Raw genomic sequence first — 57671 nt, 5'->3', positions numbered from 1 at the left:
CGGGAAATTCATTTCGATAACGATTAGCAATGAGTGAGCCAATCAGTAAAAATGTAGGAACGAAAAAGGCAGCTGCTAATGCACTTCGTTTTACTTGCGTAATATTACGAACGACAAAATCAGGTTTAAAAGCTTCTTTTGCACCTGCAAATAAAATACCTAAGTTTTTATATAAATATAAAGTTATAAGTAAGAATATAAAAACTTTTACGATATCAGAAAGTGAGACTTCCATTTTCTCGCGTACAAATCTTTTACGAAGCATATATAATACAGCGAGTACAATTAATAAAATAAACGTTTCTTCAATATCAATCCCTTTTAGCGTATTAAAGATAGCTGCTCCGATTAAAGAAATAATCGTCATATAGTAAGAACGCTTTGTTCCATAATATATGCCTCGTGAAAGGATCAGGAGGAGAATACCGAATGTTAGTGATAAGCTAAAAGAAAATTGAATAAGATGTTTTGGAGCTAGAATATGTAAGGCGTGAGCTCTGTTTATACTTGTCGGTAGAATAGTCGATAAAATAACCATTAATCCAGCAAATACTGTTAAAGCAGCAGAGGCCCATGAACCTAGTTTTCCTAGAAAATCACGCTGCAAAGTCCATATAACACCAGTTGTTTCTAATGCAGGCGCAATAAAAGGTTTGTCTTCAAACTTTTTAATGGCCACGCCTGTCATTTCAAAAGCTGCAAAAATAAGACCAAGGCAGAATGGTAAAATGTAATAGACGAGGCGATATAATAACATAGCAGGTAGTAATACGCCTGTATCAATGCCATATTGTCCGAGCCCAGTTAAAAAGACAAGGTCAAATGAACCAAGTCCACCAGGTACAAGACTAACAACACCAGCTAAAGCAGCAATGACATACACGCCTAAAAACTTTTGAAATTCGATATCAATGCCAAATAATATTAGTATGACGTACATAACAATGCCAGCAGATACCCACTCAACTAACGAAACTAATGAGTATAAAACAGTTGGGTTTTTCTCTTCTTCTCCTTCAACTTGTCCTTCAGTTTGCTTTGGTTTTCTATTTTTTAGTTTAGAAAAGCCGATGTATATAGGGACGAAAAGGGCGAAGAAGATCAAAACAGGCCATAGCCACGGTTTTTCATGCAAAATAAAACTTGTGTCTAATATTCCAATAAGACCGAGGAACGAAAGAATAGCGAGTCCGTTAATAAAAGCGGTTGTCATCCAGGCGATACTTTTAATAAGTTTGCCATTTTCTTTTATGTATGGACGATAAAGCATTGTTCGTACACCTGCTCCAACGAGACCACCAAATCCAATAAATCCATTTAAAGTATTAGCAATCCATGAGATACGAAAAATCTTTTGGACAGGTATATCCGCTTTTAAATAACGAAGCATAACATAGTCGTAAAAGAACATTGTTGATACGGCAAATGCACCAAGTGTAATTGCTAAAAAGACTCCTCCGGTTGGAATGTTTTTAATTGTATTGATTGCTTCTAAAAAAGAAATGCCTGCTAATTCTTTTTTTGCTTGAAAGAATACAATGGTTAATACAACAAATGGGAAGATAATTTTCCCGATTTGTAAGAAACGTTTCCATGAAAACGACATAAATACAACTCTCCTTGTATAAGAAAACTGAGACAATAATATTATTATGACAAACTTCAAGAAAAATAAAAAGGTAAATTCCTGTATAAGGAAGCTATTTTTTATAGGGATTATATTTAAAAGAGTATTTCGTTTGTCAGAAAATTAAGTTAAAATAAATTGAAAGAAGGAAGAGAGGGGAAGTAGATGATTATAATAGGTTATGCGGGATATGAGCTAGAGAAAGCAAAACCTAATACATCAGAAGATTTCTTTAATAGATCTGAAGTGACATATATATTAAATGATAAAGAAAGAACCTTTTCTGTTTTATATGTTCGGTATTTTGAAGAAGTTTTACAAGAAATTACTCCTTTTGAAGGAAATCCGGTATGTAAAGTAGAAAATCAAGACATATATTTGCGGGATATTGTAGCGATCTGTTGTTTACTGAAAGAGAATGAGCTTCGCATGCAAAAACGTTTGTATTTAAATAATATAGAAGAATTCCAACAATATTTTGATGAGGAAATAGTCGTGAAAGTACAAGAAATATTGGCTGAATTACATAAAAATAAAAGAGTAGAAATAGCGTGAAATGGCAAAGGAGAGGGAAAAATGTCTAATCTAATGGTGGAAAATCAAACAGAACAAGTTTCTATGTTTTTAGAAGATGTTATTCATTTGATAACCAATTATGTAAATTATCATACGTTGCCTTCTTTATTAGAAGAGACACCGGCAGGAAACGAACAATATTATAAAGGGTTATTAGCGTCAATAAGACGTCTTCTCGTTTTTTGTGAAGAAGGGCATGATGCGTGTTTTGTTTTGTTAAATAGCCAGCCATTTCGAAAGACAGCAGCTGAAAAGATTTTATATAAAATTTATCATCAAGTAATTGCAGAGTTTTTTTCACCAAAGAGTGATCATTGGTATGAAAATAGTCGATCTGCTTATACAGGGAAAAACTCCATCGTTTTCCAACAAACGCCACCCGCATCTATAGAGCAAGTAATGAAGAATTTAGAAGGTAAATTTCAATTGATGCGTGAAGAACTAGAATATTATGAGACGGATTACCAAACAAAGATGTTACACAAATATTAATTCTGAAAAAGAAGCTAAGGGTACTTAGCTTCTTTTCCTTTTGTACAGTTATATAAGGGATTTCCTTTGAATATATTTAAGGGGATAGCATTAAGGAGGTGTAACATGAGTCAGCAAGGTGTATTCACAGATTACTTTCATGAAGTAGAAAGCTGGTGTGAAAGTGTTCTTCACGTATTAGATAGCCGTGCAATGGAAGTGTATGATGTCCATATGCTTGCTTATAAAATTCAAACGTTATTAGACCGTATGAAAGAGCATGAGTATGATACAGATGCAGAGTTTATGTATGAAATAAGTGATGATGTAGAACATATTCAGCATCATTTGCAGGAAGTATTCGTGCAGGGAGAAGAGGAATATGAACTATGTGAAAGAGGGGATAGTGAACGAGCTGTTCCAATTGGAGGGCATACACTCCCGCCATTACCATATCCATATAATGCGTTAGAACCGTATATTTCTAGAGAAATTATGATGTTACACCATGATAAACATCATCGTAGTTACGTGGAAGGATTAAATAAGGCAGAGAAGATGATGGAAGAAGCGAGAAAAACAAATCAATTTGATTTAATTAAGCATTGGGAAAGAGAAGCTGCTTTTCATGGATCAGGTCATTACTTGCACACAATATTTTGGAATAACATGAAAAAAGGTGGCGGCGGAAGTCCAAGAGGGGCTCTTTCACACCGGATTGAACAAGATTTTGGAAGTTTCTTGCGTTTTCAAAAACATTTCACAGAAGCAGCCTCTAAAGTGGAAGGTTCAGGATGGGCAATTCTCGTTTGGGTTCCGCGATCGGGAAGATTAGAAATTTTGCAGAGTACACTTCATCAATTATTTACACAATGGGATACGATACCGCTCCTTGTACTAGACGTGTGGGAACATGCGTATTATTTACAATATCAAAATCGAAAAGATGAATATATTAAAAATTGGTGGAATGTTGTAAATTGGCCGGATGTAGAAAAAAGATTTGAAAGTGCAAAACAAATAGAATGGACACCTTATTAGACGCAGGTTCTCTGCGTCTTTTTTATTGGAAGGAGAGGGAGATTTCGTTCATATTTTAAAAGGCCAAGCATACACTTGTACAAAAAGTGCCAAAAGGACGTGGGGGGAAATATGAGACGAATTTGTGTAATCATTACGCTTCTTATTATGTACGCAAGCGTTATACCAATTCCTACATATGCAAAGATGACCAGCAATGTTAGTGCTCGAAATGCTGTATTAATGGAGCAACAGTCAGGTCGCGTATTATACGGAAAAGCAGAACATGAGCCGCAAAAGATTGCTAGTATAACAAAAATTATGACTGCCTTGTTAGCTGCTGAGTCAGGGAAAATGAAAGAAATGGTCTCGGTTAGTAATGAAGCAGTGAGAGTAGAAGGCTCAGCAATTTATTTAAAGCCTGGACAGAAAGTAAAATTAGAGGATTTAGTATACGGACTCATGCTGAGATCTGGTAATGATGCAGCACAAGTAATTGCTGAAAATGTAGGAGGGAGTATAGATGGGTTTGTATATTTAATGAATGAAAAGGCGAAACAAATTGGAATGAAAGATACTCACTTTTCAAACCCACATGGTTTGGATGGAGATGGATCCCATTATTCGTCGGCCTATGACATGGCACTTTTAACAAGGTATGCAATGGGGAATGAAACCTTTAAGAAGATTTTTGGGACAAAAACGTATAAATCGGATTCGTGGGATTATCCGTGGAAAAACAAACATAAACTTGTGACGTCTTATTATGAATTTGCAACAGGAGGAAAAACGGGTTTTACGAAGAAAGCAGGACGGACGCTTGTTACAACAGCATCAAAAGATGGACTAGATTTAATTGTCGTAACTTTGAGCGCTTCTAGCGATTGGGATGATCATATGAATTTATTTGATAAAGGTTTTGAACGTTTCAAACAAACAAACGTTGTAGGACAAGGAGCTCTTGCTGAAATAACTGAAAAGAAATATGCCAATCATGTTTATACGAAAAATAGTTTTGCGGTACCTTTAACTGAGCAGGAAAGAAAGAATGTCGTATTAAAAGTTGAACTTGATAAAAGTGCGAAACTTAAGGATGGAGTAAAGGTTGGAAAGACAGAAATTTATGTTGGCAATGAGAAAGTTGGAGAACGAAATTTATTTTATAGTAAACGAAAGTTAGTAGCTACAACGGGAGTATATTGGAATAATGTGAAAGAAATTTTTTCTCATATGATAGGTGTTGGAAGCGATGGTTAATCTCGTATGGGTAGCGATGGCAGTCATAGGGATTGTATATGCCATGATAAATGGAACGATGGAAGCAATCAATAAAGCAGTATTTGATGGAGCAAAAGACGCAGTAACAATTTGTATAGGACTCATTAGTGTTTTAGTATTTTGGCTCGGTTTAATGAAAGTTGCAGAAGAAGCAGGATTGTTAAAAAAGTTAGTGTCACTTTTTATGCCGATAGTAAAAAGATTGTTTCCAGAAATACCAAAGGACCATCCGTCAATGGGATTTATTTTATCGAATATGATGGCTAACTTTTTTGGGTTAGGTAATGCTGCGACCCCTCTTGGTATAAAAGCGATGGAACAATTGAAAGAGTTAAATGGGGGAAAGGATTCGGCGAGCCGTTCTATGGTGACGTTTCTTGCGTTAAATACATCAGCGATTACTTTAATTCCTACTACTGTCATTTCGATTCGAATGACGTATGAATCAGCGAATCCTACTGAAATTGTTGGGGTAACATTCATTGCACAAGTACTCTCTATGATCGGAGCGATTTGGATTGATCGCTATTTTTACCGAAGAAGGAGTAGGAAGGGGCGGAAAAAATGAGTATTGTTAATACGATATCATTATGGGTAATCCCTTGTGTAATTGGTTTTATCCTTTTATATGGAACGATAAAGAAAGTGCCGACGTATGAATCGTTCGTTGAGGGGGGAAAAGAAGGGATTCAAATTGCAATCTCTATTTTACCGTTTATGGTTGGAATGCTCGTATCTATTTCTATATTTCGAGCTTCAGGTGCATTGGATGCAATGATATCAGTAATGAAGCCGATGTTAGATTTAATTCATGTACCAGCAGAAATTGTTCCACTAGCACTTATACGTCCTATTTCGGGCTCTGCTGGTTTAAGTATTACGACCGATTTAATTGCCACATATGGACCAGACTCATTCATTGGCCGATTGGCTTCTACAATGCAAGGGAGTACAGATACGACTTTTTATATTTTAACAGTATACTTCGGAGCTGTTGGAATTAGAAAAATGGGAGATGCATTAAAAGTAGGACTTTTTGCTGATTTAATCGGAATTATTTGTTCGATTGTGTTTGTTTCTTTAATGTTTAAGTAATACTATTCATTTTTTATGCTATTTCGCTTATAATACGTATACGACCACTATTAAGGTGTTGCTTAATAGTGGTTTTTTTATGCGGTATTTTTGACAAAATAATGAACTTTTATTGTGAGCAATATGAAAAATATGGACAATAATAAAAGGTAAAACCATGATTTGACCTTTATATGTTTATTATCATCGCTATGTTGTTTAAGTAAGAGGAAGCGAAAAGCCGTTAAGCGTATGCGGTTGCCAAGTCTTTCTAATGTAAGGTAAGATAAATTCGAGGTGAAAAAAAGAAATGGAACGATTACAAAAAGTGATTGCGCAAGCAGGTATTGCATCGAGAAGAAAGGCTGAGGAATTAATTCAGCAAGGAAAAGTGAAAGTTAACGGAAAAATAGTGAAGGAGTTAGGAACGAAAGTAACTCCTCAAGATAAAGTAGAAGTAAATAACATCCCTCTTGAAAAAGAAGAACCTGTTTATTTTTTACTATATAAACCAACTGGCGTAATTTCAAGTGTATCAGATGATAAAGGAAGAAGTGTTGTAACAGACTTTTTCCCGGAAATTACACAACGTTTATTCCCAATCGGACGCTTAGATTATGATACGTCTGGCGTATTATTAATGACAAACGATGGGGACTTCGCAAATGTATTAATGCACCCTAGATATAAAGTTGAAAAAACATATGTTGCAAAAATAAAAGGTCCTCTAACAGGTGAGAAAATTCGCATGTTAGAACGCGGTGTTATGTTAGAAGACGGAAAAACAGCACCAGCGCGTGTGAAGATTATTTCTTGGGACAAGCGTAAAGAAATGGCGATTGTACAATTAACAATTCATGAAGGACGTAACCGTCAAGTACGTCGTATGTTTGAAGCTTTAGACTGTAAAGTAGTGAAACTAAAGCGTGAACGCTACGCCTTTTTAGAAGTGGGTAGCTTGCGACCTGGTGATGCAAGAGAATTGACACCGCATGAGGTGAAACAATTACGTGCATTGGCTTCTACAAAGCCTCGCTAATCGATATTGTGAAACTTTCACCAGTGGAATGCTCCGCTGGTGATTTATTAAAAATACATATATTCATCACTCGTCGAAGAGAGGGGAAACAATATGAAAAAAAATCGCTTATTATTTCGCGTTATTATTCTGCTCATTTTAAGCGGTGCTGTAGGATTTACACTTTATCAAGGATATTTCTCTAAAGAAGAGAAAATGGAAATTGGAAAAGAAGCACCTAACTTTGTTGTGACAGATTTAGAAGGAAAGAAAATTGAGCTAAAAGATTTTAAGGGAAAAGGTGTATTTTTAAACTTTTGGGGTACGTGGTGTAAACCTTGTGAGAAAGAAATGCCTTATATGAATGAACTATATCCAAAGTATAAAGAAAAAGGCGTTGAAATCATTGCGTTAGATGCAGATGAAACGGATATTGCTGTTAAGAATTTTGTGAAACAATACGATCTTAAGTTCCCCGTTGCAATCGATAAAGGTGGAGAAATTATAAAAACGTATGGAGTAATACCATTACCAACAAGCTTCTTGATTGATAAAGATGGTAAGGTGATTCAAGAGATTAAAGGTGAACAAACGAAGGAACAATTGGAGGAGTATTTAAAGAAAATCACTCCGTAATAAAGAAAACCTTTACATACAAGGCGCTTACCTATAGTGCCTTTGGTTTAAAAATTCTGAGTATTGCGGTAAATCTAGGTTAGAATATACAATAGTACATATAGATACAGGGGCGGTGAGAGTGTTGAAAGAAATTAAATGTGAATGTGGACATGTGAATCCGATAGGAACTGTTTTTTGTGAAGCTTGTGGGAAACCATTTGAAAGCAATGAAAATATAAAACTATTGGATATGCGCTATGAGGGGAGTGCTCGGAGATCTCTCACGCAAACAAAAACGATTATTGATAAAATTTGGAGCTTTTTCTCTTCTGTAAAAGTGGGTGTATGGCTCATTGTAATCACTTTAGCTGCATCGGCGATAGGGACTATTTTTCCGCAAGAAATGTACATAACTCCAGGAATTGCACCAGCTGAATATTATAAGCAAGAATACGGATTTTTAGGGCAATTATACTATCAATTAGGCTTTAATAATTTATACGGTTCATGGTGGTATATGATGTTAATTGCTTCAATTGGTATTTCTCTTGTGATATGTAGCTTAGACCGTGTCATTCCACTTTATAAAGCTTTAAAGAAGCAAGGGGTAAAAAGGCACCCTAGTTTTTTAAAGAGACAAAGATTATATGGCACTGGTACACCGCAAGAGGGAGATTTTGACAAAGTTCAAAAGAATTTAAAGAAAACGAACTATAATGTGAAAGTGGAAGACGGAAACGTTTTAGCAGAAAAGGGACGTTTCTCGCGTTGGGGTCCATATGTAAATCATATCGGTCTTATTATCTTTTTATTCGGTGCGATGCTTCGTTTTTTACCGAGTATGTATGTAGATGAAACGCTTTGGTTACGTGATGGTGAAACGAAAGAAATACCAGGGACGGATGGCCAATATTATTTAAAAAGTGAGAAGTTTATAAAGGAAGTTTATGATAAAAGTAAGGACAAGGAAGTTTTTGATGAAGCAATTGACCGTGTAGGTGATAAAATGATTGCGAAAAACTTCCAAACGAATGCCGTATTATATAAAGCGGTAGGTGAAAAGATAGCTGGACAAAAACCAAAATTGGAAAAAGTAAAAGAAGTTGAAATTCGAGTAAATGAACCGCTGAAATTTGATCAATTTGCTGTTTATCAATTGAGTTATAGAGAAAATGAATTTAAAAGTATGTCCTTCCGTTTGCAAAATAAAGAAAATAATCAAAAGTGGGGACCGATTAAAGTTGATTTAACAAACCCTGCAGAAAAATATGATTTAGGAAATGGTTATTCTTTAGAACTATTAAGCTATTTCCCTGATTTTTATTTTGATGAGAATGGAAGACCAAATACAAAAACAAAATTACCAAACAACCCTGCATTTGTATTTAAAATGTTTACGCCTGAAACACCAGATGGTGAAGTGAGTTTTGTTGGTATTCAGCAAAATATAGAACCTGATGGAAATAATAAATATAAAATGTCGTTTGCAGGCGTGGAAATGCAAAATGCAACAGCACTTACTGTAAGGAAAGATTTAACGCTTTGGATTCTCGGTATTGGAGGATTTATATTTATGGTTGGTGTCATTCAAGGAATGTATTGGAATCATCGCCGTATTTGGATACAACGCGTTAATGATGAATGGTGGATTGCAGGACATACGAATAAAAACTGGTTCGGTTTAAAGAAAGATATTGAAAGAGTACTAGAAGGTACAGCAATTCCGCAACCAAATGATAAAGTAGTCGATAAAAAAATTAGTTAAGGTGGGGAAACGATATGGTGCAAATAAGTAGTAACTTTCTCTTTACCGCATTTATTTTATATTTAATTGCCACTCTATTTTTTGGGGGAGCAATTAAAGAAAAGGGTCATAAATGGGCAAACGTAGGAATAACGATTACAATTTTAGGGTTTATTGCACAAACAGTTTATTTTGTAACAAGGTGGATCGCATCAGGTCATGTGCCAGTTAGTAACTTTTTTGAATTTGGTACGTTTTTCGGCATGATGCTTGTCGGAGCATTTATTGTCATGTACTTTATGTACCGCGTAAGTATAATCGGACTATTTGCATTACCAGTTGCGCTTTTATTAATTGCTTATGCAAGTATGTTTCCGAGGGAAATATCACCGCTTATTCCATCTTTAAAAAGTAATTGGTTACATATTCACGTAACGACTGCGGCTGCAGGACAAGCAATTTTAGCAATTAGTTTTATTACGGGCGTTATGTATTTATTGAAAAATGTAGATCAATCAGTGAAAAGTAAACGCACATTTTGGCTAGAGACGGTAGTATTCACACTTGTTTGTACAGTTGGATTTATTGGAGTGACAACGGTATTTTCTAGTATGAAATATGAAGCAAAGTTTCAATGGATTGATAAAAATGAACAACAAGTGGAAATGAAATACAATCTTCCGGCATTAGTGGGGCCGCATGAAGGGAAGTTACTGACAGAAAATAAATTAGAACCGACAGTTGAGGTTCCGGCGATTGTAAATGCGAAAAAATTAAATACTGTTATTTGGTCAGTGTTAGTCGGAACGTTACTCTATATCGTATTAAGGCTAATTTTACGTAAACGAGTATCAGCGGCACTTCAGCCGTTAGTGAAAAATACGAATAGCGATTTGTTAGATGAAATAGGATATCGTTCTATTGCAATTGGATTCCCAGTTTTCACATTAGGTGCATTAATTTTCGCCATGATTTGGGCTCAAATAGCGTGGACACGTTTTTGGGGCTGGGATCCAAAAGAGGTTTGGGCGCTTATTACTTGGCTCTTTTATGCGGCGGTATTACATTTACGTTTATCAAAAGGATGGCACGGAGAGAAGTCAGCATGGTTAGCTGTAATTGGTTTTGCAATCATTATGTTTAACTTTATTGTAGTAAACTTAATTATCGCGGGTTTACATTCATACGCATAGAGAAATAAAATAGGAGAGTGTATGTCACTTTCCTATTTTATTTTTGTCAACTTTTCTTCTTTTTTGAGAAAAACATGACAAAGTAGCGGTTGATTTTGTAAAATGATGTCGAGGACATTATATACTGTTCAAAAAAAATACATAGTTTTGGAAAAAAATTGAACAAACTTTATTATTCTTGTGAAGCATAATATGGGAAGTGAAACATTTAGAAGATTGCTTAAATAAACGAGAATAGCGCAACATAATAGTATAGAAGGGTAGGTGTGAACCGTTGTGGTAAAAGTACGCAACGGGTAGAAATGGAAAATGAATCAAGAATTTTAATTGTAGACGATGAGGATCGTATTCGTCGTTTGTTGAAAATGTATTTAGAGAGAGAACAATACACAATTGAAGAAGCAGACAATGGTGATACAGCTTTAGAAATGGCGCTGCAAAATGATTATGATTTAATTTTATTAGATCTTATGATGCCTGGTAAAGATGGTATCGAAGTATGTAAAGGGGTTCGTGAGAAGAAAGCGACGCCAATTATTATGTTGACAGCAAAAGGTGAAGAAGTAAATCGAGTACAAGGGTTTGAGGTAGGAACTGATGATTATATTGTGAAACCATTTAGCCCACGTGAAGTAGTGCTTCGAGTGAAAGCGGTCTTACGCCGTTCTGTACCAACAACATTCTTTACACAAGATACAACGACAAAAGATGTTACTGTATTCCCTCATTTAACAATTGATAATGATGCACACCGTGTTACAGCAGATGGTAATGAGGTGAACTTAACACCGAAAGAGTACGAATTACTATTATTCTTAGCGAAAGCGCCTGATAAAGTATTCGATCGTGAGCAATTGCTAAAAGAAGTATGGCAATATGAATTCTTCGGAGATTTACGTACAGTTGATACGCATGTAAAGCGTTTACGTGAGAAGTTAAGTAAAAAATCACCCGATGCTGCGAAGATGATTGTTACCGTTTGGGGCGTAGGTTACAAGTTTGAGGTTGTGAACGACTGATGCTTTGGAGAAGTGTAGTAGGGAAGTTATGGATGACCATATTACTTCTCGTTTCGTTCGTGCTTGGATTTGTTGCGATTTTACTTTCACAGTTTTTTAGAACATATTATGTTGATATGAGTGAAGCTAGGCTTCAAAAAGTTGCAACAAGTGTTTCAGAGTTAATTGAGGAAGGTGCCGATGTAAAAACGATTGAGAATATCGCGTACAAATTCTCTGATCCACTTTCAAGGATCATTATTGTAGAAGATGGTAAAGAAATATCTTCTTCACCGAAACAAGAAGGATTAGTCACTCTTACAATGGATGACTTAAAAGAAGATAAAGAATTAGCGGCTGTGTTTACAGACAAAAAAGAAATTAAGAATAACATTAGAAAAGCCTCTAATAGTAGAAAGAATAAAAATACTGAAAATGATATTATGATTGTCGGAAAACCAGTACAGTCAAAAAATCAAAGTGCAGTGTTTGTATACGAATCTTTACAAGTGCCGATACAAGGCATGGAAAGAACGACTGATTTTATATTCTTATCAGCAGGGATTGCGATTATATTAACAACTTTCTTTGCATTCTTCTTATCTACTCGAATTACAGCGCCACTTCGTAAAATGCGTGAGGTTGCTTTTGAGGTGTCGCGTGGGAAGTTTGATGCAAAAGCCCCTATGGTATCTCAAGATGAGATTGGTGAGCTTGCAACAGCCTTAAATCAAATGGGGAAACAGTTGAAGTTTAATATGAATGCCCTGCAGCAAGAGAAAGAGCAGTTAGCTAGTATTTTAAGTAGTATGGCAGATGGGGTTATTACATTAAATCAAGAGGGTGAAGTCGTTGTAATCAATCCGCCGGCTGAACATTTCTTACAAGTTTGGCAAGAAGAAAAAGAGATAGAGCTCAGTAAAAAACTGCCTTCTGAACTTGTTGAACTATTCCATCTCGTTGTAGAAAGCGAACAACAACAAGTGGTTGAAATTAATTTACAAAAAGGTAACTATGTAGTTCTTATGACGCCGCTTTACAATCAAACGAAAATTCGTGGGGCTGTAGCTGTATTGCGTGATATGACGGAAGAACGCCGTCTTGAGAAAATGCGCCAAGACTTTATTGCGAACGTATCACATGAGCTTCGTACACCGATGGTCATGCTCCAAGGGTATAGTGAAGCAATTTTAGATGATATTGTGCAAACAAAAGAAGAAATTAATGAGTTTGTTCAAATCATTTATGATGAATCCGTTCGTTTAGGGAAACTTGTAAATGAATTGTTAGATTTAGCGCGTATGGAAAGTGGTAATGTAGAGTTACATATAGGTGAAGTTGATATTCATCCTTTCGTTGAAAAAATAGGTCGTAAATTCCAAGGAATTGCAAAGGATAAAGAAGTCGCGTTAACGGTTGATTTCAAAAATCCAATTGAGCAATACCCGTTTGATGCAGATCGTATGGAACAAGTATTGACGAATTTAATTGATAACGCAATACGTCATACGAACGCAGGTGGACATGTAACGCTTGTAATTGATACGAAAAATAATGGTATTATTTTTGAAGTACAAGATTCGGGCGCTGGTATTCCAGAAGAAGATATTCCATTTTTATTTGATCGTTTCTATAAAGCTGATAAAGCAAGAACACGTGGAAAAAAAGGTGGAACAGGACTCGGGCTTGCGATTGCAAAAAATATTGTGCAAGGCCATGATGGGAAAATTGCTGTTTCAAGTGTTGTTGGAGAGGGAACTACATTCTCTGTATATTTACCGAATCGTATAATTTAAATATACGTTTTAAAAGTTGATAATGAATAAAGTTCTACGGTTGTTTATTTTTTTGTAAAATCAATTAAATAAATAATAGTAGAACTTTTTTTCTAACTTAGTCGAATGAAGAATGATGAGAGGGGTGTCGTAAAGCGATGAAATTATATACAAAAACAGGAGATAAAGGGACAACAAGTGTAATAGGCGGCAGAGTGGATAAAGATAATATCCGAGTTGAAGCATATGGCACAATAGATGAGGCGAATTCTCATATTGGATATGCGATGACTAAACTACAAGGCGGGTCTTTCGGAGATATTTATAATGAACTTGAAAATATTCAACATGAACTATTTGATTGCGGGGGAGACTTGGCGATAGTAGGCGAGAAAATTCCTTATAAAGTAAAAATTGAAATGGTCGAAAACTTAGAAAGTAGGATTGATTCGTATATAGAAGAAGCACCACCGCTAGAACGGTTTATTTTACCAGGTGGAAGCGAATCGGCAGCTGCTATTCATATTGCACGTACAGTTGTAAGGCGAGCAGAACGATGTATCGTGTCCCTGCAAAAAGAAGGAGAAATAAATGAAGTTGTTCTAAAGTATGTAAATAGATTATCTGATTATTTATTTGCAGTAGCTAGAGTAATAAACGCTCGATTACAAGTAAAAGATGTAGAGTATAATCGCAGTGCAATCGTTTTTCGTGATAAGAAAGAGAAGGAAGTGGAGTGATTCACTTTCTTTTTTTGTATAGTTTTTTCTGTAATATACCAAAATAGAGAAGGTATGGTCGTAATTAGAAAACGGAGGATGTATATGAAAGCTTTAAAATATGGCGTCATGTTATTGACAGTACTATTTTTATCTCAATTACATGTGTACGCAGAGGGAAATCAATGGGCATGGCCTGTTGAAGGACAGATAAGTGATTATTTTGGAACAAGGCACGGAAAACACTACGGTATAGATATAGCGGCACCGATCGGCGCGCCTGTGTCAGCTATTCAAGAAGGTAAGGTAACAAAGTCTTATTATTCAAGTAGTTATGGAAACGTTGTTTTTATTAAACATGGAGAATATGAGGCTGTGTATGCACATTTAAATAAGAGATATGTAGTTCAAGGGGATTATATTTCAAAAGGAGAAATAATTGGAGAAGTAGGAAATACAGGAGAATCCCGAGGTGCACACTTACATTTAGAAGTTCATCAAGGAAGATGGACGATGGCAAAAAAGAATGCGATGAATCCATTGCTTGTTTTACATGAACAAAGAAATGAAGCAGTTTCTTCATCGTTATACGTCGTCCAAAAAGGCGACACTCTAGTTAGCATTGCGCGGAAATTTAGAATGTCAGTTAAGGAAATTCAAGAAAAAAATGGGTTGCAACAAGAGCTGATTTATCCAAATCAACAATTATATGTAAAGTAAAAAAGAGCTAGTTTAACTAGCTCTTTTTTACCAAAAAATAAAGACACATATAAATCCAGAAATAGCTAAGTAGCTATATAAGTAAAATACTTTCGCTCTTGTTTTTTCGTTTGTTCGAAATAGTACAATAGTCGGTTCAATTAAACCAATTGTCAAACAAAGTAAACCAAGAAGCATACAACCGATTGAAATAGAGTACAGGGCGATTTGTGGTCCTTGAAATGGAATCATCCATTTTAATAAAAATGCAATGAGTGCAGTATAGCAAATGCTGCCGATGTATTTATTCAACGGTGCATTAGAACGGAAACCAGGTAGTTTTTTTAAGAAAGAGCGGGAAACAACTTCAGTTTGTAAAGATGTATGCTCTTCTATTATTTTTTGAGCTTCTTTTCCTTTTTGAAAAAGGGATAATATCCAGTTTCGCTCACCTTGAAAAATAAATTGTGAAGTTGTCAAATAATGATCAACCTTTACTTTATTCCAACTCTTCCATGGATGACGCTCACATAATTTTAATTTACTTTCTGTCTTTTTATCATACTGATAAATACTGATGCCATCTTCATCGAAAGCAGCATAGTATGTCTCGCTTGAGAATGTGCCTAAATCAATTGGACAGTAGAAAAGTAATTCTTTTTTTAAGTAAAAGTATTCTTTTCTTAAGTTTTTTTTCATTGTTTCTCGAATAGAGTGTCTCTTTTCTTTCTTCATGACATTTCCTCCATAATCCAGAAAATGTTCTTATCTTAACAATTCAACATCTTATCACTTTTAATTATATATGACTAGGGGATTCATAGGAGAAATGCCGAATACTAAAAAATATGGAGTGTATTGTAAAATATAATGAATGATTTTGATTATGTAAAATTAATAACTTATTTTTAGTAAGTTACGATTTTTTTGTTCACAATACGATCATGTTGTTGTATAATGAAGTAGAAAATAGAATATCGGTCTATCTTCGGGGCAGGGTGAAAATCCCGACCGGCGGTGATGAACTATATGTGATTTTGTTCTAAGCCCGCGAGCCGTTAAGGCAGGATTTGGTGTGATTCCAAAGCCGACAGTACAGTCTGGATGGGAGAAGATGGAGGTTCAAGCGTTCAAAAAAAGATAGGTATTTGAACGTCTGTTTGATGTGCCTTAAATTCTCCCTTTGTGTAAAACACAAAGGGTTTTTTCGTTCTATGAAAAAGTAGGCATAGCAGAACCTTTCCACTTTCCATGAGATGATCGATGGAAAAGGAGAGAGAAAGATGAAACAAAAAAACAGTGTAGTGCAGATGGTGAGTGTAGCAATGCTAAGTAGTATTGCATATTTACTGATGATGTTGGATTTCCCGTTCCCAGGGCTTCCGCCATTTTTAAAAATTGATTTTAGTGATGTGCCAGCTCTAATCGCTGCGATTATTTTCGGGCCAGTTGCAGGGGTAATTGTAGAAGCGATAAAGAATATTTTACATTACGGGATTCAAGGGAGTTTAACGGGAGTACCAGTTGGAGAAATTGCTAACTTTATTGCAGGATGTTTATTTATTGGACCAGCAACTTTCTTATTTAGGAAGTATCGTACTGTTAAGAGTTTAACGACAGGATTAATGCTAGGGACAATTACAATGGCACTCATTATGAGTGTATTAAATTACATCATCATATTCCCAGCTTACACTTGGTTTTTAAATTCACCAGCTATGTCTAGCGAAGCGATAAAAACAACGGTTGTAACGGCAATCTTACCATTTAATTTGATTAAAGGAATTGTTGTAACAATTGTATTTGTAGCGTTATTCTCACGCCTGAAAGTATGGGTATTTGCAAAAATGAAAAATGCATAAATATAAAATAAAACCATTAGTAGTATATAACTACTAATGGTTTTTTATTAAGGAGGCTGAAAATAGAAAACAAAAAATACCCCTCAAATGAATGAGGGGTATTTTTTGAAGTTAATAAAAGACTATTCGAATTTTAAAGCATCGCCGTCGAATGATTCGTCAGCAACTTTAATTGAGTCAGTTGGACAACCTTCGAATGCATCCATCATATCTTCAAGTAATACATCTGGAATTTCAACGATACCTTGGTTATCGTCTAATGTTACGAATGCAATACCTTCATCATCATAGTCATAAATGTCTGGTGCAGCAGCGCCACAAGCACCACATGCAATACAAGTATCTTTATCAACGATTGTATATTTTGCCATCTTTTTTTCCCTCCTGATAATATGTATGTGAAAAGCTCGCCATAAAAATTATAACCTTATTGTAAAACGGTTTTTAAAACTTTTCAACATAAAATTATAATGATAATCCTTATCAATTAGAGTGTCAACTAATTTTTGCATTATGTCATAAGATTTTCAAAATACGTAAATGTTATTTCGTTTGGTACAATATAATATATACAAGTATATATTGCCCATATGATAAGTTTAATGAGTAACGGTAGATGGCGCAATCATATCAAAAGCAATTAAGTTAGATTGAAAGGTGGAAGCGGTAATGCAACTACAATATACTGTATTGTATTGTTTAAAACAATTGAATGGTGAAAGAACCGTTTCTTCTATTTATTATTTATTAAAGGGAAAACGTTCTTCGCAAACGTTACAAGATGGAAATATGTTCCGAATTTCTTTTTTGTTTGGAATATATAAATCGTTAAATAGAAATGAATATGATCGTGAAGTTGCAAAGTTGTTGCAAGCAGATTTGATTCAAGAAATACATGAAAATACATATTTGTTAACACCTAAAGGTAAAATGCAGTTACATACATGGGAGGAAGGGTATGCTTTTCCAGCCCATTTGCATGGTTTGCACTATGGTGAATTAGGTGAAACGTTTTGGAAAAGATTATCTTTAATTATTCAAACTATATCTAATTTACAACAGAATAATACGAAGTTTATTCCTATTCAACAAGATACAGAAATAATGGTGTGGGTGAAGCGATTTTTAACAGGTATGCCGTATAGGCGAAGTGAATTGGCGAAAAGATTATGGAAAGAAATACATAATCTTTTAGGGAAATGTGATGTGATAGAAGCGACGATTGTAACATATAGATTAACAGGATATGAACGTATCGGTTGTACATTGCAACAGTTAGCGGAAATTACGAAACGAGATATTTTCAGGGTATATTTCTTATTTTGGGGTACAATTCATTTCCTTATACAAGAAGTTCGCGATAAAGAAAATGAATTTCCGTTATTAGCTGAGATTATCTCTTATCCAAATGAGAGAGCTGAATTATTTAGTTTATCAACGAAAAAAACATATAATTTTTGGAGACAAGGGCGCTCATTAGAAGAAATAGCGACAATTAGAAATCTAAAGGTTGCAACGATAGAAGATCATTTTGTTGAAATTGCTTTGCGAGAAAGAGATTTTTCTATCGAGATGTTTATGGAAAAAGACAAAATAGATAAAGTAACAGAAGTAATTGATGCATTACAAACACGTAAGTTGCGTGAGTTGAAACAAGCTGTTGGAGAGGGTATCTCTTATTTTGAAGTTCGTCTTGTATTGGCGCGGATGGAGGGTATAAATGAAACTTGAGGAATATTTATATAGGTGGTTTGGATATTCTGAATTTCGTCCAGGTCAAAAAGGGGTAATTACAGATTTATTGGAAGGAAAAGATGTTATAGCGATGCTTCCGACCGGAAGAGGGAAGTCTATGTGCTATCAACTTCCAGGGCTCATGCAAGAAGGGACAGTACTTGTTGTATCACCATTATTATCTTTGATGGAAGATCAGGTTACACAATTAAAATATGTTGTGAAAAACCGAGTGATAGCATTTAATAGTTTTCGGACATTACATGAAAAAAGAGAAGCAATGAAAAGGTTAGCTTCCTATAAATTTATTTTTGTTTCACCTGAGATGTTGCAGTCGGAATTGTTAATAAGAGAATTGAAGAAAGTTCATATTTCATTATTTGTTGTAGATGAAGCTCATTGTATTTCGCAATGGGGTTATGATTTTAGACCAGATTATAAAAAACTAAATGTAGTTATTGAAAATATCGGGTCTCCTACGGTGCTAGCATTAACTGCAACAGCGACGAAAGATGTACTCCGAGATATAGCAGAGAGTTTGAATTTGGAGAATGTGACGCAGCATGTGTATTCTATTGATCGTCCAAATATAGCAATGGAAGTACAATTTGTGGAGACGATAGAAGAGAAGAAAGAGGCGCTTTTGGAACAGGTGATGTATTTACAAGGGCCGGGGATTGTATATTGTTCAAGCAGAGCGTGGACAGAACGTTTAACGGAATATTTAAGAGGAAAAGGCGTTGCTGGTGTCGCTTTCTATCATGGTGGTATGGAACATGAAGAGCGCATGTTAATTCAACAGCAGTTTATGAATGACCAGTTGCAGCTTGTAATATGTACAAGTGCTTTTGGTATGGGAGTAAATAAATCAAATACGAGATATATTATTCATTTCCACTATCCGACTAATATAGCTTCTTATTTACAAGAAATCGGAAGAGCTGGAAGAGATGGTGAACCTAGTATAGCTATTTTACTATGCAGTCCGTTAGATCACGATTTACCAATTTCAATAATTGAAGATGAATTGCCAAGCCAGTCACAAATACAATTTTTATTTTCTTTACTGCAGGAAAGAATGTTTCAAACGAAAGAATTACCAATAGAAGAGGTAGAAGAAATTTGTTATAATGCAGCAAGATTTAATGAACAATATTGGCGTTTCATCCGCTATCATCTTGAAAAGCTTGGAATCATACAACAGAGAAAATTAATATTAGAGAGCTTGTCAGATGAAATTATGACAAGATTAATAGCTGAAGTAGAAATCAGGCTACGTAATAAATATAGTGAGCTAGAAAACATGAAATCATGGATACAAGTGAAAGAATGTAGACGTGAATATTTGCTGCGACAGTTCGGTTACAGAAAAGAGGGCGAGTTAAAGAATTGCTGCGACTATTGTCATATTACAAAAGCAGATTATAAAAAAAGACAAGCGCAACAATCGGATTTCGACTATAATTGGGAAACAGAGTTACAAAAGCTTTTCGGTCTAGAAAAGATGGGGGAATGATGAACATTCAAAGGCATAATATTGAAGATATGAGTCCGAAAGAAATAAGGTTGAATCTGTATATCACACAGTTCATTATTATCGGTATCGGTTGTTTACTAGCATATATACTATTCCGAGATATAAAATCGGTGTATAGTCTATGGAAATGGGAACCGGTGTCTATACTTATAATAGGTGGCTTGTTAGCGATTGGTATTGTGTTATTAGATTATGTTGCAATGCGAGTATTTCCAGAGTCTTGGTTTGATGATGGTGGTATTAATGATAGGATGTTTCAAGGGATGTCAGTTATGCATCTACTTGTTATTACATTCATTATCGGCTTTGCAGAAGAATTTTTATTTAGAGGTGTAGTGCAGACGCACTTTGGAATTGTAATAGCGAGTTTCGTATTTGCAGTATTACATATTCGGTATATAAAAAAGCCATTTTTGTTTTGTTTCGTCTGTTTCATTAGTTTTGTTTTTGGCTATGTATTTGAATGGACAGGAAATTTGTTTATAACAATCTTTGCACACTTTCTTGTTGATTTTATAATGGGGCTCCAATTAAGAAAATAAATGGAAGGTGGTGGTGAACAACATGAGAAGACGAATTCCTGATTTTGAAGAGGAATTAGAAGTTGAGCGAGTGGAAGAAAAAGAAGGTTTACCGCCGCGTAGTGAAATTCATAGAAATAAAGAGAAAAAACAAAAGTTTAAAATGAATCATATTTTCGTCCGAGTTTTAACATTTCTATTCATATTACTACCAATTAGCATTTTATGGTATACGGATAAATATATTCAGGTGAAAAGTGATGGTAATAACGCTGGAAAAAGTGCATTTGAGGTCATTTTCTTTGATTCAGCTAAATCTCAGTCCGAGGCATCATCTGAGAAAGTTGTCACGCATACGGTGAAAGAGGGAGAAACCTTAGAAAGTATAGCGAAGCAATATTTTTCAGATGAAACTGGGATCGAAGTGATTAAAAAGTATAATGATTTACAAAAAGATGAAGTGAATGTAGGTCAAGAATTAAAAATTCCGATAAAAGATAAGTCCACGAAGCGAGAGAGTTAGTAAAATACTTACTATAAAAACTGGGAATTATCTTTATGAGGAAGGGAGTAAAAAATATATGATATGGATTATCTTATTAAGTACTCTCGTTTGTATTGGTATTATATTTCTTCTTGTAATGTATACGGAAGCAACGCGTGATATGGTGCTAGAACATACTTTAATATTTGAAGAATTTCCGAAAAGTTTTCAAAAAGTAAATGTATTCTTTATATCAGATATTCATAGAAGGGGCATTTCGAATTCGTTAATTGAACAAGTAAAAGGAAAAGTAGATCTTGTAATTATTGGTGGTGATTTAGCGGAAAAAGGTGTCCCTTTATCGAAAATCTCTGCAAATATACAAAAGTTAAGAGCGATAGCTCCTGTCTATTTTGTATGGGGAAATAATGATTATGAGATTGAATATCATGAATTGGATGCTTTATTATTAGAAAATAATGTGAAAGTTTTAGATAATACAAGAGTTGTATTTGAGTCTGAATTAGGAGAGAAAATTTGTTTGCTCGGTGTAGATGATGTTGGTTTGAAACGTGATCGTTTAGATTTAGCGTTGGCTGATTGTAAGGAAGATGGTTTTCGCATATTAATTAGCCACAACCCTGATATAATAAATAAAATGTCTGGAAAAGAACAAATTTCACTTGTGTTAAGTGGACATACACATGGAGGACAGATTCGATTATTCCCATCTAAAAAATATTTAAAAGGTGGCGTATATAAGCATTCAAATATGACTCTTTTTGTTAGTAATGGGTATGGAACAACGTTGGTTCCACTTCGCTTCCGAGCACCTGCTCAAACACATATTATTACGTTATGCGGAGGGAAATGATGCCAACTCTAAACGGAAAATATAATATAAAAGCTGTTTCGAATATAATTGGAATTCAACCAAGTACGCTTCGTGCATGGGAAAGACGATATCAAATGATTGCCCCAAAGCGGAATCATGCGGGGCATCGATTATATACAGAAGAGCATATTCAAATTTTGAAATGGTTAATGGACAAGGTTTCTTCCGGCATGATGATTGGACAAGCAGTTCAATTATTAGAAGGGAATCGTTTGCAGAATAATGTTCAAAATGAAATACATTACGATAGAGAAGTTGTTTTAGTGGACGATATACTACAAGCTTTGTTAAAATTTGATGAAATTACAACTTCTGCATTGTTAAACGAGGCTTTTAGTATTTATGCAACAGAAAAAGTTATAGCAAGTATTGTTCTTCAAGTGTCAAATAAATTGTTAGCGTTAAAAAATAACAATGAAGTTACAATGGTGCAATTCCAATATGTCGTATCATTTTTACAAACGCGTCTAGGGATGGTATATCATAATGCATCATCGTTTTCTTCTATACACAAAGTTGTCGTGTTAGAAAGTAATATGTTGAAAGGGTTTGTTTTCTCAACGTATTTACGATTAAAAGGATATGATGTGATATATATTCGGGCAAGCTTAGCGGAAGATAGTATTTCGTTAGCTGTTGAGCAAATAAGACCTAAATATGTAGTCATCTCTTTTGATGACGGACGAGAACGGAAGAACGTAATGAGCTATGTGGATTTTTTGCAAGAAAAAAATGAGAACCTTTCTGTTGGGATTATAGGAGAAATAGGTGCTCGAGATCAGTTGAACATTCAAACAAGCCTAATTGGTGATACGAAAGAAGAATGGGATGATTGGTTAAACATGTTAGAATAGTTGTTCGAAAAGAACCATCTATTTTCTATTTCATATAATAAAAATTATATTCATTGGTTGCGTAGGGAGGGTATGATATGAGGCTGGAACGATTAAATTACAATAAGATAAAAATTTTCTTAACATTTGATGATTTATCTGAAAGAGGATTAACGAAAGAAGATTTGTGGAGAAATGCACCGAAAGTACAGCAATTATTTCGTGATATGATGCAAGAAGCAAATAAAGAATTAGGATTTGAAGCGGATGGTCCGATTGCAGTTGAAGTATTTTCTCTACAAGCGCAAGGAATGGTCGTAATTGTAACGAAAGAACATCAAGAAGCGGATACAGATGATGAGTTCCGTGACGAGTTTATTGAAATGCAAGTGACTCTAGATGAAAGCGAGCATATCCTTTATGAGTTTGCTACACTAGATGACGTAATTAACCTGTCGAATCGTTTATATAACCTTGATGTAACTGGCGGAAAATTATATACGTGGGATGGGCGTTTCTATCTTTGGATGGAAGAAGAGGAGCAAATTCAATTACTGAAAGCAGATTTTATAGCTATTTTAGCGGAATATGGTAATCCGTCTACAGCAACTATTTATCGTCTAATGGAGTATGGTAAAGAATTAATGGCTTCTCAAGCAATTGAACAAATACACAATTACTTTGTGAAAAAACAAAACCTTAGCTAATATAACCTAAGGTTTTGTTTTTTTATTGTACTTAAATGTCTCTTTTCAAAGTACTGTACATGAATAAAATAAAATAAAAAATATTTAAATATTTAAGTATTTTACTTTTCTAAAAGTAATAAAAGGACTATAATGATAGTGAAAACGCTTGCAACAGAAAATACTTTGTATATATTTGTTAGCGTTTTCTATTGCATTCCAAATTTAACGGTGTATACTAGGCAATGAAGGTTTACTAAACAAGTGAAATTACAGGGGGTTTACTTACTATGGTAGCCGAAAAGGGAACTCAAACAAAAACACAACAACAAAGGGAACAACATTTTGAACTATTGAATTCAACACAAATTGTTATCAGTGAAGCGTTAGAAAAATTGGGTTATCCAAACGAAGTATATGAATTATTAAAAGAACCAGTTCGTATGATGACAGTGAAAATACCAGTTCGTATGGATGACGGGACTGTTAAAATATTTACAGGATATCGTGCACAACATAATGATGCTGTTGGTCCAACGAAAGGTGGAATTCGCTTCCATCCGAATGTAACAGAAAATGAAGTGAAAGCACTTTCAATTTGGATGAGTTTAAAATGTGGTATTGTCGACTTACCATATGGCGGAGGTAAAGGTGGAATTATCTGTGACCCACGTGAAATGTCATTCCGTGAGTTAGAAAGATTAAGCCGTGGTTATGTACGAGCAATTAGTCAAATCGTAGGGCCGACGAAAGATATTCCAGCTCCAGATGTATTCACAAACTCTCAAATTATGGCATGGATGATGGATGAGTATAGCCGTATTGATGAATTTAACTCGCCAGGATTTATTACAGGTAAGCCACTTGTATTAGGTGGATCACATGGACGTGAAACAGCAACAGCGAAAGGTGTTACAATTTGTATTCGCGAAGCTGCAAAAAAACGCGACATTGATATTAAAGGTGCGCGCGTTGTTGTTCAAGGATTCGGTAATGCTGGTAGCTTCTTAGCTAAATTTATGCATGATGCAGGTGCAAAAGTTATTGCAATCTCAGATGCTTACGGCGCATTGCATGATCCAAATGGATTAGATATTGATTATTTATTAGACCGTCGTGATAGCTTCGGTACAGTAACAAAACTATTTAATAATACAATTTCAAACAAAGAATTGTTAGAACTTGATTGTGATATTTTAGTTCCAGCTGCAATTGAAAATCAAATTACAGAAGAAAATGCTAATGATATTAAAGCAAAAATTGTTGTTGAAGCTGCAAATGGTCCAACAACATTAGAAGCAACTAAAATTTTAACAGATCGCGGAATTTTACTTGTTCCAGACGTATTAGCTAGTGCTGGTGGGGTAACAGTATCTTACTTTGAGTGGGTACAAAATAACCAAGGTTACTACTGGACTGAAGAAGAAGTAGAACAACGTTTAGAAAAAGTAATGGTAAGATCATTTGATTCTATTTATGAAACAGCACAAGTTCGTAAAGTGAATATGCGCCTTGCAGCGTATATGGTCGGTGTTCGTAAAATGGCTGAAGCAAGTCGCTTCAGAGGTTGGGTATAATATTATATTGTGAGAAAACGTGATTCCTTTCGAGGGAATCACGTTTTTTTGTTGAAGTATTAGAGTGAGGTGTTATAAATGGGAAATGAAATGATGGAACGAGTAGAACAATTAGAAGAAAAGGTTAAGAGGTTAGAGGGAGAACTCGTAAAAACGAAGCAAGACCGAAAAGCAAGTACCGCTCGGGTGTTCGGAGAAGGATTATTGTTTTTAATATTTGGTGCGGTTGTAGTAGGGCCAATTATCGCTTTTATATTGGTAATTATTAATTGGTTTGTTGAAAAATAAAACAAAATTAAAAAGAACGCTTGTTCTACACGAACAAACGTGCTATACTCTCCTTAGATAAACAAAACGGAAATGATTTTAAGGAGAGATAAATGATGAAAATGACAGTAGACCAAAGATTTATGATGCCAGCAGATGTTGTAGAACGAGTGGAAGTATTAAGAAACAAACAAAGTAAGCGCGGCACATTATTACAATCAGTAAATAAATTTTTCGGTTTAGATACGAAAGAAGATTGTGTTTGGTTTTACGGTTTTTATGGAGTTGCTGTAAGTATTTTATTATTTATGGTGTTCACATCAAATATTTTCGATTTTCTCTTCGCGTAAGAAATATGCTATAAGGACATTGCTACCGAATACATATATAAAGAAGTAAGGTAATTTTCTGAAGCGGGAGTGGGTAGTAATGGCGATGTTTCCTATAGAGCGTAACTATATTGGATATGGAAGTTCACGACCGGGTATTCCTCTTTCTAAAGTAAGGTTTATTGTAAGTCATGATACGGGGAATCCTGGTAGCAATGCGATTGGGAATCGGGATTATTTTAATGAAATACAGCCGAAAGCTTCGGCACATACATTTATAGATGACAAAACGATATTAGAAATTATTCCTATAAATGAAGTTGCCTACCATGTTCGATATGGCGTGCCGATAGATAATGACTTATATGGGTATGATGCCAATAAGGCTGCCATTGGAGTGGAGCTTTGTTATGGCGGTGATGTTAACTTTTGGGAAGCATACACCCGTTTTACGTGGTATCATGCGTATTTATGTCAAAACTTCGGCTTGAATCCGAAAAAAGATATCGTATCACATAAAACACTTGACCCAGCTAGAAAGATTGATCCTGAAAATGTATTAGGGAAACAAGGTATTAAATTTCAGCAGTTTTTAGCAGATGTCTATCGGATGTACGTTTCGTTTAGATGACAAATATATGAAAAATGAATACAATAAAGATAGGTGCCTACTGCTGTAAGTAGGTTTTTTCTTGTTTTTATAAATAGTGTATTGGTAGAAGACTAGGAGTGAACCGAGTATGCAGAAAGAAACAGCTATTATAATTGGAGGCGGTCCGTGCGGATTAGCAGCAGCAATTTCGTTGCAAAAGGTAGGGATAAATCCGTTAGTAATTGAAAAAGGAAACATTGTAAATGCAATTTATAATTATCCAACTCATCAAACATTTTTCTCCTCTAGTGAAAAATTAGAAATTGGTGATGTAGCTTTTATTACAGAAAATCGTAAGCCTGTTCGAAATCAAGCGCTTGCGTATTATCGCGAAGTAGTAAAACGTAAATCTGTACGTGTAAATGCTTTTGAACGAGTGGAGAACGTTCAAAAAGATGGAGAAGCTTTTCAGGTTGAGACGACAAAGCGTGACGGAAGTAGAGAAATATATATAGGGAAATATATTGTAGTAGCAACTGGATATTATGACAATCCAAATTATATGAATGTTCCAGGTGAGGAATTGAAGAAGGTAGCTCACTATTTTAAAGAAGGACATCCTTATTTTGATCGAGATGTAGTCGTTATAGGTGGGAAAAACTCGAGTGTAGATGCCGCTTTAGAGCTTGTGAAAGCTGGTGCACGCGTAACGGTTTTATATCGCGGAAGTGAGTATTCACCAAGTATAAAGCCGTGGATTTTGCCAGAGTTTGAGGCGTTAGTCCGAAATGGTACAATTGACATGTATTTCGGGGCTCATGTGAAAGAAATTACTGAACATACATTAACGTATACAGTTGATGGCGAAGCATATACAATCCAAAATGATTTTGTATTTGCGATGACTGGTTACCATCCTGATCATAGTTTCTTAACAAAGATGGGTGTTCGGATTGATGAAGAGACAGGACGTCCAATTTATGCAGAGGATACGATGGAAACGAACGCTGAAAATATTTTCATTGCAGGTGTAATTGCTGCTGGAAATAATGCAAATGAAATATTTATTGAGAACGGTCGATTTCATGGGGATGCGATTGCGCAAACCATTGCAACAAGAGAAATATAAAAAGAAGCTGTCGAAATAAACTTCGACAGCTTCTTTTTTAATCGTGCATAAACATGTTTTGGATTGCTTCATGAGAAGTTGTATTCTCTAATGCAACTAATAATTTAATACGTGCTTTTTGAGCGTTTAAACCGTATGTGAATACAATACCCATATCTTTTAATTGTTTGCCGCCACCTTCATATGAATATACATCTTGAACGATGCCATTGAAACAGCGAGAAACTAATACGACAGGAATTCCTTTATTTATTAGTCGCTCTAGACTAGGAAGTGTTCTTGGAGGTAAATTACCTTGTCCAAGCGCTTCAATAACAATCCCGTCTACCGGAAGATTTTCAATTGCTGCTAACAATGTATCGTCCATACCAGCGTACGCTTTTAGAACGACTACATTTTTAGAAACCTTATTTACTGAATATGTTTCGTGATGTACTAAAGCATGGTGGAATACAACACCACGTTTTGTTACCATACCGATTGGTCCATACTGTGGACTTTGGAATGTTGCTACATTACTTGTATGTGTTTTCGTTACGTTTGTAGCGCAATGAATTTCGTCGTTTAATACGACTAAAACGCCTTTTTCGGCAGCTTCACTACTGCTAGCGACTTTTACAGCTGATAAGAAGTTATATAGACCATCAGCACCTAATTCATTGCTAGAGCGCATTGCGCCTGTTACAACGATCGGAATAGTTGCTTGTACTGTTAAATCTAAGAAATAGGCCGTTTCTTCTAATGTATCCGTACCATGCGTAATGACTACGCCATGAATGTTGTCTTGTTTTACTCTTTCATCAATGATGACTTGTAATTGTAACATTTCGCTCGGTGTCATATGAGGAGATGGTAGATGAAACACATCTTCAACGATTAAATCAACATCGCCTTCTAAATCAGGAATGAATTTTAAAAGAGGATTTTTTTCACCTGGTTGTACGACCCCAGTTTCTTTATCTTCCTCCATTGCAATTGTTCCACCTGTGTGTAAAACTAGGATTCTTTTCAATGCTTATACCCCTTTCAAGTAAAAAAATACATTTAGAACATAACATGTTTTGAGTAAATTCGACAATGGAAATGTATAAAAGTATGCCTCGAAAATGACAATAAAATGAACTGCTATATGTACGATGTATAAAATTACGAAACGAAATGTGCAAATACAGTATAGGAGGGAGCCATTACGTTGAAAAAGATGGAGAGAATGCTTATACGTATATTAATAATACAATTCATTTGTCTTTCTGTTGTGCAATTGTTATTTATACATAAGTCATCAGTGAAATATTTATCTAAAATTGTTTATTATGAAGGTGTCATGGTAAAAAACAAAGCAGAAATCTTACGGGTGAATAGGTAGTTTTCATTTTCTTCTATGAAGGATTATGCTACAATAATTGAGGATTTAATGACGTGAAGCAAATGAGAAGAAGCAGGAGAATACCTGCTTTTCGTTTTGTTTTATAAGTGAAAAAATGAGGTGTTACAATGGATAAACGAATTTCAATTGCTATAGATGGTCCAGCAGCTGCTGGAAAAAGTACAGTTGCAAAAGTTGTAGCGAAGAAGCTTTCTTACGTTTATATTGATACAGGTGCAATGTATCGTACAATTACATATGCAGCTCTTGAACAAAAAGTTGACATTGAGAATGAAGAGCAGTTAATGGAAGTTGTAAAAAATGTGAAAATTGAGTTTCAGCAAGGAGAAAATACACAACTTGTATTTTTAAATGGACAAGATGTTTCGGAAGTCATTCGTACACCTGAGGTGACGAATCGAGTATCGATTGTGGCGAAACATCGCCTTGTTCGTGAAGAAATGGTACGCCGTCAACAAGAGTTAGCAGAAAAAGGCGGCGTTGTAATGGATGGCCGTGATATTGGTACACATGTGTTACCAGATGCTGAAGTGAAGATCTTTATGCTTGCTTCTGTTGAAGAAAGAGCAGAGAGAAGACATTTAGAAAATATGAATAAAGGCTTTGATTCTAATTTAGAGCAGTTAAAAGAAGAAATTGCTCAGCGTGATAAATTAGATTCAGAACGTGAAGTTTCTCCTCTAAAAAAAGCTGATGATGCATTGGAATTAGATACAACTTCTTTATCAATTGAAGAAGTTGTCCAAAAGATTATGAGTATTGTTTCAGGAGTGTTTGCGAAATAAAGAAAGGGCATAGCCCCTTTCTTTTTTATTTCTATAGAAATGTAAAGGATACGTGAATTGTGAGTCTCTTTCCTTGACAAATGATCAGATTTGTAAGAAGTTAATAAAAGAGGGATAAAACTTTCAGAATATATTCGCTATTATATTTCAAAACATACTTTCTTCAAGATGATTTTGCTGTATACTATTTATATAGGTTTAATATATTTTCTAGTGAAATGTATGAAGCTTACGTATGTGATGATAAATTCTTAAACATGCAAATGAAAACAATTGTTTTCATTTCGTATATACATAAAAAATGCTTTGTCAATTCTGTAGGGAGGTATTTCCATGGTAGAGAAAATGAATGAAGAAGTTATGGATTCAAAAGAATTACAAGTTGGTGACGTTGTTACAGGTTCTGTAACGAAAGTTGAAGAGAAACAAGTGCTTGTAAATGTTGGATACAAAACAGATGGCGTAATTCCAATTAGTGAATTAGCTAACGTTCATATTGAAAAAGCAAGCGATGTTGTAGAATTAGATCAAACACTAGAATTAAAGATTATTAAATTAGAAGAAAATGATCTTGTCTTATCTAAACGTGCTGTTGATGCAGAAAAAGCATGGGTAGAATTACAAGAGAAATTTAATTCTGGTCACGTATTTGATGTTACCGTAAAAGATATCGTGAATGGTGGATTAGTTGTGGACCTTGGTGTTCGTGGTTTTATCCCAGCTTCACTTGTAGAAGTACATTATGTAGAAGATTTTACTGACTATAAAGGAAAAACATTAGCCGTGAAAATTGTTGAATTGGACCGTGAAAAAAATCGCGTGATCCTTTCGCATAAAGCGGTAGTAGAATTAGAACTAGATTCTAAGAAGAAAGAAGCAATTTCTTCATTAAAAGAAGGAGACGTTGTGGAAGGAACAGTACAACGACTAACGGATTTTGGTGCTTTCGTTAATGTTGGAGGTGTGGACGGTTTAGTTCATATTTCACAAATTTCACACGAACGTGTAGAGCAACCTTCTGAAGTATTAGAGCAAGGTCAAAAGGTAAAGGTGAAGGTATTATCTGTGGATGCTGATACACAACGTATTTCTTTATCAATTAAAGCAGCTCAACCAGGACCTTGGGAAAATATTGCTGGTGAAGTGAAAGCTGGAGATATTCGTGAGGGAATAGTAAAACGTCTTGTTACATTTGGTGCGTTCGTTGAAATTTTACCTGGCGTCGAAGGTCTTGTGCATGTATCTCAAATTGCAAATCGTCACGTGAAAAATCCAAATGAAGTATTGGAAATGGGACAAGAAGTAAAAGTGAAAGTCCTTGAAGTTCATGTAGCAGAGAAACGTATTTCTTTAAGTATAAAAGAAGCGCTTGAGGAAAATAATGTAACTGAAGATTATAGTCAGTATGAACCGAATGCTGATTCTGCTACTTTCCAATTAAGTGACATTATTGGTGAACAACTGAAAAAATTAAAGAAATAAAGAGGGGTACAAGTGGTAAGGGCAAAACGTAAATTAGATCATATTGAATACGCTCTTTCTACTGGTCAGTCTCGTACGCATGGCTTTCATGATATTGATTTTGTGCATCAAAGCTTGCCAAATTCAAATTATGACACAATAACATGTGAAACAAAAATCGGCGAACTTTCACTAAGTTCGCCGATTTTTATCAATGCGATGACTGGTGGTGGAGGAGAGAAAACGTTACATATTAATGAGCAATTAGCATATGTAGCGAAACATCATAACCTTGCTATGGCTGTAGGTTCGCAAATGGCGGCGTTAAAAGATGAAAGTGAGGCTGCTTCTTATAAGATTATCAGAAAGGTAAATCCAAATGGTATTTTCTTTGCTAATTTAGGTAGTGAGGCAACTATCGAACAGGCAGAGCGTGCTGTTGATATGATTGAAGCGAATGCATTGCAAATTCATTTAAATGTCATACAAGAGTTAACGATGCCAGAAGGGGACCGTGACTTTACTGGTGTACTTCGGCGCATTGAGAAAATTGTTTTAAATAGTAAAGTTCCTGTCATTGTGAAAGAAGTTGGATTTGGGATGAGTAAGGAAACAATGCAACAGTTAGCGAGCATAGGTGTAACGGCGATTGATATTGGCGGACAAGGTGGTACGAATTTTGCTGCTGTTGAAAATGAAAGAAGACAGCGAATGCTTTCTTATTTTAATAACTGGGGCATACAAACAGCAACCTCGATTGTTGAAGCAACCTCTACAAATAATAACCTCTCTTTTATTGCATCTGGGGGTATACAAACAGCGCTTGACGTAGCGAAAGCAATCGCATTAGGGGCGAATACAACTGCTTTTGCTGGATACTTTTTACGCATTTTAATGCAAGATGGTATCGAGAAGTTAGTGGATGAAATTGATCTTCTACATACAGATTTGAAATTTATTATGACAGCTCTCGGTGCGAAGACGATAGAAGAGTTACAATCTGTACCTCTTGTTGTAAAGGGCGAAACGTATCATTGGTTAACACAGCGTGGAATTGATACGACGCATTATAGTAGGAGATAAAAAATCAACCGTTTGGTTGATTTTTTTGTTTTCTATTCATTTTAGTAATCTAAAGCGAGGGATAGAATTGATATTCTAGAAAAATGAAATAATTCCTATATATAAACAGTATCTTGTAAAATTTGCGACTGAAAAATGTAGATAATGTGCCATTGAATTATTGCAGAAGGCTTAATTTTGCTAAGAAAAATAGGTATGGATAAAAATAAAGTTTAGAAAGATTTGTATGTGAAATGTTATTTCAATATGAATAGAAATTATGAAGAAATATGTAAAAGACGGTTTCGTACAATATCGAAACCGTCTTTTTGTATTCATTAGTGCTGATTCTGTTTTCGAGCTTGCTCAGGTGTATCAAGTCCAGTTGCACCCGGATATTGTAGTGATTGGTCACGGTCAGATTCAACGCGGCGTGATTCTCTTAGTTTTCGTTCTTGACGATCTTTACCCATAATGAATAGCACCTCCTTATTAAAAGTGTTGCTGTTATATGAAAAAACTATGCGCGAAGAAAGTGGATTAACTTTCATAAAAAGTTCCCATAATGGAAAACATAGGAGGTGAAATGATGGAAGGGAGTACTTTTTATTTTGTAGCTTGGATAGGGTGGATTGTCATAACGTTTTTTATGAAAAAGGACTCTATTCGGTGGAAGATAAGCGCCTGTATATTGATTTTTATTATTTGTTCTCCGTTACATGTAACGATTGCTTCATTCACGGTATCAGTAAATGCACTTTTACTTTCTGGTATAGCTTTTATAGGACTCACGCTCTATTCTATTTGGAAAAAATTATATAGCTTACTTTCGGCACTTATTATTGCAATGTTATATACAAGTTTTCATTTGTTAGAAGTATATGATCCAATTTGGATTGTGGTGGACAGGTTGTTTTTGTTAAGTAGTGCTCTTGTATATGCATCCGTTTTATTACATGAGGATCGCATATTACGACTATGTTCTCTTTATATAGGAATGTTGCAGGGAGAATTGTTTGTGACAATTATTTTTCGGAAACTGCATTTTCCTTACGATTACGGTAGTTTAGCGTTTTTTGATATCGTTGCTGTTTCTACATTATTCATGGCAATTTTATTTTGGATTGCGAAGGTCTCCGTACACATGGAACAGTTTAAGAGGAAAACACGTAAAAGAAAGGCGAGGGTAATACATGATTGAATATACACCGGCCATTTTATGTGGCGTAATAGCAGGGACAGTAACGAGAGTGCTTATGCTCCGGACAGATACGCGGCAATATCCGACGAGACTCCACGGGAAAATTATTCACATTGCGATGGGGTTAATTGCGGCAGCTTTAGGAGCGATTGCGATTCCGTCTATATTGAAAAAAGATTTTTCTGCCATTACGTTTCTTACGTTAGCAGCAACACAGTTTCGTGATGTGCGTAATATGGAAAGAAATACATTGCAACAATTAGATGGTTATGAGCTTGTACCGCGTGGGAATACATATATTGAAGGAATTGCATTAGTTTTTGAAAGTCGCAACTATTTGGCGATGTTAACGTCGTTTGTAACGACGTTTGCCTATATAGGGTTCCGTTCATGGATTGCTGGAGTAGTTATGGCTATCATCGCATTTTTTATCGCGAAAAAATTAATGTCTGGTAAGAGGTTGCATGATCTTGTTGATATCGAGCATGTTCCACTTCGTTTTGAAGGAGCGGGACTGTATATTGATAATATTTACATTATGAATATTGGATTGCCAGCAAGACAAGAGGAAATTATGAAGTATGGAATGGGTTTTATTTTAAGACCGAAATCAATTGATGCGATGGTGACAATCTCTAACTTAGGACAACGACAAGCTATTTTACATGATGTTTCTGTTGCTTTAGGAATTTATAGAGATTCTGGTACGCCGGCACTTGTACCGTTAGCAAAGCGTGATTTAGAGGATGGCAGGGTTGGAATCTTTGTCTTGCCACAAGATCAAGATGCGGAGAAAGCGATAGGTGTCATAGGGAACGTGCCGACGTTAGAAAGTGCTGTTCATATGTCATCGGAAGCCCCGAAAGGAAGGGGAGATAAGAGATGATGTTAGAAAGTGTAATTCTTGCAGTTATTACAACGACCCCGGAGAAATTTGCTGGTGGTGCTCCTCTGTTTACTTGTGAATCTAAAGAGGAATTAGAATTTGTTGCAAATAATTTAGAGGCAATTCTAGATGGCATTGCGCATCGCTTACAAGAGAATGTATATATTATTGTGAAACATTAGCAACGTGTGTTATAATGTGAGGTGTTTTGATACGTTGAGAAATATTCTGGAATGCAAATCCCTTCTTGCACAAAGAAGGGTTTTTTACATAATAAACAGAAGCAAGTTGAAAGGATGAAAGTATATGCCGAAACCAGTAATAGCAATAGTAGGCCGCCCGAACGTAGGGAAATCTACTATTTTCAATAGAATTGTTGGAGAGAGAGTTTCAATCGTAGAAGATATTCCAGGTGTAACGCGCGATCGTATTTATAGCGCTGGAGAATGGTTAAATCATGAATTTAACATTATTGATACAGGTGGAATTGATATTGGAGACGAGCCATTTTTGACACAAATTCGTCAACAAGCTGAAGTAGCAATTGATGAAGCGGATGTTATCATTTTTATGACAAATGGTCGTGACGGTGTAACTGCAGCTGATGAAGAAGTTGCAAAAATATTATATCGTTCAAATAAACCGGTTGTACTTGCAGTAAATAAAGTGGACAATCCGGAAATGCGCAGTGATATTTATGATTTCTATGCATTAGGATTTGGTGAGCCATTCCCAATTTCAGGTACACACGGATTAGGATTAGGTGACTTATTAGACGAAGCTGCACAGCATTTTCCAAAGATTGAAGAAGACGGATATGATGAAGATACAATTCGTTTCTCTTTAATTGGCCGTCCAAACGTAGGGAAATCATCACTTGTAAATGCTCTTCTTGGTCAAGAGCGTGTAATTGTTAGTAATGTAGCAGGAACAACTCGTGATGCGGTCGATACACCATATAGTAAAGATGGGAAAGATTATGTAATTATCGATACAGCTGGTATGCGTAAAAAAGGGAAAGTGTATGAAAGTACAGAAAAGTATAGTGTACTTCGTGCACTAAGAGCGATTGAACGTTCTGACGTTGTTTTAGTCGTTTTAGACGGTGAAGAAGGAATTATTGAACAAGATAAAAAAATCGCTGGATACGCTCATGATTCAGGGCGAGCTGTCGTTATCGTTGTAAACAAATGGGACGCAGTGAAAAAAGACGAGAAAACAATGAAAGCATTTGAAGAAAACATCCGTGCTCATTTCCAATTTTTAGAGTACGCACCGATTGTGTTCTTATCTGCGAAAACGAGAAAACGTACACAAACGTTAATACCGGTTATCGATGAGGTAAATGAAAGTCATAGTATCCGTATTCAAACGAATGTATTAAATGATGTAATTATGGATGCGGTAGCGATGAATCCAACGCCAACGCATAACGGTAGTCGTCTGAAGATTTTCTATGCAACACAAGTTGCGGTAAAACCACCAACATTTGTTGTGTTTGTAAACGATCCAGAACTATTGCATTTCTCATATGAGCGTTTCTTAAAGAATCGTTTACGTGAATCATTTGGCTTTGTGGGAACGCCGATTCACATTATCGCTAGAGCAAGAGACTAATGGAGAGGATGTGATTTTATGACAAAAATCACAGTAGTTGGAGCAGGTAGCTGGGGAACAGCGTTAGCGATGGTATTAGCTGACAATGGGCATGATGTACGTATTTGGGGAAATCGTTCTGAACTTATGGATGAGATTAATACAAAACATGAGAATAGTCGATATCTTCCGGGAATTACATTGCCAAGCACAATCGTAGCCTACTCTTCTTTAGAAGAAGCATTAGTAGATGTAAATGTAGTACTGCTTGTAGTACCAACGAAAGCGTATAGAGAAGTACTACAAGATATGAAGAAATATGTAGCGGGTCCGACTACTTGGATTCATGCAAGTAAAGGAATTGAACCTGGTACGTCAAAACGTATTTCGGAAGTGATTGAGGAAGAAATTCCAGAGGACTTGATTAAAGATGTTGTTGTACTGTCTGGACCGAGTCATGCTGAAGAAGTTGGATTACGTCAGGCGACAACTGTTACGTCTGCAGCAAAGCGTATGGAAGCGGCTGAGGAAGTACAAGATTTGTTTATGAATAGTTATTTCCGTGTATACACAAATCCAGATATCGTTGGAGTTGAACTTGGTGGTGCGTTAAAAAATATTATCGCATTAGCTGCTGGGATAACTGATGGTCTTGGATTAGGTGATAATGCGAAAGCGGCATTAATGACGCGTGGTTTAACGGAGATTGCTCGTTTAGGAAGAAAAATGGGTGGAAATCCGTTAACGTTTGCTGGTCTAACTGGTATGGGGGACTTAATTGTAACTTGTACAAGTGTCCATAGCCGAAATTGGCGTGCTGGGAATTTGCTTGGAAAAGGACACTCTTTAGAAGAGGTGTTAGAAAGCATGGGTATGGTTGTGGAAGGTGTAAGAACAACGAAAGCTGCGCATGAGTTGGCAGAGAAAATGGAAGTGGAAATGCCGATTACAGCTGCTTTATATGACGTCTTATTCAATGGGAATAATGTAAAAGATGCAGTAGGCTCATTAATGGGGCGTGTTCGAAAACATGAAGTGGAAGCTATACCTGACTTACTTTAAAGAAAAGCGACAGAAGTACAATTGTACTTCTGTCGCTTTTTATTTTTTTGGGTCTTTTCACCATTTTTTTATTTTTGCATAGGATGAAGAGTAACTTGAGGAGAGGGTGAAAAGAATGGATAACAACATTTTTAATAACATTGAAAAAGAAGCGAAAGTGAATAAAGAAGATATTTTTAAATTAGCATCATCTGTACAAAATGCGAATTTACGTGATGAGACTGTACTTCGTCAATTGATTCATCAAGTGGCTCTTATGGCAGGACGTGAAGTGCCGAAAGAACAAGAGGATCAAATTGTAAAAGCGATTATTAACAATAATATGCCGACAGATTTTGGCTCGTTAAGCAAAATGTTTAAAAAATAAAATATGAGAAACAAAGAGTTTGTAGATTGCATATGATAGCCATGAAAGTATGGGAATAGAGCTGTTTTGGGCATATTTGGTCAACCGAAGCGAGTGTATCACTCGCTTCGGTTTTATTTTTATCTAGATTTGTAGTAAAATGTTCTTTTTTATATTTGTTTAAAGATTTTAATTTGTTAAAATAGTATAAAAATAGATTGATAAAAAGGGGTGTGTATATGTCGGAAGGGCTTATAAAAATGTGGTTTGCTTTAGGGGCAATTGGATTTATGTTTTTTGCAGTAAGTTTTATTTTGCTAAGCAGATATAAAATAAAGAATAAATTTTTGAAAGGGATTACAGCGTTGGTAGCGTACACCCTTATGATTGTATCAGGAATTGTTATTTTTCTTGTTGTATTTAGTGGGCCTGTACAGCAGTAAAGGGAATGGTACGGAGCGAGTTATATTAGTATGAAAAGGTGATTTCTAGTGAAAAAAGTCCATATTATTTTAATATTTTGTTGTATGAGCATTTTAACAGGATGTCTGTATCCAAAAGAAAATATGAAACAAAATGCTGTGCCTTATGAAGATCAGCTGCAGGTCGTTCAAAAAGCTGTTGCGACATTTAAGGAGCAAAATGACGGGATATTGCCAATTAAGACGCGGGATATGAATACGCCTATTTATCAAAAATATCCAATCGATTTTCAAAAGATTTCTCCGCGTTACATACAAGAAGCGCCAGGGAATGCCTATGAAAGCGGGGGAGTATATCAATACGTATTAATAGACGTTGAAACAAACCCGACAGTAAAGTTAATTGATGTGAGGATGGCTGAACAAATTCAGCAATTATCATTAAAGCTTAGGATGTATCGAGATGAACATCAATATCCACCATTTAAAAAGGTAATTTCAGATGGTGTGTATGAATTAGATTTCAAAAAACTTGGATATAAAGATGTACCGCAAGTGACAAGTCCGTATTCTGGTAAAGGACTTCCGTTTGTAATTAATGAAAAGGGAGAAATTTATGTTGATTATAGAATCGACTTATATGAAGCGCTGAAAAAAAACGAAGGACAATTTAAGGAGGGGGAAGATATTCGGAATATACTTTCGAAAGATTCTCCGTTTGTACCTGCGTATTCTTTACCGTATACGGTAAAGAATGGAGAACCAATTTTTTTAAAATCATAAGTCATGAACCTTTCTTTTAGTGAATAAGTTCTAGAAGAAAGGTTTTTTATGTTACACAACTTGCGATGCAAACAAAAGGTATTTTTTTAATAGTCATATGAAATTGGACAAAATTATATGATATATTGTCCGAACTTCTAGAATACCATTATATTATATCAGATATTATAGGCAACGTTAGAGAAGGTATTAGTTGACTATAAACGTGGAATTATTCCCAAAAATATTGAGGGAGGGAATCACTTGGAAAAGGTAGATATTTTTAAAGATATTGCGGAACGCACAGGCGGTGATATTTATTTTGGAGTTGTAGGAGCTGTTCGAACAGGAAAATCAACATTCATCAAAAAATTTATGGAACTTGTAGTTATTCCTAATATTGAAAATGAGTCTGACCGTCAAAGAGCGCAGGATGAACTACCTCAAAGTGCTGCTGGCCGTACAATCATGACGACGGAACCGAAGTTTGTTCCAAACCAAGCGGTTTCTATCGAAGTAGATGAAGGTCTTGAAGTCAATATTCGATTAGTAGATTGCGTCGGATATACAGTTCCAGGAGCAAAAGGCTATGAAGATGAGAATGGCCCGCGCATGATTAATACTCCTTGGTATGAAGAACCTATTCCATTCCATGAAGCTGCAGAAATCGGAACACGTAAAGTAATTCAAGAACATTCAACAATTGGTGTTGTAATTACAACAGATGGAACGATTGGTGAAATTCCAAGAAGAGATTATATAGAGGCAGAAGAACGCGTCGTAAATGAGCTAAAAGAAGTCGGAAAACCTTTCATTATGATCATTAACACTGTACAGCCGTATCATCCAGATACAGAGCAATTGCGCCAAAGCTTATCTGAAGAATATGATATCCCAGTCATTGCGATGAGTGTTGAAAGTTTAAGAGAAACAGATGTATACAATGTACTTCGAGAGGCATTATTTGAGTTCCCTGTTTTAGAAGTGAATGTGAACCTTCCGAGCTGGGTAATGGTGCTAAATGAAGGGCATTGGTTACGCCAAAGTTATCAAGAAGCCGTTCAAGAGACTGTGAAGGATATAAAACGTCTTCGTGATGTAGACCGTGTCGTATGGCAGTTTAGTCAGTATGAATTTATTGATCGAGCGAGCCTAGCTGGCATTGATATGGGGCAAGGCGTAGCAGAGATTGATCTATATGCACCAGATGAATTATATGATCAAATTTTAAAAGAAGTAGTAGGGGTAGAAATTCGAGGGAAAGATCATTTATTGAAGCTTATGCTCGATTTATCTCATGCGAAAATAGAATATGATCAAGTGGCGGATGCCCTGCGTATGGTAAAACAAACAGGATATGGTGTAGCGGCGCCTGCGTTAGCTGATATGAGCTTAGATGAGCCAGAAATTATTCGTCACGGTTCAAGGTTTGGTGTGAAATTAAAAGCTGTAGCACCATCTATTCACATGATTAAAGTTGATGTGGAGTCTACGTTTGAGCCAATTATTGGTACTGAAAAACAAAGTGAAGAACTAGTTCGTTACTTAATGCAAGATTTTGAAGATGATCCATTATCAATTTGGAATTCTGATATATTTGGACGTTCGCTGAGTTCGATTGTTCGGGAAGGTATTCAAGCGAAACTATCTTTAATGCCAGAAAATGCGAGATATAAATTAAAAGAAACGCTAGAAAGAATTATTAATGAAGGATCTGGCGGATTAATCGCGATTATATTATAAGAAAAAATCCCTCTCATCGTAGAGGGATTTTTTAAATTTCCGCATACAAAATAGGAAAATAAACAGCCATTATCTAATATATTGTTGTAATTTGTCAAGTTTCATCAGATTTTCACATTTTAAGAGTAACAATTTCCTTAAAAATATTGAATTATAAAGGAGAATCGTATAATATAGGCGTTGATAATGATTTATCTACATCTTTGTAGTATAGAATTTGTAAAAATTGCCTACAAATGAAAGTAAGACTCATTTTATGATCATTATACAGTCTTATCTTTGGGAGGAGGTGAATGGCATGAACAAGACAGATTTAATCAATGCTGTTGCAGAAGCAAGTTCCCTTTCTAAAAAGGACGCAACAAAAGCAGTAGACGCTGTTTTTGATTCTATCTTAGAAGCTTTAAAACAAGGTGATAAAGTACAACTGATCGGATTCGGTAACTTCGAAGTTCGTGAGCGTGCGGCTCGTAAAGGTCGTAACCCACAAACAGGTGAGGAGATTGAAATCGCTGCAAGTAAAGTACCTGCATTCAAACCTGGTAAAGCGTTAAAAGATGCGGTTAAATAATCCTTACATATTAACAGGGAAGAAGAGTTTCCTTTTTGGAAACTCTTCTTTTTGCTTTTAAAAACATAAATATGCTAGAATGTGTTCGTATCACTTTTAGGTTTTCGGGAGGGCTAGCGGATGGCAAAAGTTAATTTAGAACAAATTGAACATGCAGTACGCCTTATTTTAGAGGCAATCGGAGATGACCCAAATCGTGAGGGAGTACTTGATACACCAAAGCGTGTTGCAAAAATGTACGCAGAAGTGTTCTCAGGTATGCATGAAGATCCGAAAGAACATTTGCACAAAGTGTTCGGAGAAGATCACGAGGAGCTTGTACTAGTAAAAGATATACCGTTTTATTCGATGTGTGAGCATCATTTAGTTCCATTCTATGGAGTTGCTCACGTTGCATATATTCCGCAAGGCGGAAAAGTGACAGGGTTAAGTAAATTGGCTCGTACTGTAGATACAATTGCACGTCGTCCACAACTGCAAGAACGTATTACATCAACAGTAGCGAACTCTATTATGGAAGTACTAGAGCCGCATGGTGTAATGGTAGTAGTAGAAGCGGAACATATGTGTATGACGATGCGCGGTGTGAAAAAGCCAGGTGCAAAAACAGTAACAACAGCAGTACGTGGTGTACTAGAAAATGATGCTGCAGCACGTAGTGAAATTTTATCTTTTATTAAAACGAAGTAAAGAAAAGTGGGAAACTGCTTTTCTTTTTTTTTTTTTGTAAATAAATGATATAGTTTTAGCAAGGCAGAGTGAGAATAGAAAGGCTACTTAAAAGAATAGAAGATGTTATGTAGTTCGATAGAAGTTTGGAAAGAGTAGCCAAGTTTTGGTTATAGAAAATAGAGTGTATGTGTTATAATAAGTTTTATGAATTAGAAAACAAGGGTGATTTTTGTGTGTGACATCTACGGAGGGTATGCGGGTATAAGAGAGAAATTGATGGTGAAATTACGCCATCCTTATTTTATAAACTATATTGAAGAACCATTTATTGATGAAGAGAAAATAGCATTGTTATATGGTGCTTTAAAAGGTGCAAATTTACATATAGAACAAATTGAGCATTATGTAGTAACGATTATGCTTGTGCAAATTGCGCTTGATACACATGAAAGAGTATCGAATAAAGTAGGGGAAGAAGCGAATGAATCGCATAAACGTCGCCAGTTAACAGTGCTTGCTGGTGATTATTATAGCGGGTTATATTATTACTTATTGTCTATGAATCGTGATATCGTTTTAATTCGTGCGCTTGCTGAAGGAATTAAAGAAATTAATGAACACAAAATAATGTTATATCAAAAAGCGCATAAAACGATGGATGACATACTGGAAAGTGTAGTAACGATTGAGTCTGCACTTTTGCAAAAAACATGTGATCATTTTCATTTATCGCATTGGAAATCGTTTATAACATATGTACTAGGGAAAAATCGTCTCCAAAAAGAATGTGAATTACATGTTGAAAAACAGCATTCACCTGTTTTTCAAGCGGTTCAAGAGATTTTGAACGATAAAGCGGATGCAGAAACAGTTGTGAATGGATGGATGATGGAACTCGGAAAGAAAGAAAATCAAATTTTAGAAAATCACACAGATATAAGCGAAATAAACTCTGTGTTAAGAGATAAATCGAAGACATAAGCAATTTTACATTGGAAGAAGGTACGAGCATGCAACAATCAAAAGAAGAAAGAGTACATGATGTATTTGAGAAAATCTCTGATAAATACGATGTAATGAATTCTGTAATTAGTTTTCAAAGGCATAAAGCGTGGCGTAAAGAGACGATGCGCATTATGGATGTAAAACCAGGTAGTAAAGCGCTTGATGTTTGCTGCGGGACAGCGGACTGGACAATTGCGCTAGCTGAAGCAGTGGGGGAACAGGGCAAGGTTGTTGGTTTAGACTTCAGTGAAAATATGTTATCTGTTGGTAAGCAAAAGGTAGAGGCTTTACAATTAAAACAAGTAGAACTTCTACACGGGAATGCAATGGAACTTCCATTTGAAGATAACACATTTGATTATGTAACGATTGGATTTGGTTTACGTAACGTACCGGATTATATGCACGTATTAAAAGAAATGACGCGTGTAGTAAAACCGGGTGGAAAAGTAATTTGTTTAGAAACATCTCAACCAACAATGATTGGTTTTCGACAAGGTTATATTTTATACTTTAAATATATCATGCCGTTATTTGGAAAGTTATTTGCGAAAAGTTATAAAGAATATTCATGGTTGCAAGAATCTGCTAGTACATTCCCAGGTATGAAAGAATTGGCTAATATGTTCGAAAAAGCTGGACTTGAACGTGTGCAAGTGAAGCCATTTACTTTTGGGGTAGCAGCGATGCATTTAGGTATGAAACCAGAATCAAAATAGAAAAAAAGAAGTTTTAGGTTAAGGTGAACAATATGAAGTTACAACTTATGTACTCTTTTTTACGATCGGATATTAATGTGATAGAAAAAGAATTAAAAAAGACAGTTGCTTCTGAACAGCCATTAGTAGAAGAGGCGGCATTACAACTTATTGAAGCTGGTGGGAAGCGAATTCGTCCTGTATTTGTGTTGCTTGCAGGGAAATTTGGAGATTATAAGTTAGACGCAATTAAGCATGTAGCTGTTGCGTTAGAACTTATTCATATGGCTTCTCTTGTTCACGATGATGTTATTGATGCCGCGTTTTTACGACGTGGTAGTGCAACTGTGAATGCGAAATGGGGAGATCGTATTGCCATGTATACAGGGGACTATTTATTCGCTAAGTCTCTTGAATGTATAACGAATATTGAAATTCCAGAGGCACATCAGGCTCTATCGCATACCATTTTAGAAGTTTGTAAAGGTGAAATCGAACAAATTAAAGATAAGTATAACTATGACCAAAATTTAAGAACATATTTAAGAAGAATAAAGCGAAAAACCGCATTATTAATTGCTGCAAGCTGCCAACTAGGAGCGATTGCTGCTGGCGCTAATCGTGATACAGTAAGTCGTCTGTTTTGGTATGGCTATTTCGTAGGGATGTCGTATCAAATTATTGATGACATTTTAGACTTCGTTTCCACAGAAGAGAAACTTGGAAAACCTGCTGGTGGTGATTTATTGCAAGGAAACATTACGCTTCCTGCTCTATATGCTATGGAAGATCTGATCCTGTGTAAAAAAATCAGATCTGTACATGAAAATACAACAGCGGACGAAATGAAAGAAATTATTGAGGCTGTAAAGAATAGTGATGCTATTGATAAAGCATTTGCGTTTAGTGAACGTTATTTACATAAAGCATTAGAAATTATAAAACCACTCCCACGTGGACAAGCAAAGTATGCATTACAAAATGTAGCAAAGTATATTGGGAAACGAAAATTTTAGTCTTTTTTCTAAAAAATAAAATAATCTCTCTATTTCAAAACTATTGCACAATTGTGATAAGGGTGTTAATATGTGTGTGGGGATATACAATTACATACATAATTCAGAAGTGGAGAGATTTTTTATGGAAAAAACATTTCTAATGGTTAAACCAGACGGTGTACAACGTGCCTTCATTGGGGAAATTGTAGCTCGTTTTGAGAAGAAGGGCTTTCAATTAGTTGGTGCAAAATTAATGCAAGTCACTCCGGAAATTGCTGGACAACATTATGCTGAGCACACAGAGAAACCTTTCTTTGGTGAATTAGTAGACTTTATTACATCTGGCCCTGTATTTGCAATGGTATGGCAAGGTGAAGGTGTAGTAGATACAGCTCGTAACATGATGGGTAAAACAAGACCACATGAAGCAGCTCCTGGAACAATTCGTGGAGATTTCGGTGTAACTGTTGCGAAAAATATTATCCATGGTTCTGATTCGTTAGAAAGTGCAGAGCGCGAGATTGCTATTTTCTTTAAAGAAGAAGAATTAGTTGACTACTCAAAATTAATGAATGAATGGATTTACTAATTATTTTGAAATAATTTGTAAACGCTTTAATCACTGTGATAATAGTAGAAAGTGCAAGGAGAATAGGGGTATTCTTCTTGCACTTTTTTTATATCTATTAGTTACGAAGTTAGAGCTGTTATGATATATTGATATGTAAAGTAAAGGCCTATCGGAGAATAAGCGAATGGCTGATGTATTCATAACTCTTTCATATTTTTAGAGTAATGAAAGATAATATTATTGCTTAATATAGCGAGATAAATACATATACGAAAAGAGGAATAACGTATGCGATATATTACAGCTGGTGAATCTCATGGTCCACAACTTACAACGATTATAGAAGGTGTTCCAGCCGGACTACCATTAGTAGCGGATGATATAAATGAAGAGTTAGCTAGAAGGCAAAAGGGATATGGGCGCGGTAGACGCATGCAAATTGAAACAGATCAAGTGCAGATTGTAAGTGGTGTTAGACATGGAGAGACATTAGGTTCTCCAATTGCACTTGTTGTCGAAAACCGTGATTTTGCACATTGGACAAAAATTATGGGTGCAGAGCCGTTAACGGAACAAGAAGAAAAAGAAATGAAAAGGAAAGTAACAAAACCAAGACCTGGACATGCTGATCTAAATGGTGCGATTAAATATGGTCATAGAGATATGAGAAATGTACTGGAACGTTCTTCGGCTCGCGAAACGACAGTACGTGTTGCTGCTGGTGCGGTTGCTAAAAAATTGTTAGCGGAACTTGGTATTGCAGTAGCAGGCCATGTAATTGAAATTGGCGGTGTTGAGGCTAAGGAGACTACGTATCGTTCAATTGAAGAATTAAAAAGTATTACAGAAGCATCACCTGTACGTTGTTTAGATGAAGAAGCTGGTAATCAAATGATAAAAGCAATTGATGATGCGAAATCAAATGGTGATTCAATCGGTGGCATCGTTGAAGTAATTGTGGAAGGAATGCCGATTGGAGTAGGAAGCTATGTGCATTATGATCGAAAACTAGATGCAAAATTAGCAGCCGCAATGATGAGCATTAATGCTTTTAAAGGTGTTGAGATCGGAATTGGTTTTGAAGCAGCGCATAGACCGGGTAGCGAAGTTCATGATGAAATTGTGTGGAATGAAGAGCATGGATATACAAGAAGAACAAATAACGCGGGTGGCTTAGAAGGCGGTATGACGACTGGAATGCCAATTGTTGTACGCGGTGTGATGAAACCGATACCTACACTATATAAACCGCTTCAAAGTGTCGATATTGATACGAAAGAGCCTTTTACAGCAAGTATTGAACGCTCAGATAGTTGTGCTGTTCCAGCAGCTAGTGTCGTTGCAGAAGCGGTTGTAGCTTGGGAATTAGCTACAGCTTTAATAGAACAATTCGGATTAGATCGTATGGACCTTATTCGTGAAAATATTGAGAGACATAATGAATATGCGAGGGGATTTTAATGGGAAACATACATATTCAAACGAAATCAAAAGAATATGATGTATATGTAGGGAAAGAATCGTTGTCACATTTGACAACGATTGTTCAAAATATGAAGCCATCTGTATCAAATATCATGATTATTTCAGATGAAGCTGTTGCATCTTTACATTTACAGACGGTTGTAGATGCGTTGCAAATAGAGCAAAAAGTATTTTCGTTCGTTGTACCGAGTGGTGAAAAAGAGAAGTCCTTTGAAAATTTCTATGCGGCTCATACGTCAGCTCTTGAAAATAAATTAGATAGAAATTCTTTAATTATCGCACTTGGAGGCGGGATGATTGGAGACTTAGCTGGTTTTGTTGCTGCGTCATTTATGCGTGGAATTCGCTTTGTTCAAGTTCCGACGACTTTATTAGCTCACGATAGCGCAGTAGGTGGGAAAGTAGCAATCAATCATCCGTTAGGTAAAAATATGATAGGTGCATTCCATCAACCAGAAGCAGTCGTATATCATACGCCGTTTTTACAGTCTCTTCCTGAAAAAGAGTGGCGCTCAGGTTATGCAGAAGTGATAAAACATGCTCTAATTGGTGATGTAAAACTATATCATTGGCTAAAAGAAGAAGTGCAAACATTAGCAGATCTTCGTGATGAGAAATTAATCCACATATTAGCGAAGGCGATTCCTGTAAAGGCAAACATTGTAGCACAAGATGAAACAGAAAAAGGTGTACGTGCTCATTTGAACTTTGGACATACGTTAGGTCATGCTCTTGAAAAAGAACTAGGATACGGAAATATTACTCACGGTGACGGAGTGGCGCTTGGAATGTTATTTGCTATATTCTTAAGTGAGCAAGTGTATAAGGTTAATCTTGCTTATGAAGAGATGAAGCAGTGGTTTTTAAAGTACGGTTATCCAAAAATGCCAAGTGATTTGAATGTAGACCGTCTCGTTCAATTAATGAAACAAGATAAGAAAGCGAATGCTGGAGCGATTCATATGGTACTTATGCAGGAATATGGGGTAGTGAATGTCGTATCTATTCCAGATGAGACTGTTCATATTGCGTTAGAGGCATTTCAAAAGAATATGGTATAAAAAGATAGGTAACAACTGTGAAGAGCCTATTTAGAAGTGTTTTCGTAATAGTGACGGTTATGATAAACGATTATAGTAAGGGAGTATAACCATATTGTAATCGAATTGAATAAAACGACTGGGGGAAGAAAAATGAGAGTAAAAGAGCAATTGTTAACTTTGAGAGCATATGTACCTGGGAAAAATATTGAAGAAGTAAAAAGGGAATATGGGTTATCAAAAATTGTGAAATTAGCATCGAACGAAAATCCATTCGGTTGCTCAGTGCGTGTGACAGAAGCATTAACTTCTTTAGCGAGCCAATATGCCCTTTATCCAGATGGATATGCCTTTGAAATTCGGACAAAAGTAGCGGAACATTTAGGTGTAAAAGCAGAACAACTACTATTTGGTAGTGGATTAGATGAAGTCATTCAAATGATTAGCCGTGCATTACTACACGAAGGAACAAATGTTGTAATGGCGAATCCAACATTCTCGCAATACCATCACCATGCTGTTATTGAAGGAGCAGAAGTTCGTGAAGTACCACTTAAAGATGGCATTCATGATTTAGATGCGATGCTAGAGCAAGTAGATGATAAAACGAAGATCGTATGGATTTGTAATCCGAATAATCCGACAGGTACATATGTAGAGAAACAAAAATTACTTTCATTTTTAGAATCAGTTCCTAAGTCAGCGCTCGTTATTATGGACGAGGCATATTATGAATATGCGGGGGCAGAAGACTATCCGCAAACGTTGCCACTTCTTGAAAAGTATGAAAATCTTATGGTTTTACGCACGTTTTCAAAAGCATATGGTTTAGCCGCTTTCCGTATTGGGTATGCGGTTGGTAATGAGCAGTTAATTGGGCAACTAGAAGTAGCAAGGTTACCATTTAATACATCGACTGTAGCACAATCTGTAGCACTTGCTGCATTAGAAGATCAAGCATTTTTACAAGAATGTGTGAAAAAGAATGAAGAAGGTTTACATCAGTATTACGCATTTTGTAAGGAATATAACGTATTCTATTATCCATCTCAAACAAATTTCATTTTCTTAAAGCTTGGTATTCCTGGTAATGAGGCTTTTGAACGATTAATGAAGAAAGGGTATATTGTTCGTTCTGGTGCTGCATTTGGTATACATGATGGCATTCGTATTACTGTCGGTTTGAAAGAAGAAAATGATGAAATTATAGAATTACTGAAAGAGCTTGTAAATGAGCAAGTACAGAAAGAAGAAACATATTCTTAAGCGATTGTGAAGGCTCCTATTATAGGGGCCTTTTTATTTAAATGGCCTGTAAATCTCAATCCTTGCGGGGCAATAATGTGAATAAGAGAAGTTATTTGCACGGTACTGAAAGAAAACGTTACAATAGAAAGTAGTAATGCGGTATCGGTGTCATATTCGAATCGTTATCAGTGAAAGTACAAGAAGAAGTATACTCATTCTAAAGGTTGCGTTCTTACACCTTGTTGCTTATGATAAAGTGAAACTTTAATCAGTGGGGGGATGTTTATCCCCCGCTGATTATTAGTTGAACCAATCGGGCTTTTACGGGCAGTTGACCCCAAAACTAACTTCTTTGCCTTAGCTGAATTTTGAGGTGGGGTCTTACTGCCCGTTAATAGCGGGGTAAATGAACAGAAAAGAATATTTTTTAGAATTAAAGGAGACGTTTATGCAAAAGTTTGAACAAGCTGTTTCATATATTGAAAATGGTGAAGCGGAAAAAGGGTTACAATTATTAAAAGAACAATTAAAAATTGCGAATGATGAAGAGAAGTATGATATCGCTCGCTATTATCATACACTTGGATTTACGGATGAAGCGTTAGCTATTACAGAAGACTTACGTTTATTGTATCCAGAGGAAAGTGAATTCACTGTATTTTTAGCAGAATTATATATTGATCTAGACAAAGAAGATGAAGCGATTGAAGTGCTTCATGATATTCCAGAAAATGATGATTTATATGTTCAATCGTTATTACTTGTTGCGGATTTATTCCAAATGCAAGGTTTCGATGATGTAGCAGAACAAAAACTATTAAAGGCGAAAGAAATGATGCCTGACGAGCCTGTCATTACGTTTGGATTAGCAGAGTTATATAGTAGTAAAGGTGAAGAACAAAAGGCAATCACTTATTATGAGTCGCTATTAGCGGAACATAAAGTAATGGGTGGTGTTGTCATTGCGCTACGCCTTGGAGAAACGTTAAGCGCGATTGGAAATTGGGAAGAGGCGATTTCTTACTACGAAGCAGGTTTAGAGGAACAAAAAGATATTCACTCATTATTTGGATATGCCTTCACGTTATACCAAGGTGAAGAATACCAACGAGCAATTGGTGCTTGGCAAGAACTGAAAGAATTAGATCCTGAGTATGCATCGCTTTACATGTATTTAGCGAAAAGCTATGAAAAAGAAGGGATGCTTCAAGAAAGCTATGAAACACTTCATGAAGGAATTAAAGTAGATGAGCTTTCTGTACCATTTTATGTAGAATTAGCAAACATTGCGGCGAAATTAGGGAAAATTACGGAAGCAGAGGAAGTACTTCAAAAAGCGCTTGAGTTAGATCCAGGACATTTAGGTGCAACATTAAAATATGCGTACATCTTAAAGGAACAAGAAAAATATGAAGAGTTAATCGCTGTTGTAGAGCGTGCAATTGATAGCGGAGAACCAGATACACAACTACTTTGGGATCTTGCATTTGCAAAAAAACAATTAGAAATGTATTCGGATGCATTAAAACACTATGAAAGTGCATATACTTCTTTTAAGAATCATCCAGACTTCTTGGAAGAGTACGGTTATTTCTTATTGGAAGAAGGTATGCGAAAAGAGGCGAAAGAAGTATTTACTCAGTTAATACAACTAGACCCGACACAAATTCATATTGAAGAATTGTTATATAATTTAGAGGATTTTTCATAAGTTGGAAGGAAACTGAATGCCGCTTCTTGAATCTAAAAAGAAAAGAGAAAGACAGAGGAGGGACTTAATTGCTATGAATACCCCTGTTTCTGTAAACGAGAAGAAGGATTTTGTAAAATGGTTTTTGAATAATTACCAACTGAAACAGCGTGAATGTGTATGGATTTTGAATTATTTAATGAGTCACGACCAATTGATGCATAAAGTCCACTTCGTAGAGCATGCAAAATATTGTCCGCGTGGCTTAGTAATGTCCGCGAATTGTGTAAAAGATACACCGTTTCACTTTTTTAAACAAAATGTTATGACAACGGATGCTGAAAAGTCGTTTCATGATATTCGTTTAAATCGAGATGAGGATATTTATATTCAACTCAATTTTAAATCATCGTTTCAAAATGCCAACTATGTAGCTGTATTAGAAGAAAACCCGTATTTACCAAAGCACATTGAAGTAAATGAAAAAGATCGTTTACTTGCAGAAAGGTTTTTAGAAGAAAGTGTATTTTCTTTTAGAAGAGAACGTCTTCTAAAGCAAATTGATGAAGCGCTGGATAAGCAAGATAAGGAAGCGTTTCATAGGTTAACAGCGGAGTTAAAGATGTTATAGAATTCATTTGGTTTTATAAAATTTTACAAATTTCAGACTTTTTAAGAAAAACTACCTTAATATAGGTAGTTTTTCTTTTTTTACCTCTTTTAGTATGGTTTAATATATATAAAGTGAAAGTTCTGTCATTTACAGGTGAGGGAGGGAAGAAATTTGAAATGGATTGTAAAAGATGTGGAGCAGTTTGAGCAAGCAAGAGAATATGTAGATACGGGTGTTATACCACTTTTATCAATTTCAGCAGCAAAAGAAATGAAAACAGTAGTAGAACAAGGGGAATTTATCGAATTGTTGAGTATGGAGCTAGAAAGAGAATATAAAGGAAGAGTGCTTTTAATACCTGCATTTACGTATTTAGTAGAAAGTCAAAAAAACGAAAAAGGTCGTTTGCAAGAATGGACAAATCATTTGAAAAAGCAAGGTTTTAAGCATATTGCTTATGTTACAAGTGATTTTTCATGGAAAGAAGATATGCAAGAATTGCAGGGAGATTTATTTTGGTTTCCTTCATTAGCGTTAGAACAATTTAGTGATCAAGCGAAAAGAGAAGTGATTCATGCACATATAAAAAATATAATGGTAATGTTAGAAGAAAAATGGGGAAAACAGTAATAAACAGAAAGTTCTTATTATTATGAGTAGTATGATATTGACCTGTGCATGAGCGTATTATATCATGATAGTGTCCTAGTTTTTATTTTTTATATAATTTATCACGAGGGGACAATTTCTGATAGAGGGGGGAAATTTTCGTGAGCGAGAAAGAACATCGTGTGTCAAGAAGACAGTTTTTAAATTACACCCTTACAGGGGTAGGAGGCTTTATGGCAGCGGGTATTTTAATGCCGATGACGCGATTTGCGCTTGATCCGGTGTTAAGAAAAGAAGCGGGAACGGATATGGTTGCTGTTGCACAAGTAAAGGATATTACAACAGAGCCGAAACGTTTCGACTTTAAGGTGAAGCAGGTTGATGGTTGGTACAAGTCCGAAGAGCCAAAATCAGCTTGGGTTCATAAAGATGAAAGCGGAGACATTGTTGCGTTCTCTCCAGTATGTAAACATTTAGGATGTACGGTTAACTGGAATTCGGACAAAGCGCATCCGAATCAATTCTTTTGTCCATGTCACGGGGGCCGTTACACAAAAGACGGAATTAACATTAAAGGCACGCCGCCCCTTGCTCCACTTGATGTATACGAATCTAAAGTGAAAGATGGAACGTTGTATCTAGGAAAAGCGAAGCCAAGAGGGGGTGCAAAGTAGATGCTAAATAAAATTTATGATTGGGTAGATGAAAGGTTAGATATTACACCAATATGGCGTGATATCGCTGATCATGAAGTACCTGAACATGTAAACCCGGCACATCACTTTTCTGCATTCGTTTATTGCTTTGGCGGACTTACCTTTTTCGTTACTGTAATTCAAATTTTATCTGGAATGTTTTTGACGATGTATTATGTGCCTGATATTAAAAATGCTTGGGAATCGGTTTATTATTTGCAAAATGAAGTTGCATATGGGCAAATTGTTCGTGGTATGCACCACTGGGGTGCTAGTCTCGTAATTGTAATGATGTTTTTACATACACTTAGAGTTTTCTTCCAGGGTGCGTATAAAAAGCCTCGTGAGCTAAACTGGATTGTTGGTGTTCTTATTTTCTTTGTTATGTTAGGTCTTGGTTTTACCGGATATTTATTACCGTGGGATATGAAAGCGTTATTTGCTACGAAAGTAGGGATTCAAATTGCAGAGCAAACGCCGCTCATTGGTCCTTACATTAAAACATTACTCGCTGGTCATTCCGAAATTGTTGGCGCTCAAACATTAACTCGCTTCTTTGCTATTCACGTCTTCTTCTTACCAGCAGCACTTCTAGGTTTAATGGCCTTCCACTTCATCATGATTCGCAAACAAGGTATTTCCGGTCCACTATAAGAGATTGCTAAATTAAAGGGGAAAGAACTAAAGGAGGGAGATTATGCATCGCGGCAAAGGGATGAAGTTTGTAGGAGATTCTCGGGTACCAGTAGCTCGGAAACCAAACATTCCAAAAGACTATTCTGAATACCCAGGGAAAACAGAAGCATTTTGGCCGAACTTCTTGTTAAAAGAATGGATGGTTGGTGCAGTTTTTTTAATCGGTTATTTATGTTTAACAGTGGCGCATCCGTCACCGCTTGAAAGAATGGCGGATCCAACTGATGCTGGGTATATACCACTTCCAGATTGGTACTTCTTATTCTTGTATCAGTTATTAAAGTATTCTTATGCTTCTGGCTCATTTACTGTAATTGGAGCGTTCATTATGCCAGGGATTGCGTTTGGCGCATTACTGTTAGCTCCATTTCTTGATCGAGGCCCAGAAAGACGCCCATTGAAGCGTCCTGTAGCAACGGGATTTATGCTTTTAGCAATTGCATCGATTATCTTTTTAACTTGGGAATCTGTAGCACACCACGACTGGGAAGCTGCAAAAAAACAAGGAGCAATTGTAAAAACAGCACCAGTTGATAAAAATGATGACGGTTATAAATTAATGCAAAAAAATACTTGTTTAACATGTCACGGTGACAATTTACAGGGCGGGGCAGCAGCACCGGCACTGCAAAATTTAACTTTGAAGCCAGAAGAAATTGCTAAAATTGCGAAAGAGGGAAAAGGTTCCATGCCTAAAGGTGTATTTAAAGGTACAGATGAGGAGCTGAAGAAGCTTTCGGAATTCGTTGCAAAGTATAATAAAAAATAATAAAAAGCTGACTACAAAATTTGTAGTCAGCTTTTTATTTTGATGATAGAAAGTTTACTATATAATAGAGTAGAGTTTGATGAAAGAATGAAAGGTGTTGGACATACAGCTTGGTTTACTTGTATGCAATGTTAAGACAACGCTCCGTATTATTATTTTTATTAGTTGTTAACATATTAGGTACGATATACGGATTTATATGGTATGGAAATCAATTAAAAGAAACTTCACCTATATTTTGGCCGTTTGTACCCGATAGCCCTATGGCAAGTCTCTTTTTTGTCTTTGTTTTAATTGCTTTTTTAATAAAAAGAAATTGGGGATTAATAGAGGCGCTAGCGATTGTTACTTTAATAAAATATGGAATATGGGCTGTTGTTGTAAATGGGATTATGATCTATGTAAAAGGTCCTATTGGCTTTATCGGGTATATGTTAATGCTTTCACATTTTGCGATGGCAGTACAAGCAGTGCTATATGCACCGTTTTACCGTATAAAAAAATGGCATTTTGCGGTAGCAGCTATATGGACATTACATAACGATGCAATTGATTATTTGTTTTGGCAAATGCCGAGATACGGAATTATGCATTTGTTTGTAGGGGAAATTGGTTATTTTACGTTCTGGTTAAGCATTGCTGTGCTTTGTATGACATATTATTATTGCTTACGTGAGAATCGAAAACAGTTTTCTTTATAATCGTTAGAACATTAGGGGGAGAAAATGAAGAAAAATACGAGTGGTACAAAAATATTGGATCGATTGATTACGATAATTGTTTCATATAGCATAGCATTTTCTATATTTGCACTCGCAACAACGGCGGTTGTATACGGAAAATGGCTATATTATTTTGAAATTGATTTTTTAAACATTCCAGATTTAGCAGATATGACGAAGGATGATATTAAAAGAAATTATGATGTGCTTATCACATATTTATCTCCGTTTTATGACGGTGCATTACAGTTGCCCACATTAGATATGTCTACAAATGGTCGTATTCATTTTGTAGATGTTAAAAATATTTTAGTAAAGATACAATATGTAATGTATGCGACAATTATGATTGCAATAGTAGGCGGCATGTATTTATTAAAAAAGAAAAATGAAAAGTTTTTACTGCATGGATCGATTGTAACAATTATCTTTCCGATTGCGCTTGTGTTACCAATCGCTATTAATTTTGAAAAGAGTTTTGTATTATTCCATAAACTTTTATTCAGTAATGATTATTGGATGTTTGATATTGAAACGGATCCGATTATATTAATGTTACCAGAAGAGTTCTTTATGCATGCAGCGTGTGCTATTTTATTATTTATTTTATGTGGTAGCATAATTTGTTATAGCTTGTATAAATATTTTGTAAAAAAGAAAAGGATTTCAAAAGAAAAATTCTCTATCTAAAGAGAATTTTTTTGTTTGTAAAACGATAATATATTTTTCGGTCCAGTTCTGTTCTATTCTTGTCCAAATTAACATATTTTGTACTAGTAGTTATAGGGGGGACCGTGATGAAGAGAACATTAGTTGGATTGATAGCATTTCTAATTATAATGTTTCCGTTACGTATATATGCTGAAGAGTGGAGTGAACTAACAGGGTTGTTGGATGACTCATTACAATTAGTGAAGCGTAATGAAGATGAAAAAGCAGTACAAGTATTACAACATTTCTCGGAGCAGTTTGTTATAAAGGGGAATGAAAAGAAGCAAGAAGTAACGCCAGATCAAGTTAGAGTTATTTCTTTAGCTTACGACAACGCGAAACAATCTCTCGCGGAAGAAGATGTAAGTAAACAAGTTAAAATTGATAATGTGCTAGCACTGCAGCTCGCTGTTGATGCACAAGTATCGAAGTATCAACCACTTTGGATGGAAAGAGAAGGGAAAGTAATGGGTGCCTTTTCTCAAATGGAAAAAGCGATGACAAAAGAAGATACGGGACAGTTTCAACAAACGTTAAACACATTTTTACATGAATTTAATATTATTTATCCAAGCTTAATGATAGCCTTGCCAGAAAACGAAGTGCAGCGTGTAAATGCCCATTTATCTTATTTGGATGAATTTCGTAACGTTATGTTAAAAACGAAAGGTGGGCAAATGCAAGTAGGAATCATTAAGGGGGATTTGCAAAAAATATTTCATACAGTAAAAAAAGATGAAATTGCACCCTCTCTCATTTGGTTTATGACAATTACTGGAGGTCTTATTTTATTCACATTAACTTATGTTGGGTGGAGAAAGTATAAAGGAGAGAGAGAAAAAAGAAAAAGTAATGTACATTCTAAGAATAGATAATGTAATAAATAAAGATAAGGATTGTAAGTTTTATTCATTGACAATGGTGGCAGAAGAAAATAGAATGGGAAGTACTATAATTAAAACTTCAATGGAGGTTCAGAGATTCATGATGTTTTATTTAATTTACTTCGCGATCATTTTGATCATACCGTTGTATGCACAGTCAAAAGTACGTAGTGCCTATAGCAAGTATTCACAAGTTTATTCAACATCAGGTATGACAGGAGCGGAAGTGGCTCGGAAAATTTTAGATGAGAATGGATTATACAACGTAGCCGTTGAAGAAACACCAGGCCATTTATCAGACCATTATGATCCAACTGCAAAAACAGTTCGATTATCAACAGATAACTATTACGGTCATTCAGTTGCTGGTACAGCAGTTGCAGCACACGAAGTAGGACACGCAATTCAAGATGCAAAAGATTATAACTTTATGCGTATTCGTCATTCGTTAGTGCCAGTTGCAAACTTTGGATCGAATATTTCCTGGATATTTATTATGATTGGTATTTTTGCATCGATGGCTAACATGATATTTTTAGGTATCATTTTAATGGCAGCAGGTGTTGTGTTCCAACTTGTTACATTACCCGTTGAGTTTGATGCATCCAAGCGTGCAATGCAACAAATTGAAGCGTTAGGTATCGTATCAACAGATGAATATGGGCAAGCTCGTAAAGTATTAAATGCGGCAGCATTAACATATGTAGCAGCTGCAGCTGTAGCGGTATTTGAATTATTACGTCTCGTATTGATTTATACTGGTATGCAGCGTAGCGACGACTAAAGACTATCAATTATGATAGTCTTTTTTGTTGTGTGGATTGAATTATATAATGTATTACAAATAGAAATAATAGAAGTAATGCGGAAAGGCGGTGGGGGAAATGAAATATCCAGACCATTTAGTAAAACAAGTGAAAGAGCGTAGTGCTCCTTATCAATTAGAAGGTTTTTTAAGTGGACAAGGTCCTGAAAATCCTAAATTTATGTTGTTAGGAGAAGCGCCTGGTGAAACAGAAATTCATAATGGGATTCCGTTTAGCGGGAGGGCAGGAAAACAATTAATGGGTTTTTTAGAACGTATTCACGTTACAAGGGATGAAGTATATATTACGAGCGCTGTTCGGAGTAGACCTTATAAATGGCGAGAGAAAAAAGAACGAAATGGTGAAATCATACAAAAAAAGTATAATAGAATGCCAAATCAAGGAGAAATAGTTGCCCATGCGCCTTTGTTAGATTATGAATTAGGGAAAATAAATCCGAAGTTTATCGTCACGCTTGGCAATATCGGTCTTCAACGTTTAACAGGAAAAGATAAAAAAATTACAGACGTACACGGACAATTATTAAAACAGCCCATTCAAAAATTAAAGGATATGCAAAGTGCAGAGTTTACATGGTCAGAGAAAGAATATCATATTTTTCCGACATTCCACCCTGCTTCCATTTTTTATAATCGGAGCTTATTGGAGCTTATTTATGAGGATTTAGAAAAACTTAAGCGATATGTAATAAAAAACTAGAAAAGCTAAAAAGCTTTTCTAGTTGTGTTTACGTATGTAATGGATTTTTATTTTCATCCAATGTAAAACCTTCACCAACTACATCATGTACGTCACTTACAGCAACAAAGGCGTGAGGATCTACAGAAGTAATAATGTTTTTTAATTTCACAATTTCATTTTTAGCAACAACGCAATACAATACGTTCCGTTCCACTTTTGTATACGACCCAACAGCTTTTAAAAAGGTTGCTCCGCGCTCCATCTCAGATAAAATTTTGGCAGCAATTTCATCGTTTTTATCTGAGATAATTGTTGCTCCTTTTGCTGCATAGGCTCCTTCTTGCATAAAATCAATCACTTTCGCTCCGATAAAAACAGCAACTAACGTATACATACCCTCGCGATATGATAAATATGTAAGGATAGAGACGATAATGACGATAGCATCAAACATAAACATCGTTTTCCCCATACTCCAGCCAACATATTTATGAGCGAGTCTCGCGATAATATCTAC

The 57671-nt window shown here is 35.7% G+C and carries 66 protein-coding genes and 1 riboswitch (2 of these 67 running past the window's edge); of the genes, 60 read left to right on the top strand and 6 right to left on the bottom strand.

Going from position 1 to position 57671, the window contains the following annotated elements; translation table 11 throughout:
- Positions 1-1606, bottom strand: the 5' portion of a protein-coding gene (gene mprF / locus ACTFRS_RS10900; RefSeq protein WP_139868099.1) for a bifunctional lysylphosphatidylglycerol flippase/synthetase MprF. Its footprint begins 980 nt before the window's first position; the window shows 1606 of its 2586 coding nt (coding positions 1-1606); the start codon lies at positions 1604-1606; the stop codon falls past the left edge of the window.
- 186 nt (positions 1607-1792) lie between these two features.
- On the opposite strand from mprF, the gene ACTFRS_RS10895 reads away from it, so the two are divergent.
- The 14 genes from ACTFRS_RS10895 (at position 1793) to ACTFRS_RS10830 (ending at position 14831) form a co-directional block, all read left to right on the top strand.
- Entirely contained in the window at positions 1793-2182 is a 390-nt protein-coding gene (locus tag ACTFRS_RS10895; RefSeq protein ID WP_000583785.1) for a hypothetical protein, read from the top strand.
- A 21-nt stretch (positions 2183-2203) separates the two neighbouring features.
- Entirely contained in the window at positions 2204-2695 is a 492-nt protein-coding gene (locus tag ACTFRS_RS10890; RefSeq protein WP_000067566.1) for a YpuI family protein, read from the top strand.
- Positions 2696-2800: 105 nt separating this feature from the next.
- The gene (locus ACTFRS_RS10885) at positions 2801-3715 is read left to right on the top strand and encodes a superoxide dismutase (RefSeq protein ID WP_000082669.1); all 915 of its coding nucleotides are present in this window, start codon (positions 2801-2803) and stop codon (positions 3713-3715) included.
- 111 nt (positions 3716-3826) lie between these two features.
- Positions 3827-4951 carry a D-alanyl-D-alanine carboxypeptidase DacB gene (gene dacB / locus ACTFRS_RS10880; protein WP_139868096.1) on the top strand — a complete coding sequence of 375 codons (1125 nt, stop codon included), beginning with the start codon at positions 3827-3829 and terminating at the stop codon, positions 4949-4951.
- A complete protein-coding gene (spmA, locus tag ACTFRS_RS10875; protein ID WP_000247807.1) occupies positions 4944-5540 on the top strand; it encodes a spore maturation protein SpmA in 597 nt (198 codons plus the stop codon). Before dacB ends, spmA begins: the two co-directional genes overlap by 8 nt.
- On the top strand, positions 5537-6067 hold the full coding sequence (spmB, locus tag ACTFRS_RS10870) for a spore maturation protein SpmB (RefSeq protein ID WP_000029511.1): 531 nt from the start codon (positions 5537-5539) through the stop codon (positions 6065-6067). The genes spmA and spmB overlap by 4 nt, the downstream gene beginning before the upstream one ends.
- 289 nt (positions 6068-6356) lie before the next feature.
- Positions 6357-7085: a 23S rRNA pseudouridine(2605) synthase RluB gene (gene rluB, locus ACTFRS_RS10865; RefSeq protein ID WP_000440555.1), complete on the top strand. Its 729-nt coding sequence runs from the start codon at positions 6357-6359 to the stop codon at positions 7083-7085.
- A gap of 93 nt (positions 7086-7178) precedes the next feature.
- The gene (resA, locus tag ACTFRS_RS10860; protein ID WP_000742210.1) at positions 7179-7700 is read left to right on the top strand and encodes a thiol-disulfide oxidoreductase ResA; all 522 of its coding nucleotides are present in this window, start codon (positions 7179-7181) and stop codon (positions 7698-7700) included.
- 121 nt (positions 7701-7821) lie between these two features.
- Complete coding sequence (resB, locus tag ACTFRS_RS10855; RefSeq protein WP_103626989.1) at positions 7822-9447, top strand: cytochrome c biogenesis protein ResB; 1626 nt, start codon at positions 7822-7824, stop codon at positions 9445-9447.
- Positions 9448-9461: 14 nt separating this feature from the next.
- On the top strand, positions 9462-10619 hold the full coding sequence (resC, locus tag ACTFRS_RS10850) for a cytochrome c biogenesis protein ResC (RefSeq protein WP_440023613.1): 1158 nt from the start codon (positions 9462-9464) through the stop codon (positions 10617-10619).
- A 302-nt stretch (positions 10620-10921) separates the two neighbouring features.
- Positions 10922-11638, top strand: coding sequence for a DNA-binding response regulator ResD (gene resD, locus ACTFRS_RS10845; protein WP_000426862.1), 717 nt, complete (start codon positions 10922-10924; stop codon positions 11636-11638).
- The gene (gene resE / locus ACTFRS_RS10840) at positions 11638-13413 is read left to right on the top strand and encodes a sensor histidine kinase ResE (RefSeq protein WP_440023614.1); all 1776 of its coding nucleotides are present in this window, start codon (positions 11638-11640) and stop codon (positions 13411-13413) included. Before resD ends, resE begins: the two co-directional genes overlap by 1 nt.
- Before the next feature lie 137 nt (positions 13414-13550).
- Positions 13551-14132 carry a cob(I)yrinic acid a,c-diamide adenosyltransferase gene (locus tag ACTFRS_RS10835; protein WP_000781284.1) on the top strand — a complete coding sequence of 194 codons (582 nt, stop codon included), beginning with the start codon at positions 13551-13553 and terminating at the stop codon, positions 14130-14132.
- A gap of 84 nt (positions 14133-14216) precedes the next feature.
- Positions 14217-14831 (top strand): peptidoglycan DD-metalloendopeptidase family protein, encoded by a 615-nt coding sequence (locus tag ACTFRS_RS10830; RefSeq protein WP_000645699.1) that lies wholly within the window; start codon positions 14217-14219, stop codon positions 14829-14831.
- 27 nt (positions 14832-14858) lie between these two features.
- On the opposite strand, the gene ACTFRS_RS10825 is transcribed toward ACTFRS_RS10830, so the two are convergent.
- Positions 14859-15545 carry a hypothetical protein gene (locus ACTFRS_RS10825; RefSeq protein ID WP_000711807.1) on the bottom strand — a complete coding sequence of 229 codons (687 nt, stop codon included), beginning with the start codon at positions 15543-15545 and terminating at the stop codon, positions 14859-14861.
- A gap of 245 nt (positions 15546-15790) precedes the next feature.
- Positions 15791-15930: riboswitch (FMN riboswitch) on the top strand.
- Between the two features lie 163 nt (positions 15931-16093).
- On the opposite strand from ACTFRS_RS10825, the gene ACTFRS_RS10820 reads away from it, so the two are divergent.
- Positions 16094-16672: an ECF transporter S component gene (locus tag ACTFRS_RS10820; protein WP_000810858.1), complete on the top strand. Its 579-nt coding sequence runs from the start codon at positions 16094-16096 to the stop codon at positions 16670-16672.
- 122 nt (positions 16673-16794) lie between these two features.
- Here ACTFRS_RS10820 and ACTFRS_RS10815 read toward each other — a convergent pair whose 3' ends face one another.
- On the bottom strand, positions 16795-17043 hold the full coding sequence (locus tag ACTFRS_RS10815; protein WP_001151996.1) for a ferredoxin: 249 nt from the start codon (positions 17041-17043) through the stop codon (positions 16795-16797).
- Between the two features lie 298 nt (positions 17044-17341).
- Here ACTFRS_RS10815 and ACTFRS_RS10810 point away from each other — a divergent pair, with 298 nt between their 5' ends.
- From ACTFRS_RS10810 to ACTFRS_RS10755, 12 genes are all read left to right on the top strand, one after another.
- On the top strand, positions 17342-18403 hold the full coding sequence (locus ACTFRS_RS10810) for a helix-turn-helix domain-containing protein (RefSeq protein WP_139868090.1): 1062 nt from the start codon (positions 17342-17344) through the stop codon (positions 18401-18403).
- Positions 18393-19922 (top strand): RecQ family ATP-dependent DNA helicase, encoded by a 1530-nt coding sequence (locus ACTFRS_RS10805; protein WP_139868088.1) that lies wholly within the window; start codon positions 18393-18395, stop codon positions 19920-19922. Before ACTFRS_RS10810 ends, ACTFRS_RS10805 begins: the two co-directional genes overlap by 11 nt.
- The gene (locus tag ACTFRS_RS10800; RefSeq protein ID WP_001025765.1) at positions 19922-20485 is read left to right on the top strand and encodes a CPBP family intramembrane glutamic endopeptidase; all 564 of its coding nucleotides are present in this window, start codon (positions 19922-19924) and stop codon (positions 20483-20485) included. The genes ACTFRS_RS10805 and ACTFRS_RS10800 overlap by 1 nt, the downstream gene beginning before the upstream one ends.
- 22 nt (positions 20486-20507) lie before the next feature.
- The gene (locus ACTFRS_RS10795) at positions 20508-20987 is read left to right on the top strand and encodes a LysM peptidoglycan-binding domain-containing protein (protein WP_001254344.1); all 480 of its coding nucleotides are present in this window, start codon (positions 20508-20510) and stop codon (positions 20985-20987) included.
- A gap of 58 nt (positions 20988-21045) precedes the next feature.
- Positions 21046-21822: a metallophosphoesterase gene (locus tag ACTFRS_RS10790; RefSeq protein WP_440023617.1), complete on the top strand. Its 777-nt coding sequence runs from the start codon at positions 21046-21048 to the stop codon at positions 21820-21822.
- Complete coding sequence (locus ACTFRS_RS10785) at positions 21822-22697, top strand: MerR family transcriptional regulator (protein WP_139868084.1); 876 nt, start codon at positions 21822-21824, stop codon at positions 22695-22697. Before ACTFRS_RS10790 ends, ACTFRS_RS10785 begins: the two co-directional genes overlap by 1 nt.
- A 77-nt stretch (positions 22698-22774) precedes the next feature.
- Positions 22775-23383 carry a genetic competence negative regulator gene (locus ACTFRS_RS10780; RefSeq protein WP_001235392.1) on the top strand — a complete coding sequence of 203 codons (609 nt, stop codon included), beginning with the start codon at positions 22775-22777 and terminating at the stop codon, positions 23381-23383.
- 269 nt (positions 23384-23652) lie between these two features.
- Positions 23653-24939 carry an NAD-specific glutamate dehydrogenase gene (gene gudB, locus ACTFRS_RS10775; RefSeq protein WP_000225176.1) on the top strand — a complete coding sequence of 429 codons (1287 nt, stop codon included), beginning with the start codon at positions 23653-23655 and terminating at the stop codon, positions 24937-24939.
- A 78-nt stretch (positions 24940-25017) separates the two neighbouring features.
- Positions 25018-25227, top strand: a complete 210-nt coding sequence (locus ACTFRS_RS10770) for a hypothetical protein (protein WP_000526183.1) — start codon at positions 25018-25020, stop codon at positions 25225-25227.
- A 92-nt stretch (positions 25228-25319) separates the two neighbouring features.
- Positions 25320-25556, top strand: coding sequence for a DUF3961 domain-containing protein (locus tag ACTFRS_RS10765; protein ID WP_001983018.1), 237 nt, complete (start codon positions 25320-25322; stop codon positions 25554-25556).
- Between the two features lie 79 nt (positions 25557-25635).
- On the top strand, positions 25636-26166 hold the full coding sequence (locus tag ACTFRS_RS10760; protein WP_139868082.1) for a peptidoglycan recognition protein family protein: 531 nt from the start codon (positions 25636-25638) through the stop codon (positions 26164-26166).
- Positions 26167-26275: 109 nt separating this feature from the next.
- Positions 26276-27256, top strand: coding sequence for a YpdA family putative bacillithiol disulfide reductase (locus tag ACTFRS_RS10755; RefSeq protein ID WP_440023620.1), 981 nt, complete (start codon positions 26276-26278; stop codon positions 27254-27256).
- A 37-nt stretch (positions 27257-27293) separates the two neighbouring features.
- Here ACTFRS_RS10755 and ansA read toward each other — a convergent pair whose 3' ends face one another.
- Positions 27294-28268, bottom strand: a complete 975-nt coding sequence (gene ansA / locus ACTFRS_RS10750) for an asparaginase (protein WP_000822020.1) — start codon at positions 28266-28268, stop codon at positions 27294-27296.
- Between the two features lie 180 nt (positions 28269-28448).
- Here ansA and ACTFRS_RS10745 point away from each other — a divergent pair, with 180 nt between their 5' ends.
- The 4 genes from ACTFRS_RS10745 (at position 28449) to ACTFRS_RS10730 (ending at position 31972) form a co-directional block, all read left to right on the top strand.
- Positions 28449-28622, top strand: a complete 174-nt coding sequence (locus ACTFRS_RS10745) for a YpfB family protein (RefSeq protein WP_014893178.1) — start codon at positions 28449-28451, stop codon at positions 28620-28622.
- A 128-nt stretch (positions 28623-28750) separates the two neighbouring features.
- Positions 28751-29428 carry a (d)CMP kinase gene (gene cmk / locus ACTFRS_RS10740; RefSeq protein ID WP_000361265.1) on the top strand — a complete coding sequence of 226 codons (678 nt, stop codon included), beginning with the start codon at positions 28751-28753 and terminating at the stop codon, positions 29426-29428.
- 333 nt (positions 29429-29761) lie between these two features.
- A complete protein-coding gene (rpsA, locus tag ACTFRS_RS10735; protein ID WP_139868078.1) occupies positions 29762-30910 on the top strand; it encodes a 30S ribosomal protein S1 in 1149 nt (382 codons plus the stop codon).
- Positions 30911-30922: 12 nt separating this feature from the next.
- Positions 30923-31972, top strand: coding sequence for a type 2 isopentenyl-diphosphate Delta-isomerase (locus ACTFRS_RS10730; RefSeq protein ID WP_000251031.1), 1050 nt, complete (start codon positions 30923-30925; stop codon positions 31970-31972).
- Positions 31973-32289: 317 nt separating this feature from the next.
- Here the strand turns inward: ACTFRS_RS10730 and ACTFRS_RS10725 are convergent, their stop codons facing one another.
- Positions 32290-32424 carry a YpzI family protein gene (locus ACTFRS_RS10725; protein WP_000513900.1) on the bottom strand — a complete coding sequence of 45 codons (135 nt, stop codon included), beginning with the start codon at positions 32422-32424 and terminating at the stop codon, positions 32290-32292.
- 116 nt (positions 32425-32540) lie between these two features.
- Here ACTFRS_RS10725 and ACTFRS_RS10720 point away from each other — a divergent pair, with 116 nt between their 5' ends.
- The 29 genes from ACTFRS_RS10720 (at position 32541) to ACTFRS_RS10580 (ending at position 57172) form a co-directional block, all read left to right on the top strand.
- Positions 32541-33152 (top strand): YphA family membrane protein, encoded by a 612-nt coding sequence (locus ACTFRS_RS10720; protein WP_139868076.1) that lies wholly within the window; start codon positions 32541-32543, stop codon positions 33150-33152.
- A complete protein-coding gene (locus ACTFRS_RS10715; RefSeq protein ID WP_000575281.1) occupies positions 33145-34038 on the top strand; it encodes a YIEGIA family protein in 894 nt (297 codons plus the stop codon). The genes ACTFRS_RS10720 and ACTFRS_RS10715 overlap by 8 nt, the downstream gene beginning before the upstream one ends.
- The gene (locus ACTFRS_RS10710) at positions 34035-34220 is read left to right on the top strand and encodes a capping complex subunit for YIEGIA (RefSeq protein ID WP_000979051.1); all 186 of its coding nucleotides are present in this window, start codon (positions 34035-34037) and stop codon (positions 34218-34220) included. Before ACTFRS_RS10715 ends, ACTFRS_RS10710 begins: the two co-directional genes overlap by 4 nt.
- Before the next feature lie 124 nt (positions 34221-34344).
- A complete protein-coding gene (der, locus tag ACTFRS_RS10705; protein ID WP_001125893.1) occupies positions 34345-35655 on the top strand; it encodes a ribosome biogenesis GTPase Der in 1311 nt (436 codons plus the stop codon).
- Positions 35656-35673: 18 nt separating this feature from the next.
- On the top strand, positions 35674-36696 hold the full coding sequence (locus tag ACTFRS_RS10700; protein ID WP_000161775.1) for an NAD(P)H-dependent glycerol-3-phosphate dehydrogenase: 1023 nt from the start codon (positions 35674-35676) through the stop codon (positions 36694-36696).
- A 115-nt stretch (positions 36697-36811) separates the two neighbouring features.
- Positions 36812-37063: a stage VI sporulation protein F gene (locus ACTFRS_RS10695; RefSeq protein ID WP_000369754.1), complete on the top strand. Its 252-nt coding sequence runs from the start codon at positions 36812-36814 to the stop codon at positions 37061-37063.
- 218 nt (positions 37064-37281) lie between these two features.
- Positions 37282-37485, top strand: a complete 204-nt coding sequence (locus ACTFRS_RS10690) for a DUF2768 domain-containing protein (RefSeq protein WP_001288995.1) — start codon at positions 37282-37284, stop codon at positions 37483-37485.
- Positions 37486-37533: 48 nt separating this feature from the next.
- Positions 37534-38247 carry a hypothetical protein gene (locus ACTFRS_RS10685; protein ID WP_049113550.1) on the top strand — a complete coding sequence of 238 codons (714 nt, stop codon included), beginning with the start codon at positions 37534-37536 and terminating at the stop codon, positions 38245-38247.
- 243 nt (positions 38248-38490) lie between these two features.
- Positions 38491-39969: a stage IV sporulation protein A gene (gene spoIVA / locus ACTFRS_RS10680; RefSeq protein WP_000416519.1), complete on the top strand. Its 1479-nt coding sequence runs from the start codon at positions 38491-38493 to the stop codon at positions 39967-39969.
- Between the two features lie 298 nt (positions 39970-40267).
- On the top strand, positions 40268-40540 hold the full coding sequence (locus ACTFRS_RS10675; RefSeq protein WP_001043860.1) for an HU family DNA-binding protein: 273 nt from the start codon (positions 40268-40270) through the stop codon (positions 40538-40540).
- A 120-nt stretch (positions 40541-40660) separates the two neighbouring features.
- Positions 40661-41230, top strand: a complete 570-nt coding sequence (folE, locus tag ACTFRS_RS10670) for a GTP cyclohydrolase I FolE (protein WP_001151482.1) — start codon at positions 40661-40663, stop codon at positions 41228-41230.
- Between the two features lie 213 nt (positions 41231-41443).
- Positions 41444-42193, top strand: a complete 750-nt coding sequence (locus ACTFRS_RS10665) for a heptaprenyl diphosphate synthase component 1 (protein WP_139868074.1) — start codon at positions 41444-41446, stop codon at positions 42191-42193.
- 29 nt (positions 42194-42222) lie between these two features.
- On the top strand, positions 42223-42936 hold the full coding sequence (menG, locus tag ACTFRS_RS10660) for a 2-heptaprenyl-1,4-naphthoquinone methyltransferase (RefSeq protein WP_001187662.1): 714 nt from the start codon (positions 42223-42225) through the stop codon (positions 42934-42936).
- A gap of 32 nt (positions 42937-42968) precedes the next feature.
- Positions 42969-43931, top strand: a complete 963-nt coding sequence (gene hepT, locus ACTFRS_RS10655; protein ID WP_139868073.1) for a heptaprenyl diphosphate synthase component II — start codon at positions 42969-42971, stop codon at positions 43929-43931.
- 124 nt (positions 43932-44055) lie between these two features.
- The gene (gene ndk / locus ACTFRS_RS10650) at positions 44056-44502 is read left to right on the top strand and encodes a nucleoside-diphosphate kinase (protein ID WP_000415885.1); all 447 of its coding nucleotides are present in this window, start codon (positions 44056-44058) and stop codon (positions 44500-44502) included.
- A gap of 270 nt (positions 44503-44772) precedes the next feature.
- Complete coding sequence (gene aroC / locus ACTFRS_RS10645; RefSeq protein ID WP_139868071.1) at positions 44773-45945, top strand: chorismate synthase; 1173 nt, start codon at positions 44773-44775, stop codon at positions 45943-45945.
- Positions 45945-47030 (top strand): 3-dehydroquinate synthase, encoded by a 1086-nt coding sequence (gene aroB / locus ACTFRS_RS10640; RefSeq protein WP_440023626.1) that lies wholly within the window; start codon positions 45945-45947, stop codon positions 47028-47030. The genes aroC and aroB overlap by 1 nt, the downstream gene beginning before the upstream one ends.
- Positions 47031-47162: 132 nt before the next feature.
- Entirely contained in the window at positions 47163-48275 is a 1113-nt protein-coding gene (hisC, locus tag ACTFRS_RS10635; protein ID WP_139868066.1) for a histidinol-phosphate transaminase, read from the top strand.
- Positions 48276-48705: 430 nt separating this feature from the next.
- Entirely contained in the window at positions 48706-49968 is a 1263-nt protein-coding gene (locus ACTFRS_RS10630; protein WP_074602308.1) for a tetratricopeptide repeat protein, read from the top strand.
- Positions 49969-50041: 73 nt separating this feature from the next.
- The gene (locus ACTFRS_RS10625) at positions 50042-50578 is read left to right on the top strand and encodes a ReoY family proteolytic degradation factor (protein ID WP_001095923.1); all 537 of its coding nucleotides are present in this window, start codon (positions 50042-50044) and stop codon (positions 50576-50578) included.
- Between the two features lie 153 nt (positions 50579-50731).
- Positions 50732-51190, top strand: coding sequence for a YpiF family protein (locus ACTFRS_RS10620; RefSeq protein WP_139868063.1), 459 nt, complete (start codon positions 50732-50734; stop codon positions 51188-51190).
- A 140-nt stretch (positions 51191-51330) separates the two neighbouring features.
- On the top strand, positions 51331-51843 hold the full coding sequence (gene qcrA, locus ACTFRS_RS10615) for a menaquinol-cytochrome c reductase iron-sulfur subunit (RefSeq protein ID WP_001290418.1): 513 nt from the start codon (positions 51331-51333) through the stop codon (positions 51841-51843).
- Complete coding sequence (gene qcrB, locus ACTFRS_RS10610; RefSeq protein WP_000932700.1) at positions 51844-52518, top strand: menaquinol-cytochrome c reductase cytochrome b subunit; 675 nt, start codon at positions 51844-51846, stop codon at positions 52516-52518.
- A gap of 43 nt (positions 52519-52561) precedes the next feature.
- Entirely contained in the window at positions 52562-53329 is a 768-nt protein-coding gene (gene qcrC, locus ACTFRS_RS10605) for a menaquinol-cytochrome c reductase cytochrome b/c subunit (protein WP_000554603.1), read from the top strand.
- Between the two features lie 110 nt (positions 53330-53439).
- Positions 53440-54030 (top strand): DUF1405 domain-containing protein, encoded by a 591-nt coding sequence (locus tag ACTFRS_RS10600; RefSeq protein WP_000262825.1) that lies wholly within the window; start codon positions 53440-53442, stop codon positions 54028-54030.
- 24 nt (positions 54031-54054) lie between these two features.
- Positions 54055-54741, top strand: a complete 687-nt coding sequence (gene lit / locus ACTFRS_RS10595) for a lipoprotein intramolecular transacylase Lit (protein ID WP_049113561.1) — start codon at positions 54055-54057, stop codon at positions 54739-54741.
- A gap of 107 nt (positions 54742-54848) precedes the next feature.
- Positions 54849-55637 (top strand): sporulation protein YpjB, encoded by a 789-nt coding sequence (ypjB, locus tag ACTFRS_RS10590; protein WP_139868058.1) that lies wholly within the window; start codon positions 54849-54851, stop codon positions 55635-55637.
- Positions 55638-55749: 112 nt separating this feature from the next.
- Positions 55750-56430: a zinc metallopeptidase gene (locus ACTFRS_RS10585; RefSeq protein WP_000499536.1), complete on the top strand. Its 681-nt coding sequence runs from the start codon at positions 55750-55752 to the stop codon at positions 56428-56430.
- Positions 56431-56530: 100 nt separating this feature from the next.
- A complete protein-coding gene (locus ACTFRS_RS10580) occupies positions 56531-57172 on the top strand; it encodes a uracil-DNA glycosylase (RefSeq protein WP_440023629.1) in 642 nt (213 codons plus the stop codon).
- A 28-nt stretch (positions 57173-57200) separates the two neighbouring features.
- On the opposite strand, the gene ACTFRS_RS10575 is transcribed toward ACTFRS_RS10580, so the two are convergent.
- Positions 57201-57671, bottom strand: the 3' portion of a protein-coding gene (locus ACTFRS_RS10575; protein ID WP_139868055.1) for a YitT family protein. Its footprint extends 411 nt past the window's final position; 471 of the gene's 882 nt are visible here — the last part of the coding sequence; the start codon falls outside the window, past its right edge — the gene reads right to left on this strand; it ends in the stop codon at positions 57201-57203.

Origin of the sequence: Bacillus cereus group sp. MYBK139-1, from assembly GCF_051916915.1 — a bacterium.
Taxonomy (GTDB): domain Bacteria; phylum Bacillota; class Bacilli; order Bacillales; family Bacillaceae_G; genus Bacillus_A; species Bacillus_A pacificus.
The sequence above is the reverse complement of the archived record's forward strand: the minus strand, read 5'-3'. Positions and strand labels throughout refer to the sequence as shown.

Excerpts from the sequence above, each read along its gene's own strand:
- ACTFRS_RS10675 (WP_001043860.1), top strand. The coding sequence starts at position 40,268 with ATGAACAAGACAGATTTAATCAATGCTGTTGCAGAAGCAAGTTCCCTT.
- qcrB (WP_000932700.1), top strand. The coding sequence starts at position 51,844 with ATGCTAAATAAAATTTATGATTGGGTAGATGAAAGGTTAGATATTACA.
- ACTFRS_RS10630 (WP_074602308.1), top strand. The coding sequence starts at position 48,706 with ATGCAAAAGTTTGAACAAGCTGTTTCATATATTGAAAATGGTGAAGCG.
- menG (WP_001187662.1), top strand. The coding sequence starts at position 42,223 with ATGCAACAATCAAAAGAAGAAAGAGTACATGATGTATTTGAGAAAATC.
- qcrC (WP_000554603.1), top strand. The coding sequence starts at position 52,562 with ATGCATCGCGGCAAAGGGATGAAGTTTGTAGGAGATTCTCGGGTACCA.
- ACTFRS_RS10825 (WP_000711807.1), bottom strand. The coding sequence starts at position 15,545 with ATGAAGAAAGAAAAGAGACACTCTATTCGAGAAACAATGAAAAAAAAC.
- ACTFRS_RS10815 (WP_001151996.1), bottom strand. The coding sequence starts at position 17,043 with ATGGCAAAATATACAATCGTTGATAAAGATACTTGTATTGCATGTGGT.
- spmB (WP_000029511.1), top strand. The coding sequence starts at position 5,537 with ATGAGTATTGTTAATACGATATCATTATGGGTAATCCCTTGTGTAATT.
- ACTFRS_RS10890 (WP_000067566.1), top strand. The coding sequence starts at position 2,204 with ATGTCTAATCTAATGGTGGAAAATCAAACAGAACAAGTTTCTATGTTT.
- dacB (WP_139868096.1), top strand. The coding sequence starts at position 3,827 with ATGAGACGAATTTGTGTAATCATTACGCTTCTTATTATGTACGCAAGC.
- ACTFRS_RS10885 (WP_000082669.1), top strand. The coding sequence starts at position 2,801 with ATGAGTCAGCAAGGTGTATTCACAGATTACTTTCATGAAGTAGAAAGC.
- ACTFRS_RS10800 (WP_001025765.1), top strand. The coding sequence starts at position 19,922 with ATGAACATTCAAAGGCATAATATTGAAGATATGAGTCCGAAAGAAATA.
- hisC (WP_139868066.1), top strand. The coding sequence starts at position 47,163 with ATGAGAGTAAAAGAGCAATTGTTAACTTTGAGAGCATATGTACCTGGG.
- ACTFRS_RS10695 (WP_000369754.1), top strand. The coding sequence starts at position 36,812 with ATGGATAACAACATTTTTAATAACATTGAAAAAGAAGCGAAAGTGAAT.
- resD (WP_000426862.1), top strand. The coding sequence starts at position 10,922 with ATGGAAAATGAATCAAGAATTTTAATTGTAGACGATGAGGATCGTATT.
- rpsA (WP_139868078.1), top strand. The coding sequence starts at position 29,762 with ATGGTAGAGAAAATGAATGAAGAAGTTATGGATTCAAAAGAATTACAA.
- gudB (WP_000225176.1), top strand. The coding sequence starts at position 23,653 with ATGGTAGCCGAAAAGGGAACTCAAACAAAAACACAACAACAAAGGGAA.
- resA (WP_000742210.1), top strand. The coding sequence starts at position 7,179 with ATGAAAAAAAATCGCTTATTATTTCGCGTTATTATTCTGCTCATTTTA.
- ACTFRS_RS10585 (WP_000499536.1), top strand. The coding sequence starts at position 55,750 with ATGTTTTATTTAATTTACTTCGCGATCATTTTGATCATACCGTTGTAT.
- ACTFRS_RS10810 (WP_139868090.1), top strand. The coding sequence starts at position 17,342 with ATGCAACTACAATATACTGTATTGTATTGTTTAAAACAATTGAATGGT.
- ACTFRS_RS10770 (WP_000526183.1), top strand. The coding sequence starts at position 25,018 with ATGGGAAATGAAATGATGGAACGAGTAGAACAATTAGAAGAAAAGGTT.
- ACTFRS_RS10710 (WP_000979051.1), top strand. The coding sequence starts at position 34,035 with ATGATGTTAGAAAGTGTAATTCTTGCAGTTATTACAACGACCCCGGAG.
- ACTFRS_RS10765 (WP_001983018.1), top strand. The coding sequence starts at position 25,320 with ATGATGAAAATGACAGTAGACCAAAGATTTATGATGCCAGCAGATGTT.
- ACTFRS_RS10625 (WP_001095923.1), top strand. The coding sequence starts at position 50,042 with ATGAATACCCCTGTTTCTGTAAACGAGAAGAAGGATTTTGTAAAATGG.
- ACTFRS_RS10725 (WP_000513900.1), bottom strand. The coding sequence starts at position 32,424 with ATGGGTAAAGATCGTCAAGAACGAAAACTAAGAGAATCACGCCGCGTT.
- aroC (WP_139868071.1), top strand. The coding sequence starts at position 44,773 with ATGCGATATATTACAGCTGGTGAATCTCATGGTCCACAACTTACAACG.
- ACTFRS_RS10805 (WP_139868088.1), top strand. The coding sequence starts at position 18,393 with ATGAAACTTGAGGAATATTTATATAGGTGGTTTGGATATTCTGAATTT.
- ndk (WP_000415885.1), top strand. The coding sequence starts at position 44,056 with ATGGAAAAAACATTTCTAATGGTTAAACCAGACGGTGTACAACGTGCC.
- resC (WP_440023613.1), top strand. The coding sequence starts at position 9,462 with ATGGTGCAAATAAGTAGTAACTTTCTCTTTACCGCATTTATTTTATAT.
- hepT (WP_139868073.1), top strand. The coding sequence starts at position 42,969 with ATGAAGTTACAACTTATGTACTCTTTTTTACGATCGGATATTAATGTG.
- ACTFRS_RS10755 (WP_440023620.1), top strand. The coding sequence starts at position 26,276 with ATGCAGAAAGAAACAGCTATTATAATTGGAGGCGGTCCGTGCGGATTA.
- ACTFRS_RS10790 (WP_440023617.1), top strand. The coding sequence starts at position 21,046 with ATGATATGGATTATCTTATTAAGTACTCTCGTTTGTATTGGTATTATA.
- aroB (WP_440023626.1), top strand. The coding sequence starts at position 45,945 with ATGGGAAACATACATATTCAAACGAAATCAAAAGAATATGATGTATAT.
- der (WP_001125893.1), top strand. The coding sequence starts at position 34,345 with ATGCCGAAACCAGTAATAGCAATAGTAGGCCGCCCGAACGTAGGGAAA.
- ACTFRS_RS10820 (WP_000810858.1), top strand. The coding sequence starts at position 16,094 with ATGAAACAAAAAAACAGTGTAGTGCAGATGGTGAGTGTAGCAATGCTA.
- ACTFRS_RS10690 (WP_001288995.1), top strand. The coding sequence starts at position 37,282 with ATGTCGGAAGGGCTTATAAAAATGTGGTTTGCTTTAGGGGCAATTGGA.
- ACTFRS_RS10720 (WP_139868076.1), top strand. The coding sequence starts at position 32,541 with ATGGAAGGGAGTACTTTTTATTTTGTAGCTTGGATAGGGTGGATTGTC.
- cmk (WP_000361265.1), top strand. The coding sequence starts at position 28,751 with ATGGATAAACGAATTTCAATTGCTATAGATGGTCCAGCAGCTGCTGGA.
- ACTFRS_RS10830 (WP_000645699.1), top strand. The coding sequence starts at position 14,217 with ATGAAAGCTTTAAAATATGGCGTCATGTTATTGACAGTACTATTTTTA.
- ACTFRS_RS10715 (WP_000575281.1), top strand. The coding sequence starts at position 33,145 with ATGATTGAATATACACCGGCCATTTTATGTGGCGTAATAGCAGGGACA.
- ACTFRS_RS10580 (WP_440023629.1), top strand. The coding sequence starts at position 56,531 with ATGAAATATCCAGACCATTTAGTAAAACAAGTGAAAGAGCGTAGTGCT.
- ACTFRS_RS10760 (WP_139868082.1), top strand. The coding sequence starts at position 25,636 with ATGGCGATGTTTCCTATAGAGCGTAACTATATTGGATATGGAAGTTCA.
- ACTFRS_RS10795 (WP_001254344.1), top strand. The coding sequence starts at position 20,508 with ATGAGAAGACGAATTCCTGATTTTGAAGAGGAATTAGAAGTTGAGCGA.
- ACTFRS_RS10785 (WP_139868084.1), top strand. The coding sequence starts at position 21,822 with ATGCCAACTCTAAACGGAAAATATAATATAAAAGCTGTTTCGAATATA.
- spmA (WP_000247807.1), top strand. The coding sequence starts at position 4,944 with ATGGTTAATCTCGTATGGGTAGCGATGGCAGTCATAGGGATTGTATAT.
- ACTFRS_RS10700 (WP_000161775.1), top strand. The coding sequence starts at position 35,674 with ATGACAAAAATCACAGTAGTTGGAGCAGGTAGCTGGGGAACAGCGTTA.
- lit (WP_049113561.1), top strand. The coding sequence starts at position 54,055 with ATGAAGAAAAATACGAGTGGTACAAAAATATTGGATCGATTGATTACG.
- rluB (WP_000440555.1), top strand. The coding sequence starts at position 6,357 with ATGGAACGATTACAAAAAGTGATTGCGCAAGCAGGTATTGCATCGAGA.
- ACTFRS_RS10835 (WP_000781284.1), top strand. The coding sequence starts at position 13,551 with ATGAAATTATATACAAAAACAGGAGATAAAGGGACAACAAGTGTAATA.
- ypjB (WP_139868058.1), top strand. The coding sequence starts at position 54,849 with ATGAAGAGAACATTAGTTGGATTGATAGCATTTCTAATTATAATGTTT.
- resE (WP_440023614.1), top strand. The coding sequence starts at position 11,638 with ATGCTTTGGAGAAGTGTAGTAGGGAAGTTATGGATGACCATATTACTT.
- folE (WP_001151482.1), top strand. The coding sequence starts at position 40,661 with ATGGCAAAAGTTAATTTAGAACAAATTGAACATGCAGTACGCCTTATT.
- ACTFRS_RS10780 (WP_001235392.1), top strand. The coding sequence starts at position 22,775 with ATGAGGCTGGAACGATTAAATTACAATAAGATAAAAATTTTCTTAACA.
- ACTFRS_RS10895 (WP_000583785.1), top strand. The coding sequence starts at position 1,793 with ATGATTATAATAGGTTATGCGGGATATGAGCTAGAGAAAGCAAAACCT.